This window comes from Mesorhizobium sp. WSM4983, from assembly GCF_029625765.1.
Classification (GTDB): Bacteria; Pseudomonadota; Alphaproteobacteria; order Rhizobiales; family Rhizobiaceae; genus Mesorhizobium.
Genome location: NZ_JARTVM010000013.1, coordinates 114,970 through 158,566 on the forward strand (window position 1 = coordinate 114,970; position 43,597 = coordinate 158,566).

Annotated in this window: 38 protein-coding genes and 1 tRNA gene (1 of these 39 cut by a window edge); 18 read left to right on the plus strand and 21 right to left on the minus strand. The window is 63.1% G+C overall.

Translation table 11 applies throughout. The features are described 5' to 3' along the window. Positions 1 to 1,374: the 5' portion of an adenylate/guanylate cyclase domain-containing protein gene (locus tag P9254_RS26485; RefSeq protein ID WP_278054592.1), read on the minus strand. It extends 45 nt beyond the left edge of the window; only the first 1,374 of its 1,419 coding nucleotides appear in the window; the start codon lies at positions 1,372 to 1,374; its stop codon lies off the left edge, out of view. 203 nt (positions 1,375 to 1,577) lie between these two features. Here P9254_RS26485 and P9254_RS26490 point away from each other — a divergent pair, with 203 nt between their 5' ends. The 3 genes from P9254_RS26490 to P9254_RS26500 all read left to right on the plus strand — a co-directional run bounded on the left by P9254_RS26490 (position 1,578) and on the right by P9254_RS26500 (position 4,584). Beyond that, on the plus strand, positions 1,578 to 2,402 hold the full coding sequence (locus P9254_RS26490; protein WP_127240911.1) for a hypothetical protein: 825 nt from the start codon (positions 1,578 to 1,580) through the stop codon (positions 2,400 to 2,402). Between the two features lie 74 nt (positions 2,403 to 2,476). Then, positions 2,477 to 3,001: a GNAT family N-acetyltransferase gene (locus tag P9254_RS26495; RefSeq protein WP_127240912.1), complete on the plus strand. Its 525-nt coding sequence runs from the start codon at positions 2,477 to 2,479 to the stop codon at positions 2,999 to 3,001. 197 nt (positions 3,002 to 3,198) lie between these two features. Then, positions 3,199 to 4,584: a hypothetical protein gene (locus P9254_RS26500; RefSeq protein WP_278054591.1), complete on the plus strand. Its 1,386-nt coding sequence runs from the start codon at positions 3,199 to 3,201 to the stop codon at positions 4,582 to 4,584. An 80-nt stretch (positions 4,585 to 4,664) separates the two neighbouring features. Here the strand turns inward: P9254_RS26500 and P9254_RS26505 are convergent, their stop codons facing one another. Then, positions 4,665 to 6,437 (minus strand): adenylate/guanylate cyclase domain-containing protein, encoded by a 1,773-nt coding sequence (locus tag P9254_RS26505; protein ID WP_127243085.1) that lies wholly within the window; start codon positions 6,435 to 6,437, stop codon positions 4,665 to 4,667. Positions 6,438 to 6,680: 243 nt separating this feature from the next. On the opposite strand from P9254_RS26505, the gene P9254_RS26510 reads away from it, so the two are divergent. After that, positions 6,681 to 9,983 carry an adenylate/guanylate cyclase domain-containing protein gene (locus tag P9254_RS26510; protein WP_278054590.1) on the plus strand — a complete coding sequence of 1,101 codons (3,303 nt, stop codon included), beginning with the start codon at positions 6,681 to 6,683 and terminating at the stop codon, positions 9,981 to 9,983. A 19-nt stretch (positions 9,984 to 10,002) separates the two neighbouring features. Continuing rightward, complete coding sequence (locus tag P9254_RS26515) at positions 10,003 to 10,683, plus strand: redoxin domain-containing protein (RefSeq protein ID WP_066994127.1); 681 nt, start codon at positions 10,003 to 10,005, stop codon at positions 10,681 to 10,683. A 63-nt stretch (positions 10,684 to 10,746) separates the two neighbouring features. Here P9254_RS26515 and P9254_RS26520 read toward each other — a convergent pair whose 3' ends face one another. Next, on the minus strand, positions 10,747 to 13,644 hold the full coding sequence (locus P9254_RS26520; RefSeq protein WP_127240737.1) for a trifunctional glycosyltransferase/class I SAM-dependent methyltransferase/polysaccharide deacetylase: 2,898 nt from the start codon (positions 13,642 to 13,644) through the stop codon (positions 10,747 to 10,749). Between the two features lie 245 nt (positions 13,645 to 13,889). On the opposite strand from P9254_RS26520, the gene P9254_RS26525 reads away from it, so the two are divergent. Beyond that, entirely contained in the window at positions 13,890 to 14,981 is a 1,092-nt protein-coding gene (locus P9254_RS26525; protein WP_278054589.1) for a branched-chain amino acid ABC transporter substrate-binding protein, read from the plus strand. 80 nt (positions 14,982 to 15,061) lie between these two features. Beyond that, on the plus strand, positions 15,062 to 17,527 hold the full coding sequence (locus P9254_RS26530; protein WP_278054588.1) for an adenylate/guanylate cyclase domain-containing protein: 2,466 nt from the start codon (positions 15,062 to 15,064) through the stop codon (positions 17,525 to 17,527). Between the two features lie 87 nt (positions 17,528 to 17,614). Here the strand turns inward: P9254_RS26530 and P9254_RS26535 are convergent. Further along, positions 17,615 to 17,691: transfer RNA gene (locus P9254_RS26535), tRNA-Met, on the minus strand. A gap of 229 nt (positions 17,692 to 17,920) precedes the next feature. On the opposite strand from P9254_RS26535, the gene P9254_RS26540 reads away from it, so the two are divergent. Further along, on the plus strand, positions 17,921 to 18,886 hold the full coding sequence (locus P9254_RS26540) for a Gfo/Idh/MocA family protein (protein ID WP_066994138.1): 966 nt from the start codon (positions 17,921 to 17,923) through the stop codon (positions 18,884 to 18,886). Between the two features lie 52 nt (positions 18,887 to 18,938). Here P9254_RS26540 and mnmA read toward each other — a convergent pair whose 3' ends face one another. Further along, complete coding sequence (gene mnmA / locus P9254_RS26545; protein ID WP_095823320.1) at positions 18,939 to 20,129, minus strand: tRNA 2-thiouridine(34) synthase MnmA; 1,191 nt, start codon at positions 20,127 to 20,129, stop codon at positions 18,939 to 18,941. A 257-nt stretch (positions 20,130 to 20,386) separates the two neighbouring features. On the opposite strand from mnmA, the gene sciP reads away from it, so the two are divergent. After that, positions 20,387 to 20,662: a CtrA inhibitor SciP gene (gene sciP, locus P9254_RS26550; protein ID WP_006203587.1), complete on the plus strand. Its 276-nt coding sequence runs from the start codon at positions 20,387 to 20,389 to the stop codon at positions 20,660 to 20,662. Between the two features lie 68 nt (positions 20,663 to 20,730). Here sciP and P9254_RS26555 read toward each other — a convergent pair whose 3' ends face one another. Then, entirely contained in the window at positions 20,731 to 21,657 is a 927-nt protein-coding gene (locus P9254_RS26555; RefSeq protein ID WP_278054587.1) for an NADP-dependent oxidoreductase, read from the minus strand. Positions 21,658 to 21,747: 90 nt separating this feature from the next. Between P9254_RS26555 and P9254_RS26560 the strand changes: the two genes are divergently transcribed. Then, positions 21,748 to 22,155: a winged helix-turn-helix transcriptional regulator gene (locus tag P9254_RS26560; RefSeq protein ID WP_066994146.1), complete on the plus strand. Its 408-nt coding sequence runs from the start codon at positions 21,748 to 21,750 to the stop codon at positions 22,153 to 22,155. 80 nt (positions 22,156 to 22,235) lie between these two features. Here P9254_RS26560 and P9254_RS26565 read toward each other — a convergent pair whose 3' ends face one another. Beyond that, a complete protein-coding gene (locus tag P9254_RS26565; RefSeq protein WP_066994149.1) occupies positions 22,236 to 22,613 on the minus strand; it encodes a flagellar export protein FliJ in 378 nt (125 codons plus the stop codon). A 449-nt stretch (positions 22,614 to 23,062) separates the two neighbouring features. Here P9254_RS26565 and ctrA point away from each other — a divergent pair, with 449 nt between their 5' ends. After that, positions 23,063 to 23,758, plus strand: a complete 696-nt coding sequence (ctrA, locus tag P9254_RS26570; protein WP_006203583.1) for a response regulator transcription factor CtrA — start codon at positions 23,063 to 23,065, stop codon at positions 23,756 to 23,758. Positions 23,759 to 23,823: 65 nt separating this feature from the next. Here ctrA and P9254_RS26575 read toward each other — a convergent pair whose 3' ends face one another. Together P9254_RS26575 and chpT are read right to left on the minus strand one after the other, a co-directional pair. Further along, a complete protein-coding gene (locus P9254_RS26575) occupies positions 23,824 to 24,192 on the minus strand; it encodes a response regulator (RefSeq protein ID WP_127217419.1) in 369 nt (122 codons plus the stop codon). A gap of 233 nt (positions 24,193 to 24,425) precedes the next feature. Beyond that, positions 24,426 to 25,055 carry a histidine phosphotransferase ChpT gene (chpT, locus tag P9254_RS26580; RefSeq protein WP_067326376.1) on the minus strand — a complete coding sequence of 210 codons (630 nt, stop codon included), beginning with the start codon at positions 25,053 to 25,055 and terminating at the stop codon, positions 24,426 to 24,428. Positions 25,056 to 25,441: 386 nt separating this feature from the next. On the opposite strand from chpT, the gene P9254_RS26585 reads away from it, so the two are divergent. Both P9254_RS26585 and P9254_RS26590 read left to right on the plus strand, forming a co-directional pair. Next, positions 25,442 to 25,978: a DUF1134 domain-containing protein gene (locus P9254_RS26585; protein ID WP_245299591.1), complete on the plus strand. Its 537-nt coding sequence runs from the start codon at positions 25,442 to 25,444 to the stop codon at positions 25,976 to 25,978. Between the two features lie 137 nt (positions 25,979 to 26,115). Beyond that, complete coding sequence (locus P9254_RS26590; RefSeq protein WP_095823317.1) at positions 26,116 to 27,261, plus strand: hypothetical protein; 1,146 nt, start codon at positions 26,116 to 26,118, stop codon at positions 27,259 to 27,261. 41 nt (positions 27,262 to 27,302) lie between these two features. On the opposite strand, the gene P9254_RS26595 is transcribed toward P9254_RS26590, so the two are convergent. The 6 genes from P9254_RS26595 to P9254_RS26620 form a co-directional block, all read right to left on the minus strand. Continuing rightward, positions 27,303 to 28,100, minus strand: a complete 798-nt coding sequence (locus tag P9254_RS26595; protein WP_095823316.1) for a TrmH family RNA methyltransferase — start codon at positions 28,098 to 28,100, stop codon at positions 27,303 to 27,305. Positions 28,101 to 28,156: 56 nt separating this feature from the next. Beyond that, positions 28,157 to 28,495 (minus strand): ArsR/SmtB family transcription factor, encoded by a 339-nt coding sequence (locus P9254_RS26600; protein WP_066994170.1) that lies wholly within the window; start codon positions 28,493 to 28,495, stop codon positions 28,157 to 28,159. Between the two features lie 165 nt (positions 28,496 to 28,660). Then, positions 28,661 to 29,431: a HugZ family pyridoxamine 5'-phosphate oxidase gene (locus tag P9254_RS26605; RefSeq protein WP_095823571.1), complete on the minus strand. Its 771-nt coding sequence runs from the start codon at positions 29,429 to 29,431 to the stop codon at positions 28,661 to 28,663. A gap of 36 nt (positions 29,432 to 29,467) precedes the next feature. Beyond that, a complete protein-coding gene (locus P9254_RS26610) occupies positions 29,468 to 30,643 on the minus strand; it encodes a CaiB/BaiF CoA transferase family protein (RefSeq protein ID WP_278054586.1) in 1,176 nt (391 codons plus the stop codon). Positions 30,644 to 30,649: 6 nt separating this feature from the next. Next, a complete protein-coding gene (locus tag P9254_RS26615) occupies positions 30,650 to 31,411 on the minus strand; it encodes a 3-hydroxyacyl-CoA dehydrogenase (protein ID WP_278054584.1) in 762 nt (253 codons plus the stop codon). A 30-nt stretch (positions 31,412 to 31,441) separates the two neighbouring features. Next, complete coding sequence (locus tag P9254_RS26620; RefSeq protein WP_278054583.1) at positions 31,442 to 32,047, minus strand: GNAT family N-acetyltransferase; 606 nt, start codon at positions 32,045 to 32,047, stop codon at positions 31,442 to 31,444. A 273-nt stretch (positions 32,048 to 32,320) separates the two neighbouring features. Between P9254_RS26620 and P9254_RS26625 the strand changes: the two genes are divergently transcribed. Then, on the plus strand, positions 32,321 to 33,307 hold the full coding sequence (locus P9254_RS26625) for a glutathione S-transferase family protein (protein WP_278054582.1): 987 nt from the start codon (positions 32,321 to 32,323) through the stop codon (positions 33,305 to 33,307). A gap of 1 nt (position 33,308) precedes the next feature. On the opposite strand, the gene P9254_RS26630 is transcribed toward P9254_RS26625, so the two are convergent. Beyond that, positions 33,309 to 33,809 (minus strand): NUDIX domain-containing protein, encoded by a 501-nt coding sequence (locus tag P9254_RS26630; protein ID WP_095801708.1) that lies wholly within the window; start codon positions 33,807 to 33,809, stop codon positions 33,309 to 33,311. 68 nt (positions 33,810 to 33,877) lie between these two features. On the opposite strand from P9254_RS26630, the gene P9254_RS26635 reads away from it, so the two are divergent. Then, complete coding sequence (locus P9254_RS26635; protein ID WP_066994187.1) at positions 33,878 to 34,816, plus strand: metallophosphoesterase family protein; 939 nt, start codon at positions 33,878 to 33,880, stop codon at positions 34,814 to 34,816. Here the strand turns inward: P9254_RS26635 and P9254_RS26640 are convergent. From P9254_RS26640 to leuA, 4 genes are all read right to left on the minus strand, one after another. Beyond that, positions 34,806 to 35,423 (minus strand): hypothetical protein, encoded by a 618-nt coding sequence (locus P9254_RS26640; protein WP_095801707.1) that lies wholly within the window; start codon positions 35,421 to 35,423, stop codon positions 34,806 to 34,808. The genes P9254_RS26635 and P9254_RS26640 overlap by 11 nt on opposite strands. A 68-nt stretch (positions 35,424 to 35,491) precedes the next feature. Then, positions 35,492 to 36,292: an alpha/beta fold hydrolase gene (locus P9254_RS26645; protein ID WP_278054581.1), complete on the minus strand. Its 801-nt coding sequence runs from the start codon at positions 36,290 to 36,292 to the stop codon at positions 35,492 to 35,494. A gap of 227 nt (positions 36,293 to 36,519) precedes the next feature. Beyond that, the gene (locus tag P9254_RS26650) at positions 36,520 to 38,304 is read right to left on the minus strand and encodes a tetratricopeptide repeat protein (protein WP_278054580.1); all 1,785 of its coding nucleotides are present in this window, start codon (positions 38,302 to 38,304) and stop codon (positions 36,520 to 36,522) included. A 197-nt stretch (positions 38,305 to 38,501) separates the two neighbouring features. After that, positions 38,502 to 40,241 carry a 2-isopropylmalate synthase gene (leuA, locus tag P9254_RS26655; protein ID WP_442920344.1) on the minus strand — a complete coding sequence of 580 codons (1,740 nt, stop codon included), beginning with the start codon at positions 40,239 to 40,241 and terminating at the stop codon, positions 38,502 to 38,504. 465 nt (positions 40,242 to 40,706) lie between these two features. Here leuA and P9254_RS26660 point away from each other — a divergent pair, with 465 nt between their 5' ends. Genes P9254_RS26660 through P9254_RS26670 form a run of 3 tightly spaced genes read left to right on the plus strand, consistent with a single transcriptional unit; the run spans position 40,707 to position 42,911 of the window. After that, complete coding sequence (locus P9254_RS26660) at positions 40,707 to 41,873, plus strand: ATP-grasp domain-containing protein (RefSeq protein ID WP_127246001.1); 1,167 nt, start codon at positions 40,707 to 40,709, stop codon at positions 41,871 to 41,873. A 4-nt stretch (positions 41,874 to 41,877) separates the two neighbouring features. Further along, entirely contained in the window at positions 41,878 to 42,654 is a 777-nt protein-coding gene (locus tag P9254_RS26665) for an esterase family protein (RefSeq protein ID WP_095823306.1), read from the plus strand. After that, on the plus strand, positions 42,654 to 42,911 hold the full coding sequence (locus tag P9254_RS26670) for a hypothetical protein (RefSeq protein ID WP_278054578.1): 258 nt from the start codon (positions 42,654 to 42,656) through the stop codon (positions 42,909 to 42,911). Before P9254_RS26665 ends, P9254_RS26670 begins: the two co-directional genes overlap by 1 nt. Here the strand turns inward: P9254_RS26670 and P9254_RS26675 are convergent. After that, positions 42,905 to 43,597 (minus strand): SDR family NAD(P)-dependent oxidoreductase (locus P9254_RS26675; RefSeq protein ID WP_278103909.1); only part of this gene is annotated, 693 nt, incomplete at its 5' end. The genes P9254_RS26670 and P9254_RS26675 overlap by 7 nt on opposite strands.

Consider the following 43,597-nt stretch of genomic DNA (forward strand, 5'->3'; position numbering starts at 1 on the left):
CAGCGAGACCTCGTGTGGCACGGGCGTCAGCGCGTTCCTGTGCAACAGATCGGCGGTGAGATTGTCGTCGACCACCGCGCGCGTGGCGAAGATCGCCTGTGCGTTGGCAAGGTTCTGGACCCGCGAAGCAATGTTGACCGTCTGGCCGAAATAGTCCTGTCGCTCGTTCATAGACACGGCAATGCACGGGCCGGCATGGACTCCGATCTTGAGCAGCAGATCCTCGCGCCCGCTCTTCTCATTGAGCGCACGCATGGCATCGCGCATCCTGAGGGCCGCCGCAATCGCACGATCCGGCGTCGCGAAGGTCGCCATCACCGCATCGCCGATCGTCTTCACCACCGCGCCTGCCTCGGACGCGACGATCTCGTGCAGAACCTGAAAATGCACGCGCACGAGATCGAAGGCTGAAAGATCGCCCACCCGCTCGTAAAGCTCGGTCGATCCACGCAGGTCGGTGAACAGGAAGGTGAGGCTAGTGATCTTCAGGCGCTGGTTGATGTCGAGCGTATCCGTGCGATAAAGATCGCGGAACGTCTGGTTGGTGAGCAGGCGCTTGGCTGTCAGGAACGGCCGGCGTTTGCCCAGGAGATCATGCAATTCCTGGCCGGCGATGAAGACCGTCGGCAGCACGCGGGTGTCGGTCCTGTTTTCCAGCGAAATGCGCAACGGGCCGGGTTGCATCTCCAGCGTCTGGTTCTGGACATGCTCGCGGTCGAAGACCAATGAGAGGCTTCGTCGCTCTCTTGTCGGTTCGCCCTTGACGTCGATGAACTGCACTGAATGGGTGACCGGCTCGAAGACGATGATGAATTCGGACGGAAGCTGTACGGGCAGAACAGCCTTTTCACCTGGCGCAAGCTCGATATCCTCCAGCGAGAACGCTTCCATCGTCTTGGCGAAATCCTCTTCCGGCAGGTCGACGCCGGACGCCCAGTAGATCTGGCGGAAATATTCCACCAACGGCAGTTCGTGTGGATTGTGGGCGGCAATCTTGCGCACGCGAGGACTGACCGTGAATGTCACCTCGACCATCTCGTCGAGGGTCGGTGAATAGCCTTCGGAACACAGCGCGCAGGTATATTCGTCCTTCTGCAGGGTTTTGAGCGTGGCGTTGCTGTCGAGCACGCCGCCACAGCCGGGGCATAGAACATTCCAGGAAATGTCGAAGAGGCCCACGCGCGCCGCATGCAGAAAGGCGCCTATGGCGCGTTCCACATCGAGGCCATGCTTGCTGGCGAAGGCTAGAGCATTGATGCGGCAAAGCTCGCGGTCCTTGCCCTCCGCGATGGTTCGCTTGATCGCATCGATTGCCCGCGGATCGACATCGGTCGATTGCCGCAGAAGCGAGAACAGATCCTGAGCTTCGTTCATCGTGCAGGCTCCGGAAGAAATGCGCCGCCGAAACGTGTTGACCGGACCGGTCCTGGTCCGACTGCGCCATTTTACTTCGAAACCGACCCTACGGCCATTCGAATAGACAAGCCGGGCGATACCTCAAGTCCGTTTGGTGGATTTTCGCCGGCCGCAACCGGCACTATGATGATCCATGGGCATTTATCTATGCGGGCTACCCGATGCCGACATCCGACAATCCGCCGTTTCCCGGCACCCTGCGCCTCTTTTCCTTGGTGGTCATTATCGTCCTGACCGTAGGCGCCGGCCTGTTCTTCGCGCCCGTGCTGGTCAAGCCGCGCTGGCCGTGGGCCGTCACCCCGTTCAATGCCCGCTTCCTTGGTGGCTTTTACACCGCCGAAATGGTCGTGATGGCGGCGCTGCTGTTCTGGAATCGCTGGTCGCCCGGCAGGCTCGTGCTCGTCATGGCGCTCATCTTCACCGTCATCGTGTCGGTGACGTCGTTCATCAATCTCGGCTATTTCAACTTCGGGCGCAAAGCGCCCTGGCTCTGGTTTCTGGTCTATCTTGGTTCGGTCGCGGTATCCGGGCTGTTCCTATGGCGGGCCAGGGCCCGTCCTTCTGCAAAAGGCGTGACCTTAAGGCCCGCATGGCGCGGCTACATGCCGGTGGAATCGGCAGTCCTTGGGCTCTATGGCGTCGGCCTGTTGCTGTTCCCACTGACATTCGGCAGCTTCTGGCCATGGCCGGTCGATGGCTTCCACGCTCAGGTCTACAGCGCCATCTTCCTCGCGGGGGCGGGCGGCATATATGTCGTCTGGAGAAGCGCGCGGCGCGAGGAACTGCTGGTGCTGGGCTTGGCGCAGTTGCTGGTTGGCCTGCTTGCCATTGTTGGACTCGTCATCACCGACGCTGCCGTGCACCGGATCGACTGGGCGGCGATCGGGACATTGTGCTGGCTTGCCCTTTTCGCCTGGATCGGCATCAGCGGTGTCTTCAAACTCTTCGCCGCCACTCGGTATTTTAGCTCGCAATCGGCATCATAGGTTCTAGAGACGGCTGGATTTTCAGGTGACGTAGGGTGCATCGTACCGTGCCGATTGCCATCGCCGGGAACGTTATGACCAGCACAACCTCGCCATCCTCCGAGAAAGTCCAGCCGCAGCTCCGATCCGTTCGGCTAAGCGATGCGGAGGCGCTTTGCGCCATCTTCAACATGCCGGGCTTCCGCTGGGGCACGCTCAGGATGCCTTTCGAGATGGTGGAGCAGGTGGAGCGGCGCATCGCCAAGTCCGGCCAGGAAACCACCTGGATCGTTGCGGAGGTGGAGGGCAGGGTCGTCGGCCATGGCAGCCTGGTCGTGCAGGGCTCGCCGCGCCGTTCGCATATCGGCGAGATCAATATGGGTCTTGACGATGCCTTTGTCGGCAAAGGCATCGGCTCTGCCATACTTGGCGCGCTGCTCGACGTGGCCGACAACTGGCGCGCTCTGAAGCGGGTCGAATTGACCGTCTATGCCGACAACGAACCGGCCATGCGCCTCTACAAAAGCCACGGCTTCGAGGTCGAAGGTCGGCATGTGAAGGCCGGCTTTACCGACGGGCAGTACCACGACCTCCTGAGCATGGCCCGGCTCCGATTCTGAGGTCCGCTGTTCAGTGTTAACTGTTTGGCCAATCTAGCAATCCAAGCCGAGTCGGCGAACTGGCGGTTGCCGATGGAGACCTCTGTAGGATAATTTCATCTCACACTGTTCTGATCGAGTTGACGATCCATGTGTGCCGGCATCCAGAAAGTCTGGTCTCCCTTGGCGTTTGCACCGCGAGCCGCCAGACGGGACAGATGACCGCCGTGGCTGACCCAATCCCCACGCCTCCAGTGGAAATTCTGGCTGTGCTGTCGCTGCTCTGCCCGGAGGTCGTGCGTGACATCGAGCAGAACTGGAACGCACCGGTTTCCGATTATGCCCGCCATCTGTGGCGGCCGATGGCAAGGCCTGCATCGGACCCGGCGATCGCTGCCCGCTCGATCCTGCGCGACGTGCTGCATCGGCGTCTTGGTGCGATCATGCAGCCTGAAGAGGTCGGCAAGGCCCTCGAAGCGTTCGAGCACAGACCGGTCATTCAGTCCGGCCTGCACTGTCTGCTTCTGATGGACCGGATCACCTTCGACGCCCTGCTGCTTGCCTGGCTCGGCGCGGTCGAAAGCGGGCTCTCGGCCTTCTTCTGCTTCATGGGAACGACGATGACCATGGAGACAATCGGCCGGGAGGGGCCCGGATGGCTCGATGTCGGCGACGACAAGGTCAACCTGTTTGGCATGGGACGCCACAAGCTTTGCCGCAAAAGCGCCTGCGCGGCCGGTCCCGTCTTCCTCAACAAACGCGCGCTCGAAGCGGTGGGTGATGAAACGGATGCCAGCCGCTGGCTGGGCACACTGCTTGCCAGCCGGGACAAGATGTTTGCAACCGCGGCCGACGCGGTGACAGCCCTCAACGAGGATCTGGTCGCCAATTGGGGCTGTTCCAGCATGGCCAAGCCGGTTTTCATCGATGATCGGCTGGCCGCGGCCGCCATGGCTCGGCATCTGGAATATGACGGCAGCCTTCTTTCCAAGCTGCTCTTTGAGCCCGCGAGGCGCCAGCGTCTCGAACGTGCCCTGCAAGAGACCGCAGCGAGACCATTTGGCAGATTCCTGCCCAATGCCACAGCCTATTTCTGGGGCATCCGCGACGAGCGCGTGCGCAAGCTCGTCCTTGAGAACGGCCACCTGATCGAGCCCGACAGGCGGCATGGTCTTTCCATCCCGTTCGAGCGAACGCATCTCAAGCAGGCGCTACTGGAAGGCGTGCTGCTGCCGAACTTGTTCCTCACGTTCCTCGTGCTCGCCATATTGCCGCGCGTGCGGGTTGTGGGCGGCCTGAGACAGATTGGCTATGTGGCGCTTTTCCACTCGATCCTGCTGGCCGCGCTTGACGAGAACGCGCCGGAAGAGCGCGATCTGGCTCAGGAGCTGCAGGTTCGGGAAAATGCCTGGGGCGTGCGGGTCATCGATGAAAAGATCTCGGTCCGCGAGCAGCTTGCCGGCCTGCCGCAAGGGGCGCTCTTCGCGGATCTGCTCCGGCAGTATCGCTTGCAAACACTTGCCGAGACCACCGACGACCTGAAACTGGTTCGAGAAGACGCCCGATGGCGCAAGATCGGCCAGGCAGAGATTAAGGCGACCTGAGCTGCGCTTCCGGTTTTATTCGCGCCGAGTCCATCGCTATCGGCCGCGGTTCAAGGCCTGACCTGACACGGCCCCATCTGTCACTGCACGATACCGGCCTTGCGGAGCCCGTCCACGATGAGTTCGAAATCGGCAGGGTTCTTGTAGGGCAAGACCTTGCGTCGGTAGTCCAGCGAATAGTCGGGATTGACGCGAAGCACCTCCTGCCATGCCTCGCGGGCCTCGGCGAAACGGCCCAGATGGCCGTAGCTGGCGGCCAGAAGCGCGCGCGAGACATCGGTGACAGCGTTGCGAGCCAGCCGCTGCAGCAAGAGGTCAACGGCCTCTTCGTACCTTCCGAGTTGAAACGATGCCAAAGCCTGGAAATGCAGAAGCACATCCGGAAAGTATGGATTCAAGGTCTTGCCCCGGGCGTAACTCTCAAGCGCCTGTTCGGATCTGCCCGAATAGTGCAGCGCCTCGCCGAGGATCACGTGCCCTTCGGCGAAGTTCGGATTGAGAGCTATCGCGTGCTCGGCCTCGTTGATGGCTTCATCGTGCCGTCGTGTATACAGCTTCACGATAGCCAGTGCCCAGTGCGCCCAGGGATCGCTGTCATCCAGCGTTACCGCTCGCGTTGCAGCCTCTTCCGCTTGCGCCATCGATTCCGGCGGCGACGCACTCCACCTGTTCAGGTAATCGAGCCCGTGCGTGAGGGCGAGGAAGGCGTGGGCAGAGGCAAACTTCGGGTCCAGTTCGATCGCACGTTGCAAGAGGTCGCGGGCTGCGACGTTCGTCTCCTTCGTCAGCCGGTGCCACAGCTCCCGGCCCCGCATGAAATAGTCATACGCCTGCGTGTTGCGCACATACTCGGGCGCCAGCCGCTGACGGTCGCCTTCGGTGAGATTGAGCGCCAAGGCTCCGACGATCTGCTGCGTCACGTCGTCCTGCACGGCGAATATATCGGTCAGGTCCCGATCGAACCGCTCCGCCCAAAGGTGACCGCCCGAGGTTGCATCGATGAGCTGCGCGGTGATGCGCACCCTGTTCCCCGACTTGCGTACGCTGCCCTCAAGTACATGCCGCACGCCGAGCTTCGAGCCCACCTCCTGCACATGGACGTTCTGCCCCTTGAAGGTGAACGACGAATTGCGTGCGATGACGAAGAGCTGCGACAGTTTGGACAGCGCCGTGATGATGTCCTCAGAAATGCCGTCGGCGAAGTAATCCTGTTCGGCGTCACCGCTCATGTTGGCGAACGGCAGGACGGCGATCGACAGTTTCGGCGGCGCTGCCGTCGCGGGCCGGCTTGCCGCGGTTTCCGGGGTCGCGGCCGGCTTGGTCCCGGCGCTGCCGACTTGCAGCGAATAGACCCGGATCGGCTCGGCGATGTTCTTGAGCTGTGTGCTGCCGAGATCGCTGACCGAGAGGTCGAGCCGCGCCTTGACCTGGCGATAGGCATCCTCGGACAGGCAGATGGCGCCGGGCGCCGCGACGCCCTCCAAACGCGAGGCGATGTTGACGCCGTCGCCCATCAGGTCGCCGTCGCTCTCTTCGACCACATCGCCCAGATGGATGCCGATCCTGAACTCGATGCGGCGGTCCTGCGGCACGCCGGCATTGCGCTCGACCATGCCGTTCTGAACCTCTACGGCGCAGCGCACGGCATCCACCACGCTGCGGAACTCGACCAGCGCTCCATCCCCGGTGCGCTTGATTACCCGCCCGTTGTGGACTGCGATGATCGGATCGATCAGGTCGCTGCGCAGTGCCCGCAACCTCGCCAAAGTACGATCTTCGTCCGCGCTCGCGAGCCGGCTGTATCCAACCACATCTGCAGCCAGGATTGCGGCCAGCTTCCGGTTTTCGCTCATGGGCACGTGTCCTCGGCTCCATAATAGCAGGAAGGCGGAGGCTAAGAGGGAATTTTCGTGGACGACGGCTACGCAGACGCGCGAGTCGGCAGCGCTCTGCCACCGGGCCTGGACCGATCGCTCGATGCCCCATTTGCGCTGCCGCTTGCTGGCCGACGACTATCGGTTCATTCTTGTCTGAATACCCGGCCGTGAAGTGCGTGGCGAGATCACGCCGTCACGGCTCCAGTGAGGTCTTGCTCGATGGACTGCTCGGGCTGCGGTTTCGAGGTCGAGGGCGGTTTCGCTTTCTGTCCGAAGTGTGGCAGGCGCCAGCCCGTGCCATGCGCCAGTTGCGGCTACCTGTGCGCACCTGATTTCGAGTTCTGTCCGAAATGTGGGGCAAGCGTCGGTGCGACGGCAAAAGCCGTCGAACGGCCTGCTCCGACACCGAGCCGGACCATTGTGCCGCCTTCTCGAACTCCGTCGCTGCTCGCGAACATCGAAAGCGAAGATGATGGGTTCCATCCCGTCTCTGAAGCCGATCGCAGGACGGTGACGGTCCTGTTCGCCGACCTTTGCGGCTTCACGACACTCAGCGAGCAGCTCGACCCCGAGGTGATGCAAGCGCTGCAGAACCAACTGTTCAAGGAATTGACGGCAGCCGTGCGAAACTTTGGCGGTTTCGTCGACAAATTCATCGGCGATGCATTGCTTGCCTTGTTCGGTGCGCCGGTCGCGCATGAGGACGATCCGGAACGTGCGCTTCGCGCCGCTCTCGACATGATGGCCCGGACGACGCGGCTCGGCGAAAGCGCTCCCCACTCCGGCTCGCCTCTGTTGCTCCACATCGGCATAAACACTGGTCCGGTCGTTACTGGCGGATTGGGCATCGGCACCGCCAAATCTTATTCGGTGACCGGCGATACCGTGAATACGGCGCAACGCTTGCAATCGCTGGCCGCACCGGGTGAGGTTCTGGTAGGCGAACTCACTCACAGGCTGACCCGGCATGCCTTCTCTTTCGAGCCGCTGGGCGATGTTGTGCTTCGCGGCAAGGCAGGCAGTGTGCTCGTCCATCGACTGGACGCACCGCTTGCGTTGCCGCGTGCAGCGCGTGGGCTCGAGGCGCTCGGCCTCAGCGCGCCGATCATAGGTCGTGGTGCGGAGCTCCATAGAATGCTGGCCAGCCTTGACCAGGCGTGCGGCGGCTCGGCCCAACTTGTTCGCCTCGTCGGAGAAGCCGGTATTGGGAAATCGCGGCTGGTGAAGGAATTCGTCGCCCGCGTCGGCGACGAGGATCGTTTTCGCAACGTCGCCGTGCGGCAGGCCACATGCTCACCGCTGGGCGAACAATCTTTTGGCGCCTTGGGCGCAGTGGTGCGCAGCGCTGCCGGGATGATGCAAAGCGATACTGGGGATGAAATGCGGGCGAAGCTCGGAGGCTTGCTGGCCGACCTCGGCCTGCAGGGCGAGGAGGCGAAGCGGCTGATGCCTTTGCTCTACCATGTGCTTGGCCTTGGCGACCCCGATGCCACCTTGCAGCATGTCGAGCCCGAGCAGCTGCGGCGGCAAATCCTCTACGCAGTCCGCACGATCATCGAAAGGCGGCTTGCCTTGTCGCCGCTGTTGATTGTCGTCGAAGATCTGCACTGGGCCGACGCCGTGTCGCTCGAGGCGCTGCGTTTCGTGATGGACAGGTTGGAACGCACGCGGTTGATGTTGCTGGTCACGCATCGTCCGGCGCCGGACAACGACCAGCTCGACTCAAGTCGGGTCAGTCACACAGCGCTCAGGCTTTCGCCGCTCAACACTGATGACGGACGCGGGCTGCTGGCGGCGCTGTTCGGTGAGAGCTGGGTAAAGTCCGCAGGCAGGCTTGTCGACCAGATCCTCGAGCGCGCCGGCGGCAACCCGCTTTTTATAGAGGAGATCGTTCGCGGCCTGATCGATCGCGGTGTGCTGATGCGCGAGGGCCAGCGATGGCGGACTGCGGCAGGCGAAGTCGCAACCGGCATTCCCGCCACTATCCAGGCAATGCTGCTTGCCCGGGTCGACCGGCTGCCCCAGGAGGTGCGCCGGTTGGCCCAGGAAGCCGCGGTGATCGGCCCGCGCTTCGATGCCACACTTTTGAAAGCCGTGACAGCCGAACCCGGCCGCTTGGAAGCCGGCTGCGAACTGCTTTGCGATGCCGAAATCATCGAGGAGGTCGCCGGATCAGGCTCGATCTCGTCGCCAAGCTACCGCTTTACGCAAACGTTGCTGCAGGACGTGATCTACCAGAATCTGCTGTTGCAACGCCGGACCGATATCCACGGGCGGGTCGGTGCCGCCTTGGAGCAGCTGTGTGGCGACAAGCCGGAACGGCTTGAGGATTTGACCGTGCTCGGTCATCATTTCGCGCAGAGCGCGGAGCGGGAGAAAGGCGCGCATTACTTGCAGGCGGCGGGCGATCGCGCTCGCATGATATACGCCAACGACGACGCCCTTCGTTTCTACGAGCGAGCGCTGACTGCGTTGGGCGCGATCGGGCAAACGCCGCTCAAATTGGCAATCGCGGAGCGCATTGCCGATTTGAGCGGCCCGGTAGGCCGCCGCGAGGTCGCGCACCAGCACTACGAAACGGTGCTGCAGGCATATCGGGAGTCAGGCAATCGTGTCGCGTCGGCACGAGTTTTGCGCAAGATCGGTCGGCTGCTCTGGGACGTCGGCAAGCGGGACAACGCAGAATCCCGCTATGCGGAAGCCGCAGCGCTGCTCGAAGGAGCGGATGCCCCGATCGAGCAGGCGCAGCTGTGGCAAGAACGTGGCCGACAGGCGTTCCGTAGCGGAGATCACGCTCGCGCAGCAAAATGGGCAGACGCGGCGCTGGATGGCGTACGCACTCTGACAACGGAGCATGTCTCCGAGGAAGGGCGTGACGCCACTCTTGTGACCGCCGAGGCACTCAACACCAAGGCTGTCGCGCTGGCTCGCCTTGGGCGAAACCTTGAAGCGGTACGCCAGATCGAGCGTAGCATTGAATTGGCCGAAGCCGCCGGCCTGCTGGGCACGGCCTGCCGCGGCTACACCAATCTCGGCGTGCTTTACACGACCATCGATCCGGCACAGGCGATAAAGGTCTGTCGGCGCGGTCTTGAAGTGGCGCGCCATATTGGTGATTTGGGCTTTCAGGCGCGCCTCCTCGCGAACCTGGCGGTTGCTTGTTGTACTTTCACGGATCGTTGCCCAACGGAGGGCGTGCCTGCTGCCGAGAAGGCCATCGAGATCGACCGGGCACTCGACCAGCGCGAGCACCTGCCGGTGCCGTTGATCGTGCTTGCGCAGATCCACCAGTGCAACGGTCGTCCGGAACTGGCGGTTGGCTTGTTCCACGAAGCACTGGACGTAGCGCGCGAAACGAGTGAACCCCAACTGCTGTTTCCGTGCTATGATGGTCTGGCAACGCTTAATCTCGACCTCGACAATCTGGCCGAGGCCGAACGCTACTTTTCCCTGGCGCAGGGTATATGCGCCCAGCACGGGCTAGACCCGGAAGCGCTTGTGGTGCTGCCTTTTCTCGACTAGCCGGGTGGGAGGTTGAACAATGTCCGCGCGTATTGACTTGGTACCGCTTCAGCCAGGCGATCGTGCGCCGAACGTGGTGCTCGACGCCATAACCCAGGAAGGCAAGATCGCGCTTGACGACTTCCGCGGACAAAAACCGGTGCTGGTTGGCCTGTTTCGAGGTCTGCATTGTGCGTTTTGCCGACGCCATATCGCCGCCCAGGCGCGGCTTGATCCGGAACTGCGCGAAAAGGGGGTGGAAAGCCTGACGGTGGTCAACACGCCGATCGAACGGGCGCGTCTCTATTTCCGCTACCACCCGATGCCGAATCTGCTTGCGGCTTCCGACCCTGAACGCGCTTCGCATCGTGCTTTTGGACTGCCCAATCTTGAATTCACCCAGGACGACACGAACTGGCCGTACAAGGTCTCGATGGCAGCAGCAAAGGATATGCGGGTCGACATACCAGGCGAGTTGCCCGCTCCCATGGATCCTTTTGCGGCCAGCGAATTCCTCGACAAGAAGGACCATTACGAAGTGACCGAGGCCGACCAGCAGATGATGGCAACGGGACACGGACAACTGATCGGTCAATTCCTGCTGGACCGGCAGGGGGTGGTCCGCTGGAGCTTCACGGAGGTTCCAGAGGGTGGGCGATACATGTTTGGGGCGCCAAACCCGCAGGAGCTGATGTCAGCCGTATCCCAGGTCGTTCAATAGACTTGCGAACAAGGTAGTCGGGCGGGACACCGATAAAAAAGCAGAACCCGGTTTGTTGACCGGTCATCCGAGCACGGCCTCGACACGCGCAACAAAGTCTTCGAGCGAGCGATCCCCGCGAACCTCGATGCGCGGAAGGTCGATGGGATCGCAATCGAGATCCGCCGGCCCGTGTTTGCCGCCGAAGCCGATCCGATAGCCGCACTCCCTGGCCAGCCGGCCAAGCCGTCGGTCGGTGACAGAGAAGGGTGCCGCGAACGCCGTGGTTGGCCGACCGGTCCACCGTTCGACGAACATGCGAGAGCGCAGGAGCTCGGCGGCCAAATCAGAACTCGACAGACCATCGATCGCGCGATGCGTCGCCAGATGGCTTCCGAAGAACGCACCTTCGCCGGCGAGACGTCGCACCGTCCCAGCGTCCATAAGCTGCGTCGGCGGACCGCTGTCGATGTCCCACCGTGCACTTTCCCCTACCAAGTCCGTTACCAGGAACACTTCCGCGGTCAGGTCGTTCGCGCGCAAGATCGGCCAAGCATGGTCGGCAAAATTCTGGAAGCCGTCATCGAAGGTGATGAGCACCGGGCGGCCAACGAAAGGTTCACGGTTGGCGATGGACCATCCCAGTTGCTCGGACGTGATGGCGTGAAAGCCATTGGCGCGCAGCCATGCCATCTGGCGGTCGAATGCGGCGGGCGTGAGCCGAAAACGGGCGAGCGCGGCTGGACCATCATCGGCGATGCCGTGGTACATGAGGACAGGGACATGCTGCCGCCGCTCGCTGCGCGCGACGTCGCGGCGCAAGGCCCGTGCCCCGCCCCAGACGATATTTCGCGCGACTCCAACACCGATGGGCGCGTGGATTGGCACATGATCAATCACCGGGTCCGTCGCCACGCCGTCCGGTGACAGGCGGCGGAAGCGGTCTATGCGATAGAGCTCGGTCTGGATCGACCGCTCGAGGACGAGGCCTTCGGTCGCCGCCAGCGTCTCCGAGATCGCTTGTGCGCCGAATGTGTTCCAGTCGAAGCCCGTCCTCTCAACATTGTCTCGGAGCACGAATGCGTGTGCGCTGACGACACTGCCGCCAGGCGTCAACGCCTCAACAAATTTCTTGGCGATGCGCCGCAACTCAGCGAGATCGTCCAGGTAGTAGAGCACTTCCGAACAGACGATCAGATCCATCTTGCCCGGAAGCGTTTCCGCGGAGAAATCCAGTACGCCGAAGTCGACATTCGGCTGACCGCTGCATCGCGCGCGCGCCCGCTCGACGGCTACGCTGGAGATGTCAGTTGCGGTCAAATGGCCGACTCGCGGCGCCAGCTGCCGCGTGAAGTGGCCCTCCGCGCAGGCCAGCTCAAGCGCCCGTCCGATGAGACCGGCAGGCAGAATTTCGAGCTGCCGCTCATACTTTTCCTGCTCATAGGGCGAACGATAGTTCCAGGGATCCTCGGTCGCGAAACGGCGATTCCAGAACGACGTGCGATCAGTACCGTTGTCATCCGCGGCCGGTTTACGGCGCGGTGCCGCAAATGGCTCTGCAGGTTCGGCGCTCGACCGAACCAGTTCCTGCGCTTTCGCGGCCAATCGCGCCAGCTTGCCGAAGTGGCTATCCGGATCGGACGGAGGCTCCGCCATGGACAACGATGCCTCGGCTTCAGACATGTTTGACTTGTCGGCGACGCCGCTCTGCGAGGCCAACTCAATCCAATGGTTCCTTGTCACTTTCCCGAGCGCGCCGAACTGCACGCGAGCCTCGATCCGGCCGTCCATCATCAGATACGCATAAATTCGATCGATTCCTTCCGGCAGGTCGGTGGAGGCCGGATTTCCAACGTCGACGCGAATTCCGAGTGTCCGCGTCAGTCTGCGCGGCGCGGCGAGATCGTCGGAGTCGAGAAGCATTTGCTCAAGGTGATACTGGACGCGGCGACCCGCTGCGGGATCGTCCCAGACCCTGCCGAGTTCGACGATCAACTCGGTGAGGGGGCCACCGAACCTGTCCCACCTGGCAGCCAATTGCGCTGGCACCGACAGGCTTCCTACCATAAGGCCATCGAAGACCACCCTGGCGATCTCACGCGCCCATTTGCGTGCTGCCGGGACCGCGCGCAGGGACTGCGCGTCGATTGAGCAGGCGCCGCGGCCGCAATCCGACGCGGCGTTCCACAGCGCGAACCACGCGAGTGCTTCGGCAGCGGAGCAGCCGTTCGCGTCGATCGCTCCATTGGCGTGAACCGATGCCGGGTGTTCGACCCTGGGATCAGGAGAAAAGCCGCGGACGATCACGATTGCCGCATCTGCCAGCATCTGCGTCGAATTGCAGGAGAGCGAGTTGGGGCTGACCCGATGGAAAGCGAGAGGCTCGTCGACCATCACCCAACGTTTGCCCAGACGTGCGAGACGCTGCCACAGGTCCCAGTCCTCGCAGGTGCGCAGCGACACATCGAAACCGCCCAACTCGACAATTGTCTTCCGATCGACCAGCAGCGCGTGAGTGCGAATGGCGCGCCGGCGCGCGAAAGTTTCGAAGGGCTCGATCGCAACCTCTGTTGAGATGCTCGACGGGGTCAGTTCGCCGTCGGGCATCACGCGCCGAGAACCGCAAAAGGCGGCCACCGCATCGGGAGCGGTTTTCAGAGCGGTCAGCATTTTTGCAAGGAAGCTGGCATCCACCCAATCGTCCGCATCCAGAAACATGAGCCATTGGCCGCGCGCGACCGAAATCCCGCTGTTGCGCGCGCCGGCGGCGCTATATGCGCAAGAGCTCAACGTGCGAAATCGGGCATCGTGCTCAACATAACCGGCGATGATCGCGGGGGTGCGATCCGTGGAGGCGTCATCGACGATGATCGCCTCCCAATCCGCTATATCCTGATCGAGAAGGCAATCGAGTGCGCGCGCCAGCGTTGCCTCGGCGTTGTGCGCAGGAACCACGATTGAAACCAGAGGATTATGCGCCACGCCGTCTTACCCGCGCCTGCTTCGAAGGTAGAACAAAAGTCCCAAACCATAGCCCGCGATTTCCTGCAGGCAAACAAGACTTGAAAACAGGCTTGAATGGAGAGCGCTCATGCCCGACGGTTTAGAATTAGGCCCGTGCGCCGGGGCGGTGTTTTCGCGTCACATCCGAGGCACTCGCGCTTACCGAAGGGGCTGTCGGGTGTGACTGGATTAGCGTAAGCTGCTGTCCACAGGGGGTGCAAAACATGCACCGTGTCATCGCCCTAGCGATCGTAGTTGCGGCCGTGTTCAGTTCCGCGAGGGCTGAGGTGCTGATCGGGGTCTCGTCTGCGATGACAGGGCGGCTTGCCTGGATCGGCGAGCAGGGGCAACGCGGCGCGGAGAGGGCGGTGGCCGACCTCAACGCGGCGGGTGGCGTGCTCGGCCAGAAGGTGAGGCTGATCTCGGTCGACGATTTCTGCGATCCCGAGCAGGCGGTCGCGGCCGCCCAGAAGCTGGTGGCCGACGGGGTGGTGCTCGTCGTCGGGCATTATTGCTCTGGAGCCTCGATCCCCGCATCAAAAGTGTATGAGGCGGCGGGCGTCGTGCAAATATCCCCAGGCTCGACCAATCCGCAGCTGACCGAACAGGGCCGTGGCAATGTCTTCCGCACCATTGGCCGCGACGACGCGCAGGGTTTCATCGCCGGCAACTACCTTGCCGATCACTGGGGCGACAAGAAGATCGCAATCCTTCACGACAATTCGACCTATGGGAAGGGTCTCGCCGACGAGACCAGGAAGCAGCTGAACAAACGGGGCGTGACTGAAGCTTTTTACGACGCATACAGGCCTGGGAAGGACGACTATTCAGCCGAGGTCGCTGCGTTGCAATCCGCCGGCATTTCGGCCTTGTATGTGGGCGGGTATCATGCCGACGTTGCGCTGATCGCTCGCGCTGCAGGCGACCGGGACTACACGCTTCAGCTCATATCCGGAGATGCTTTGGCTACCGAGGAATTCGCCCTGATCGCAGGCTCAGCGGCGGAGGGGACCCTGTTCACCTTCCCGGCGGACCCGCGGCGAAATGCCGGCGCGGCCGCGATCGTGGAGCAGTTCCGTGCGGACAACTTCGAGCCCGCGGGCTATACGCTGTTGAGCTACTGCGCGGTGCAGGTCTGGGCCCAGGCGGTGGCGAAGGCAGGTTCGCTGGCGCCAAAGGCGGTCATAGCGGCACTGCGCGAACAGCAATTCGACACCGTCATTGGCAGGGTCGATTTCGACGCCAAGGGCGACCTCACGAGGCAGAGCTGGGTTTGGTACGTCTGGCGGGGCGGGGAGTACGTGCCGGTTGAATAGGGTGCGCCGAACGCCGGCGTGACGCTGAGACGTCTAGTCTGATGCAGACCAGTGTGGCTGGATTGTTCCGACTCCCCACGATGCTTGAACGCCTCGGCATACGCGGTCGGCTGTTGCTCGCCTTTTTCGGGATCAGCGGCCTTGCGGTGCTGGCTACCGCTGCGGCGCTTTATGCCTTCCTCGAAGTCGGCGACGTTGTCGACCGAATCACCACGGATCGGGTGCCGCCGGCGTTGGCTTCCCTCCAGCTGTCGCGCCAGGCCGAACGGGTCGCTGCTGCCGCGCCATCGGTGCTGGCGGCGACAAGCAGGGCTCAGCACAGCAAGGTCTCGGCGGCCGTCGCGCTCGAGATGTCCCGCCTCGAGGCCCTGCGTACGGATCTCAGAGATGCTACGCTGGGCACAGTGCCTTTAGCTGAGATCGAGGAAGCTGCGGTTGTCCTGAGGCGCAACCTGAAGGAGCTCGACTCTCTTGTTGTCGCCCGCCTCGATGTGGTCGCCCGCAAGGAGGAGCTTCTGAACCGCCTCGCCGCGACGACGACCGGCAGCCAACGCCTTCTGGCCACCGGCATCGTGGTGATGGATTCCAGGCTCCCGCAATGGCGGGCGGTCGCGGCCGATACGTCGCTGTCGCCCGATCGACGCGCAGCGACAATGGCCGACATGGTCCACGCGATTGCGGCTTACATCCCCCAGCAGAAGGCGCTGCTGGAGATCTCGGCGGTCAACGACGCGCTGGTGAAGGCCGCGACCGCGCCGACGCGAGGCGACCTGGCGTTGATCCTGTTTCCGCTGCACCGCTCGCTTGCCGCTCTGGAAACGGCTTCCTCGGAGATCGACGAAAAGCTGCAAACCCGTTTTCGGCTGCGGGTGGACGAGTTCGAGGCACTCACCGATGGTGAGAGCAGCATCCCGAAGGCACGGGAGGAGGAGCTTGCGGTCCTCGCGCAGGGCGAAAAACTTCTGGCCGAAAACAATCGGCTGTCGCGCAGTCTGACCGCAGCCGTCGACCGTCTTGTCGCCGCAGCGGACCGCGAGATCGCTGCCTCCGGTCGCGAAGCCGCGCTCGTCCAGCGCTACGGCACCGGAGTTGTCCTCGGCTCTGCCTTTCTCAGCCTGTTGAGCTCGGTTCTGGTCGTCTGGCTCTATGTCGACCGCAGCCTTCTCGCCCGTCTGGGAGCGGTGAGTCAGGGCATGCTCGCGATCGCGGGCGGCGACCTTCGTGCTCCGCTGCCGGCGGCGGGCAGCGACGAAATCGGGCGCATGGCCGAGGCGCTGAGCCTCTTCCGGGATACCGCTGTCGAGGTCGAGGAAAAGAACCTGCGCGACGTTGCAGAAGCGCGTCAGCGGCTGGTCGATGCCATCGAAAGCATTTCCGAAGGTTTCGCTCTCTATGACAAAGAGGACTGGCTTGTCCTTAGCAACAGCCGCTACCGCGAACTGCTATACGCCGGTCTGGAGGCAGAGCTAACCCCCGGCATGGCATTCGAGGAGATCATTCGCCGATCCGCGGAGCGTGGCTACATCAGGGATGCCGAGGGTCGGGTCGATGAGTGGGTCGCGGAGCGCCTATGGCGGCACCGTAACCCCGGCGAACCGTGGGTGCAGCGGCGGGGCGACGGACGATGGATCATGATAAGCGAGCGGCGGATCAGCGCCGGCGGCACGGTCGCCGTCTATTCGGACATCACCGAGCTGAAGCAAAGGGAGGAGAACCTCGCCGAGAAGTCCGCTGCCCTGGAAGCGCTTTCCAGCAAGCTGGCCAAATATCTGGCGCCCCAAGTGTACAGCTCGATATTCACCGGCCGCCAAGACGTTAGAATCGCCAGCCAGCGTAAGAAGCTGACCATATGCTTCTCCGATATCGCCGGCTTTACCGAGACCACCGACAAGATGGAATCCGAGGATCTCACCCAGCTCCTCAATCACTACCTGACGGAAATGTCGAAAATCGCGTTGGATCATGGTGCCACGATCGACAAGTACGTCGGCGACGCGATCCTGATGTTTTTCGGCGACCCTGAGACGCGCGGCGTCAAGCAGGACGCGCTGGCTTGCGTGCAGATGGCGCTTGCCATGCAAAAGCGGATCAGCGAGCTTGCGGAGGTCTGGCGGGACATGGGGATCGAAACACCGCTGCGCTGCCGCATCGGCATCCATACCGACTACTGCACCGTCGGTAACTTCGGCAGCGAGGACCGGATGGATTACACGATAATCGGCGGCGCCGTGAATCTCGCCTCGCGCCTGGAACAAGAGGCGGCTCCGGGGACCATCCTCATTTCCTACGAGACGTTTGCGCAAGTGAAGGACACGATCGATTGTGAGGAGATGGGGCACGTCCAGGTCAAGGGCATCGCCTATCCGGTCGCTACCTACCGCGTCATCAAGGCCAATCTAGCGGGCGCCTGTCGCGTTGTTCGAACCGAGCTGCCGCACTTCAGGCTGGAACTTGAACCGGGGCTGATGTCCGCCGATGAGCGTGGCGGTGCCGCCACTGCGCTTCGAGACGCGCTGGACCGGCTTTCCCACAAGCCCGGGCAGTAGGAGTTGGGCGCCGCGCCTGCCGGCAAATCACCGAAGCCGCGTCCGAGCAAGTCACGACTACGTATCCGGGCCGGACATGGGTTGAGGTGGTAGCGGAGGAGGGACTTGAACCCCCGACCCCAGGATTATGATTCCCGTGCTCTAACCAACTGAGCTACTCCGCCAGGAGCGGCGAAGAGGCTCGAAGAACCACACCGGTCGTGGGCAATTCGAGGCGTTCGCCAAGGTCGCGCGGATATAAGGTTGGCAGGGTAAAGCTGTCAAGCCGCACGCATCAGCATAATCTCATCCCGGAAAAGCCGCGCCGGGCAGACGCTGAAGCGCATGCATCGGGGTTGAGTTCGACGGGGCACGTCGCTATGTCTCGGCCACGAAATTCTAGAGTTTGAGCGAATGAAGCCGCGCATCGCCGTCCTCGGTTGCGGATACTGGGGCAGCAACCACATCCGCACCCTCAAGGCGCTTGGCGCGCTCCATGCCGTTTCCGACGTCAACCGTGCCCGCGCCGAAGGCTTTGCCAGCGAGCAGGACTGCCTGGCGATCGGGCCGGACCAGTTGTTCGAGCGCGCCGATGTCGACGCCATTGTCATGGCGCTGCCGCCGCAGTTCCATGCCGACATGGCGCTGCGCGCCATCGAGGGCGGCAAGGACGTGCTGGTGGAGAAGCCGATCGCGCTGACGGTCGCGGACGCCGAGCGTTCGGTGCAGGCGGCCAGGAACAATGGCTGCGTCTTCATGGTGGGTCACGTGCTGCGCTTCCACCCCGCCTTCGAGACGCTGAAGGCGCTGATCGACAATGGCGAGCTTGGTGAGGTGCGCTACATCCACTCGCACCGGCTCGGCCTTGGCAAGTTCCACACCGAGAACGACGCGCTCTGGGACCTTGCGCCGCATGACCTCTCGATGATCCTCGCCATCACCGGCACCGAGCCGATCGAGGTCAGGGGCGAGGGCGCGGCACTGCTCGACAACCTCAGCGACTTCGCGCATCTGCACATGCGCTTTCCGAACGGCGTGCGCAGCCATCTCTTCGCTTCTCGTCTCAATCCCTATCGCGAGCGCCGGCTGACCGTGGTCGGAACCAAGGCGATGGCGGTGTTCGACGATGTCGAGCCGTGGGAGCGCAAGCTTGCCGTCTACAGGCACGCTGTCTGGCAGGACAGCGGCCAGTGGGCGTTCACCGCCAACGAGCCTTCCTACGTTGCGGTCGGCGAAGGCATGCCGCTGACGCGCGAGCTCGCCCACTTCATGCAGTGCATCGAGACGCGCGCCGAACCCCGCACCGACGGCGAGGAAGCGATCCGGGTGCTGCGCATCCTGACGGCTGGGACGGTGGCGCATAGCGGGTCGCCCGCTTAAGGCGCGACCACAAAAGGAATCCTGAGGCAAAGCGCCCGATTGAAGGCGTGGGTTACTCGGCGGGGACGTGCGCGGGCTGCTGCGCAAGCCTGGACAGCATCGCCTCGGCCTCGGCGCCGCGCTCGGAGCGCTCGATAAAGCCGCCGCCATAGACTCGCGCCTCATCGCCGTCATCGGAATAGAGCACGCAGGCCTGTCCGGGCGCGATGCCGGATTCGCCGTCGACCAGCTCGACCGAGGTGACGCCGTCGCGGTGATGCAGCACGGCCGGGCGCGGCGGCCGGGTCGAACGGACTTTTGCGAAAAGCTCGATCCCGCCGGCCGGAACGTCGGAGAGCGGGCCGTCGCCGAGCCAGTTCATGGCGCGCAGGTAGATCCTGTGCGTCTCCAGCGCCTCGCGCGGGCCGACAATGACGCGGGCGCGGTCGGCGTCGAGATGGACGACGTAGAGCGGCTCGCCCGAAGCGATGCCGATGCCGCGGCGCTGGCCGATCGTGTAGCGCAAGATGCCTTCGTGACGCCCGAGCACGCGACCGTCGATATGGACAATATCGCCTGGATTGGCGGCCGCCGGCTTCAGCTTGGCGATAATGTCGGAGTACTTGCCCTGCGGCACGAAGCAGATGTCCTGGCTGTCCTGCTTGGCGGCGACCGTCAGCCCCATCTCCTCGGCGATCGCCCGCACCTGCGGCTTGGGAAGTCCGCCGAGCGGGAAGCGCAGATAGTCGATCTGCGCCTGGGTCGTGGCGAATAGGAAATAGCTCTGGTCGCGGTCTGCATCGACCGGCCTGTAGAGCGCGCGATGCGCGCCATTGGCGCGCGAGCGGATGTAATGGCCCGTGGCCAAAGCATCGGCGCCGAGATCCTGGGCGGTGGCCAAAAGGTCCGCGAACTTGACCGTTTGGTTGCAGGACACGCAGGGGATGGGCGTCTCCCCGGCGACGTAGCTCTCGGCGAAGGGATCGATGACGGCCTTGCGGAAGCGCTCTTCATAGTCGAGCACGTAATGCGGGATCCCGAGCGTCTCGGAAACCCGGCGGGCGTCGTCGATGTCCTGGCCGGCGCAGCAGGAACCGGCCCGGTGCGTTGCCGCGCCGTGGTCGTAAAGCTGCAGGGTGACGCCGACAACATCATAGCCTTCGCGCTTCAGGATGCCGGCAACGACCGATGAATCGACGCCGCCCGACATCGCGACGACGACGCGGGTGTCTTCTGGGCGTCGGGGAAGATCGAGGCTGTTCATGGTTCTTTCAATCTGCGTGGCGCTGGCTGCCAATGGCCGGAATATAGGTCAAGCATCCCGGCGGCGCCAGCTTGGCTCCTCAAGCGATTTTATCGGGCAAAATCAGGGCCGGACCCCGATTATCTCAAATGCCGAACGAAAACCTAACGCGACGTTCACGATCCTTACCTAGTCATTAGGCTTCGCTTAGGCAATTTTTAAAGCTGTGGCGGTACGGTGGCGGGGATTGGGTCTTTGAGTTTTTAGTAGAGAGTACGATGACCGATCTGGTTAGACCTAGAGTCAAATATGTTATCGGGCCCGACGGCAGCCCTCTCACGATAGCCGATCTACCGCCGACGAATACACGGCGCTGGGTTATCCGGCGCAAGGCGGAAGTCGTCGCGGCGGTCCGCGGCGGACTACTCAGCCTGGAAGAGGCCTGCCAGCGCTACAAGCTGACCACCGAGGAGTTTCTCTCCTGGCAGGCATCGATCGACGAATATGGCCTTGCCGGGCTGCGCACGACGCGGATCCAGCAATATCGCCACTAGGCTCCGACTGCCGGAAACAGCCAAGGGCGCGGAACTCCGCGCCCTTTTGCTTCCGGGATCTGCGCTGATCAAACCGTCAGCACAACCTTGCCGATCGGTCGGGTGGCGAGGAAGGCATGGGCGGCGCCCGCCTGGTTCAGCGGAAAAGCCTTCGCCACGTGCACGGCGAGCTTCCTGGCATCGACTAGCCTGGCGAGTTCCGCCAGCCCCTCGCGATCCGGCACCACCGACATGCGCTCGACGCGGATATTGCGCTCCCCGGCCTTGGCCCTTGTCGCATCGTGGACATTGAGCAGCGACACCAGCACGCCGCCTTCGCGCAGCACTTTCAGCGACCGGTCGGCATGGTCGCCGCCCATTGCGTCCAGCACTAGGTCGATATCGCGGACCCGTTCGGTGAAATCGCCTTTGGTGTAGTCGACGACCTCATCGGCGCCGATCGAGCGGACGTAATCAAGCTTGTCCGGGCTCGCAGTGGCGATGACCCAGGCGCCGCGCGCCTTGGCTATCTGCACAGCGAGATGGCCGACGCCGCCAGCGCCGGCGTGGATCAGGACGCGCTGGCCGGATTGCAGGCCGCCGTGGCGGACGAGACCCTGCCAGGCGGTCAGCCCGGCCAGCGGCAGCGCCGCGGCTTGGGCATGGTCGATGGCGGCAGGCTTGGCTGCGATCTCGTCCACCGGCGTGGCGACGAACTCGGCATAGGCGGCGGCCTGCTTGGGGAAGCGGGGCATGCCGAAGACCGCATCGCCGACCTTGAAGGCGGTCACGCCGGTGCCCAGCGCCTCGACGATGCCCGAGATATCCCAGCCGAGAATGAAAGGTGGCTCGCCGATGAGAGGGAAGTAGCCGGCGCGCACCGCGCCATCGACCGGGTTGATGCCCGCGGCCTTGACGCGGACCAGAACTTCGCTGGCCTTGGGCGAGGGGGCCGGCTGTTCGGCGACGAAGAGGACGTCGGGTTCGCCAACGGAATTCTGGGTAACGGCACGCATTGGATGGTCTCCTGCTTGATTGCTGCCGCTATCATTTGGATAGTAACAATCTCTTGTCTAGTATGCACCTTTCGGATATATAGATACCTCATGGATAGTGAAGACAGCGGTTCCTTTGGCTACGATGCATTCCGGCGCACCTGCCCGTCGCATACGGTGCTCGAAATGCTGGCCAGCAAATGGGTCTATCTGACGGTTTGCGCGTTGCGGCGCGGCCGCCTGCGCAATGGCGAGCTCGCCCGCAAGCTGGAAGGCATCACGCCGAAAATGCTGACGCAGACGCTGCGCGTGCTGGAGCGCGACGGGCTCGTCCGGCGCGAGGTCTATCCGGTCATACCGCCGAGGGTCGAGTATGAATTGACGGAGCTCGGCCAGAACCTTGCGGGACTGCTCAGCCAGATCAGGTCCTGGGCGGAAGAGCATGCCCCCGACATCAAGGATGCCCGTGCGCGGGCGTCGGCGGACCATCAGGATGATGAGACGGCGATGCTGCCCTAGGCCGGAGGCCGGGCTTTTTCGGCTCGTGGTTCGATACCACGATGCCGGCAGTCCTCCGAGGCATCAATTGCGTTCGGCGGTCAGCCGATCATGGCGCTGCGGCCGCCCACTTCCGTGTCGCGGATCTTGCTGTCGCGCGATTCCAGCATCTCCGCCTTGGAAAGCTCCGCTTCAGCTTCGCCGAGTAATGATTCGGCCATGGTTCGCTGCTGGGCAAGATCGTTCTGCGAGTTCCTGAGGTTGTCGCGGCGCAGTCGTGCCGCCTTGGCGAAGGTCGGATAGGCAAAATGATTGATGTCGGTGATGCCGGCTTTTTTCTCTTCAGCGACGATTTGCGCCTCCAACTCGACGGCCATGCGTTCGAATTCGGCGATCATCATGTCCAGCTGCAACAGCTGGCGCCGCTTCTCATTCACCTGAAACTGCTTCAGCCGAACGAGGTTTTCACGTGACTTCATGACTCGGTACTCCGCAAAACGCACACCTGCATATCGTCCCATCGACCTCGAAAGGCCTACGCGTCGCCCGTTTCCACCGGCTTTCCCCGCTCTATGGGAAACAAAGCCCTAAAGATTTTTGCCGGCGGTAACCATTCGTTTACGGGCATTGTTAATCATACGGGCGAGGACTTAAGGCCGGGTAAAAATTCCGGACAGCGGCAGGAAGCGCGGCCTGCGAGTCTCTGGAGTCACTTAGGCTTGCTTATTAATGTGGTACATGAGCGATTTGGGTCTACGATTCGTTATTAGATTCAAGTGGGTGTAGAAAGGGGTTAAAAAATCTGATATCGTGACCGACACGAAATTAGGATTTGTTAACCAGTCGGTGGCACCTTCTGTTCAGGCAATCACTGCTCCGGGTTCGGGACGGGTCGTGACGCGACTCGGCGGCAGAAAAGGGGAATGAAATGCGTGTTCTGCTGATTGAAGACGACAGTGCAACCGCACAGAGCATCGAGTTGATGCTGAAATCGGAAAGCTTCAACGTCTATACGACCGACCTTGGCGAAGAAGGGGTCGATCTCGGCAAGCTCTACGATTACGACATCATCCTCCTCGATCTTAACCTTCCCGACATGTCGGGCTACGAGGTGCTGCGCACGCTTCGCCTCTCCAAGGTCAAGACGCCGATCCTGATCCTCTCCGGCATGGCCGGCATCGAGGATAAGGTGCGCGGCCTCGGCTTCGGCGCCGACGACTATATGACCAAGCCTTTCCACAAGGACGAGCTGGTGGCGCGCATCCACGCCATCGTGCGCCGCTCCAAGGGCCACGCCCAGTCGGTCATCACCACCGGCGACCTGGTGGTCAATCTCGACGCCAAGACGGTCGAGGTGGGCGGCCAGCGCGTGCACCTGACCGGCAAGGAATATCAGATGCTTGAGCTGCTCTCGCTGCGCAAGGGCACGACCCTTACCAAGGAAATGTTCCTCAACCACCTCTATGGTGGCATGGACGAGCCGGAACTGAAGATCATCGACGTCTTCATCTGCAAGCTGCGCAAGAAGCTCGACGCAGCGTCCGGCGGCCAGAATTACATCGAGACGGTGTGGGGCCGCGGCTATGTGCTGCGCGAGCCGGAAGACATCCGCGTCAGCGCCTGATCCTCTGCCAATTCAAACAAAAAACCCGGCCCAGGCCGGGTTTTTTGTTTGGGGTGTCGAAAAGCTCAGGCCGCGATTTTCAGGAAGCGGAAGCTCTCGAGCAACTGCGCGCGGTTGAAGGGCTTCAGCAGGTAACCCTGGGCGCCGGCACGTTTCGCTCGCATGATCGAGCCGACATCGACTTCGACGAGCGAGACTAGGATCTGCGGCTTGACGGGGCTTTCGATGGCACGGATGCGGCGAATGAGGTCGACCGCCTGCATATCCGGCAGGCCGCCGTCGACAACAATGACATCGGGCATGTCGCCGGAGCAGATCTCGATCGCATCAAGCCCGCTGGCCGCCTCGAAGACCACGATGTCCGAGCCGCCAAGGATACGCTTCGCAACCTTCCTGATGACGCTCGAGTCGTCCACGAACAGGCAGCGTTTCATTTCCGGGTCCTCTTTGCCAACTGCCGAACCGGCAATCCGGTAACCGTGAGGCACCCTAGAACAATCTGGTAAAGAAGCCGAAAAGCGGTTAGGTAAAGTTTTTCCAAAGAACCGCTTTGCGCGGTTTTGGCCTGCGATGCACCTACAGTTCCAGGCGGCAGGCAATGCTTCGATCGCACTGCCAGCTGCAAGATCAGTGACAATGGATACTTGACCTGTTCTTGGCTGTCGCCTCAGGCTGCCGACAACACGATCTCATCGGCCGTCGCATGGATCGAGATCGTCATGTTCGCCTCGCGCGCCAGAAGCAGCGTGTAATAAGGCTGGACCGAGTGGGCGTCAATCGGCTCCTCGGGCTTGTGGCCCGAATGCAGCTCGAGGAATTTCGGCGGCACCCGCAGCATGGGGCCGCTCGCCGACAGCGAGAAACGCGGTTCGGTCTCGAGGTTCTCCAACGTGACAACCAGCCTGCCGCCACGCGGTATGGCGGCATTGGCGACAAGAATGAGATTGAGCAGAAGCTTGACCTTGTTCTTGGGCAGCAGCGCGCGGGCGCCGTTCCAGACAAGTTCCGGCTTCTCGTTCTTCAGGAAGGCAATGGCCACGGCCTCGGCGTCGCCGGTATCGATCATCATGCCGGCGGAGCCCGCGGCGCCGAAGGCGATGCGGGCAAACTGCAGCCGCGCCGAGGCGTTCCTGGCGCTCTGGCGAATCAGCTTCATGGCGTCTTCGTCGGCGCCGCCTTCATCGAGCAGTTCGAGGCCGTTGTTTATGGCGCCGACCGGGGAAATGATGTCGTGGCATACGCGGCTGCACAAAAGCGCAGCCAGATCGGGGGCGGAGAGGGTGAAGAGCTCGGCCATCGGAGAAATCCCTGCTGGTTCACATGTCATGGCCGAACGTTGTCGCGCCCGCTACGCGAATCACGCTCTTTTCCAAGGCCTTCTGAATACACAGCGTCCGTCCATGCATCAACAAATCCACAGCTGCGGACAGCGAAAATGGTGCGTGATGCCGCGAAATTGAGGCTGATAGAGATCGTGTCAGGCTCTTCAGCCCTCGAACCGCCATCTTCCTGCGCCAGCTTAATGGTTGAAAAAGGATTACGGCATAGTTTGCCCGTAACAGTCATCTCGAAACGGCCGCCAAGAGCCGTAGGGATACGAGGCGTCGGCGAAAGTGCTCCCTGACGGAGATTGGAAGCATGTTTTCCCGATTCTTTGACCGGATGTTCGTCCGCGTCCTCACCATGACGATCGCCCTCTCGGGTGCTCTCATCCTCTCAACCTCGGCGTCGCGGGCCCAGGAATACACCGCGCAAGAGATTGTCGATTCCGGCCACAAGTTCTTCGGCGCGACGTCGGGAGGCCTCGCCACCGTGGTCGAAAAGGTGTTCGCGTCCTACGGCCTGCCAAACGGTTATCTGCTCGGCGAGGAGGGATCCGGCGCGCTGATCGGCGGCCTGACCTATGGCGAGGGCACGCTGTACACCAAGAACGCCGGCGACCATAAGGTGTTCTGGCAAGGCCCATCGCTCGGCTGGGATTTCGGCGGCGAAGGCTCGCGCGTGATGATGCTGGTCTACAATCTCGACGATATCAGCAGCCTCTACAACCGCTTCGGCGGCGTCGCCGGATCGGCTTATGTCGTGGCGGGCGTCGGCTTCAACGTGCTGCAAAGCAACAGAGTGCTGCTCGTTCCGATCCGCACCGGGGTCGGTGCCCGGCTCGGCGTCAATCTCGGCTATCTGAAGCTGACCGAACGGGCGACCTGGAATCCGTTCTGACCGGACAGGATTGCCACAGCCGCTCGGATAAGACTGATCGTGCCGCGGCGTGCTCTTGCCGCGGCGCTGGATTTCCGCCATGCCAAGGTGGCACAGTCGGCATGGCGGGTTGCCGCCTCGCATACGGATAGTCCACCTTGGTCCAGTCGATCCTGTTCTTCGCACTCGGCTTCCTCTGCGCGGCCTTTCTGGTGTCGCTGATCGCGCCGGCCGTCTGGCGGCGGGCCGTCGTGTTGACACGCCGGCGCCTTGAGGCCTCGATGCCGCTGACGCCTGCCGAGATGCTGGCCGAGAAGGACCGTATCCGCGCCGAGTTCGCCATGAACACGCGCCGACTCGAGATGAACATCAAAAATCTGAAGGAAAAGGTGGCCGAGCAACTGGTCGAGATCGGCCGCGCCCAGGAGGCCCTGAAGGGACTGGCGGTCGAGAAGAAGGACAAGACTCAGGCGCTTTCCGATCTGCAGGCCAAGAACGCGGAGCTCAGGCTGCGCGAGGAAGAGTTGCACAAGCTTACGGAAAAGCTGGCGCAGGCGGAGCGCTCGCTGGAGAAGCGCGCGCTGGAGCTGCAAAAGCTCGAGCAGATGTATGACGAAGCCAGCTTTTCTTCCTCAAACCGCCAGATCGAGCTCGTCGCCCGCGAATCGGAACTGGACAAGCTTGCCAATGACATTGCGGTGCTGCGCAGCCAGCGCAAGGAAGCGGACCGGCGCAATCAGGAACTGGCAGCGGAAAGCAAAGCCGCCAGGGACGCGCTCAAGGCGGAGAAGAAGCGGACGGCCGAGCTGGACAAGAAGGTCGAACGGCTGCTTGCAACCCTTGCCGACCGCGAGGAAAAGCTGGACAGGCGCGAAAAGGAGCTTGCGCGGATGCGCGAACGCCCAAGCAAAGATCATGCGGTAAATGGCGGAACGCATAAGGCCGACGAAGTCCAAGGGATCGACAATGCCATCGCCAAGCTCGAAGGCGATCGCGAGCGGCTAGAGGCGCGGCTGACGGCGCTTGCGCGGGAGAACAAGCGGCTCAAGACCGATCTTGCCGTGCTCGAAACGGCACAGCCCGAACAGGCAGGCGACGCGCCGCGCGCCGGTGCGGCGCTTCGCGAACAAATGAACGAACTGGCAGCCGAGGTCGTCAACCTGACGATGAAGCTGGAAGGGCCGGATTCGCCGATCGCCAAGGCCTTGGCGACACCTCGCGACGAGCGGCAAGATATCGGCGAGCGCGGCATCAGCCTCGCGGACCGTGTCAGGGCCTTGCAGAAGGCCAACGCAAGCAACTGATCCGAATGCCGTGGCGAGCGGAGCGTCTTGGTCCTGCGCCGCTATCGTTTCGAGAAGTGATGCAGGGCGATGGCCGATGCGGCTGCAACGTTCAGGCTGTCGAATCCCTCCGCCATGCCGATCCGTACGGTCCGCAGGCGACTGAGCAGGGTCTCGGGCAGGCCTTCGCCTTCCGTGCCGAGAAAGAGGGCCAGCCGAGACGTTCTTTCCGCAGCGCGGATGTCCGTTTCGCCGCGCGGCGAGAGCGCGAACTGGGCGAAACCCATCCGGTCAAGCGTTGCGGTCAAGCTCATCGCATTGTCGAAGGAGCCGAAGGGCACCTTCAGCGCCGCGCCGACCGAAACGCGGATCGCCTTGCGGTAAAGCGGATCACAGCAGGTGGGATCGAGAAGCACGGCGTCCGCGCCAAAGGCTGCGGCGTTGCGGAAGATCGAGCCCATATTGTCATGATTGGATATGCCGACCAGAACCACGACCAACGCGCTTGCCGGCAAGGTTTCGAGCAGCACCTCGGCCGGTTGAGGAGAGCCCCGAACGCCAATCGCCAATACGCCGCGATGCATGTGGAAGCCGGCGATCCGGTCCATGACGTCGCCGTTTACGACATAGATCGGGAGGTCGGCTGGCGCCTTCCGCAAGACACCTTCGAGGCCCGCCCGCCTGTTCTCCAGAATGAGGGCCGATTCCGCCGCGAAGCGTCCGGCCGACAGCAGAAGATCCAGCACCACCTTGCCTTCGGCGACGAAGCGCCCATGTCGGCCGACGAGATCGCGCTCGCGGATATCGAGATAGGCGGCGACACGCGGATCCCGCGGGTCGTCGACAGGGATGAGGTTCATAGAAATCTCGCCGGCGAACGATCGTCAGCAAGGTAAGGGGCTTTGCAGAGCCCGGGTCAAGTCCCGGCGCGGCGCATCCTGTAGGCCATCTGAGACAGGTCGCCGTCGCCGAAAATGCCTTCCAGCGTGCGAAGCAGCTCGCGCACCGCGTCGGAGTTGCAGGAATAATAGATCATCTGGCGATCGCGACGCGTCTCGACGATATCAAGCGCTCTCAGCTTGGCCAAATGCTGCGACAGAGCGGACTGGCTCAACTGGACTTTCTCGGCGATGGCGCCGACGGACATTTCGCCCTCGATCAGATAGCTGACGATCAGCAGCCGCTTTTCATTGCCCATGAGCGTCAGAAACGCGGCAGCCGATTCTGCGTTGGCGACTAGCTTGCTTGAGATCATGGATCCCCCATGTTTTCTGGCTCATCCAGCTGCCATGGGGGCAATGGCGGCTGATTTCCACGATATTCAGGTCAGGGAGCGCCGCTGAATCGGCGCTGCAACAAAAGGTAGATCATTTTACCTAAATCTCAAGAGTTGCTTTCGATCCGGGACGATTAACTTTCGCTACTGTGCCCGGCCTGCGGCGCGCCCGGCCCTGGCCATCTCGACCAGCACGGACCGCAACTCGCCGGCAGTGCCGAGAGGCCGAGGGAAGAAGACCCTGCAGGTGGCATCCGGAGAAGCCAGATCCATGCCGTCCGCATCGAAACCCGTAGCGATCCAGCCATCGCCTTCGGCCCGGCCGAAATGGCGCGCATAAATGCAAAGCGCATCGCGATGGTCGGCATTCATGTGGTCCAGGGCCGACTGTTCGCTGGCCGCCAGCTCCTCGACGATTGGGCCGCCGGCGATCAGGTCGGCGCGATCCAGAAGATAGGCTTTGCCGAAGCCGCCATTGAGACTGGCGCGTTCAGGCTCGAGCCGGAATATCGAGAAGTCGCCGAGCCCGGCATAGAGTTTCGCCTTCGGATTGCGGTTGAGATAGCGCCGTTCGGCGCGGGCGTGACCCGCCGATCCGCGCTCCAACCGCAGCGCCTGGCATACAAGCGAGATGCGGGGATGCGCGAGCGGATCGCCCTTGCCGGGTTCGCCGACGAGCAGCGAGCAGCGCGGGTCGGCGAGAAGCGCGCCGGTATGCGCCGACAGCATCGAGACCAGGATCAGCGGCGCGCCGTCGATGTCGGTCGCCACGCCGACCCGGCTTGCCAGCGGCGCCCCGGTGCCGGGCTCGATCGCCGCAAGCGCGCCGAAGCGGGCCGAGCGGACCAGAGTCTTCGCCAGCCTGACGGCCTCGGTGTCGGTCTCGCGGATGACATCCTTCCTGGTCTCGGTCACAGCGCTCACCGCGATAAGTTGATTTCTACTCTCCGGCTATCGGCCAAACAGGCCGGACCTGACAAGGGCTTCAATTTCAGTCTCGTCGATGCCGAAGCGTGCCAGCACAGCCGAAGGCCGGCGGTTGGCGACCGTGGGCGCCGCGGCGAGCGGCGACGCGGCGTTGGAGAAGCGCGGCGCCGGCGTCGGACGTTCGAGCTCGCCCGATCTTGCAAAATTTTGCCGGGCGCGGCTCTGCGGATGATCCCTGGCTTCGGTCAGCGACAGGACGGGAGCGACGCAGGCGTCGGTCGGTCCAAACACCTCGGCCCACTCGTCGCGTGTCTTCGCTCTGATTCTCGCGGCAATGGCAGCGCGCATGTCGGGCCACGATGTCCTGTCATATTGACCGCCGACAAAACGCCGGTCGAGCGGCAACAATCGGGCGAACTCGGCAAAGAATTGCGGTTCGAGGCAGCCGATGGCGACATGCCGTCCGTCCGCCGCCTCGTAAACGTCGTAGAAGGGGGCCCCGGAATCGAGCAGGTTCTCACCGCGTCGCTCGCTCCAGAGGCCGGCCGCCATGAAGGCATGGATCGGAGCCGCGAGCATCGATGCACCCTCGACCATGGCGGCATCGATCACCTGACCTTTGCCGGTGCGCGAGCGCTGGAATAGGGCCGCCAGCACGCCGGCGATCAGCATCATGGCGCCGCCGCCCTGGTCGGCGACTAGGTTCAGCGGCGGCACGGGCGGCGCTCCCTGCCGGCCGACGGCATGCAGCAGGCCGGCATAGGCGAGGTAAGTGATGTCATGACCGGCGCGGCGCGATAGCGGCCCGTCCTGGCCGAAACCCGTGAGGCGGCCGTAGATCAGCGCAGGATTGCCTTCCAGCACGACATCAGGCCCGAGGCCCAGCCGCTCCATGACGCCTGGGCGAAAGCCTTCGATGAGAACGTCGGCCTTTTCCGCAAGGCGCAGCAGAAGCTCCGCGCCGTCCGGCCGCTTCAGGTCGAGCCTGAGGATGGAGCGGCCGTGGCGGTCGAGGTCGTGGGCCTCGGGCAAGGACAGAAGCGGCTCTTTGGCGTCCGCCCGCTCGATGCGCAGGACGTCTGCGCCCATCTCCGATAGCATCAAGGCGGCGAGCGGCACCGGGCCGAGGCCCGCCATCTCGATCAGCCTGAGGCCAGCCAACGGCCCTGTCTTGTCGGCGGCTGTCGGCGGCGTGCTCATTCGCTTTTATTTGGGCGCCATGCGGATCGCGCCGTCGAGGCGGATGGTCTCGCCGTTCAGCATCTGGTTCTCGATGATGTGGAGCGCGAGTGCTGCATATTCCGAGGGCTCGCCGAGGCGAGGCGGGAAGGGCACCGAAGCGCCGAGCGAATCCTGCACCACTTGCGGCATGCCGGCCATCATCGGGGTCTTGAAGATCCCTGGGGCGATGGTGCAGACGCGAATGCCCGAGCGCGCCAGGTCGCGCGCCACCGGCAATGTCATGCCGACGACGCCGCCCTTGGACGCCGAATAGGCAGCCTGGCCGATCTGGCCGTCATAGGCGGCGACCGACGCCGTGTTGACGATGACGCCGCGTTCGCCGCCGGCGAGCGGTTCGAGTTTCGCCGCCCGGTCGGCGACCAGGCGGATCATGTTGAAGGTGCCGATCAGGTTGATCTCGATCACCTTGCGGTACTGGTCCAGCGGGTGCGGGCCATCCTTGCCGACCGTCTTCACACCAATGGCAATGCCGGCGCAATTGACCAGGATGCGCGGTTCGCCGAGCTTTGCCGCCACTTCGGCGATCGCCGCGCTGCCACTGTCTGCGCTGCTGACATCGCATTGAACCGCGATGCCGCCGATATCGGCGGCAACCTTGGCCGCGCGATCGATACCGATATCGAGTATCGCTATCTTGGCGCCCTTGGTGGCAAGGGCGCGCGCCGTCGCTTCGCCAAGGCCGGAGCCACCGCCAGTGATGATCGCGATCTGGCCGTTCGGGGTCATGGTGGCGTCCTCCCAGAATTTCGGATCATGCTACGAAGCGCGCTGCTGCGGCGCAACCTGAATGACCGGATCGATCGAGGACTGCGGAATGGCCGAGGCGCGGACCGCGACCTGGGCCAGGTCGGCAACCCGCGCCGTATCCGCATGACAGACCTCACCGACGAACCGGGCCACCGCGCCAGGCCTGATTTCGTGATGGAGCAGCCGGTCGAGATCGACCGGACGCGGCATGGTGATCTGCCCACGCGGGAAGCGCTTGAAGCCGAGCGGCCCGTAGTAGGGCTCGTCACCGACCAGCATGACGGCCGGCGCGCCGGCCTTCGCGGCGGCTTCGAGCGCGATCGCGACCAGCCTGCGGCCTATGCCGAGATTCTTGAAGGCGGGCCGGACGGCAAGCGGGCCAAGCATCATGGCGCGTCCGGCGCCTGCCGCCACGCGCGTCATGCGCACCGAGGCGATCACCGCCTCGTCCTTGACGGCGACAAAGGACATCGAGCGGTCGTGCCCGCCCGCCTCGCGGATCTTATAGGCGGCCAGCACGAAACGGCCCGGCCCGAAGGCCTCGTCGTTGATGGCTTCGATTTCAGGATCGTGCGCCGGGGTCTCCGGCAGATATTTCACGTCGGCAAGGCTCATGGTCTTTGCGTTCCGGTATGCGAGGAAAGGTTTGCTGCAAGCGGCAGCGTTCGCCAGTCAGCGCTTCATCAAGCGCGGGCGTCCTTTCGTCGTCGGTCGAACCGGATCGTGGCAAAGTCAAACATGGGCGCTTCCGCTAGCATCAATTGTTCACGGCTGCAATCGGCGCTTTTCACCTTTCTTTTCGCCGTTTGACGAACTGTTCAGCGCCTGGGGGCTTCGACATTTCGGGTAAGCGCCTAGATGTCTGTTGGAACCGCAGGGAGATTTCGCATGGGATTGCTGGTTGAAGGCAAATGGCAGGACCGCTCGACCGTTGCCGACAGCAGCGGTAGGTTCGTGCGTGCCGAAGCGCAATGGCGCGACTGGGTGACGCGCGACGGTGCGCCGGCGCAAGGGCGCAAACGCGGTTTCAAGGGGGAGCCCGGGCGCTATCACCTTTACGTCTCGTTCGCCTGCCCCTGGGCGCACCGGACCTTGATCTTCCGCGTCTTGAAGAAGTTGGAAGACATCATCTCCGTCTCCGTGGTGCACCATTTCATGGGCGAGAACGGCTGGACCTTCACAGCCGAGGACGGCGCAACCGGCGACACGCTCTACGGCCTCGACTTCCTGCACCAGATCTATGCCAAGGCCGATCGCGGCTATTCGGGCCGCGCGTCCGTACCGGTGCTGTGGGACAAAAGACAGGAAACCATCGTCAGCAACGAGTCGTCAGAAATCATCCGCATGCTCAATTCCGGCTTCGACGAATGGGGTGATGCGAGCCTGGACTTCTATCCGCGGGCGTTGCGTTCCGAGATCGACAGGATCAATGCGCTGGTCTATCCGGCGATCAACAACGGCGTCTATCGCGCCGGCTTCGCCACCTCGCAGGAAGCCTATGAGGAAGCGTTCGGCGAGCTCTTCGCAGCACTCGACACGTTGGAAGAGCGGCTGTCAAAGCAGCGCTATCTTGTCGGCGAGCGGATCACCGAAGCTGACTGGCGTCTATTCACCACGCTGGTGCGCTTCGATCCGGTCTATGTCGGCCACTTCAAATGCAATCTGCGCCGGATCGCCGACTATCCGAACCTGTCGAACTATCTGCGCGACCTCTACCAGGTGCCCGGCGTGTCAGGCACGGTCAGCCTGCATCACATCAAGTCGCACTACTACGGCAGCCACAAATCGATCAATCCGACGGGGATAATCCCGGCGGGACCTGAACTCGACTATGCCGCACCACATGATCGCGACCGGTTCAGGAAGGCGGCATGAGTTACCAGTAGGCCGAGACCTGCTCGCCGCTGAAAATTTCGGCAATCCGACGTCGCGTCGCCGGCGTCGCATCTGCCGGCAAACGGTCGAGTGGAAAGAACGCCGCCTCGGCGATCTCATGGTCCGCCGATTTCGGCGCCGTCTGGTTGAAGGCTTCGACCAGATAGAGGCCGACGTGGTCGCGTGTGCTGGCGCGACGGTTGAAGTGCATCGATCTCAGCACCGGCGGAGCCGTCAACGCGATGTTGCCCTCCTCGGCGAGCTCGCGCGCCAGCGCCTCGACAAGCGTCTCGCCGACCTCGACGCCGCCGCCAGGCAACTGCCAGCCCGGAACATAGGTGTGGCGGATGAGGAAGATGGAGTTGGATGCGCGGTCGTAGATCAAGCCGCGCACGCCAAGCGTCATCGGGCGCCGCAGCAGGAAATAGAGATGGAACAGCCTTGCCCGCAGTCCCGCCCAGCCGGTCTGGCGGAACGCCTGTTCCGGATCGGCGCCAGTCATCCACGAAACCGCGAGCGGACAGGAAACGTTGAGTAGAAAGCCCGGACCGGGTCGCTTAAGAAGGGGCTATGCTCAGGCTTGCACATATTTCCGATGTCCATCTGGGGCCGCTGCCCGATGTAACCTATCGCGATCTCGCGTCCAAGCGCGTGCTGGGTTACGTCAACTGGCAGCGCAACCGCCGCCGTCATATGCACGATGCGGTGATCGACACGATTGTCGGCGATATCAAAGCCAACGCCCCCGACCACCTCGCGGTCACCGGCGATCTCGTCAACCTGGCGCTCGATGGCGAGATCGAGATGGCGAAACATTGGCTGGAGACGCTGGGCTCTGCGAACGACGTATCCGTGGTGCCGGGCAATCACGATGCCTATGTGCCGGGCGCCTTCGACAAGGTCTGCCGGTCATGGGCGCCGTGGATGACGGGCGACGGCATCAACAGCCCGATCGACCGCAATTCCTTTCCCTATTTGCGGGTTCGCGGTGATGTCGCTCTGATCGGCGTCACGACGGCGCGGGCCACGGCGCCCTTCATGGCCAACGGCTTCTTCATGGAGGGCCAGGCGGAGCGGCTCGGCAACATCCTCGACGCGACGGCCAGACAGGGGCTGTTTCGCGCCATCATGATCCATCATCCGCCGGTGCGTGGCGCGGTCTCGCAGCATAAGCGGCTGTTCGGTATCGCGCGCTTCCACAAAGTCATCCGCCGGTATGGCGCCGAGCTTGTGCTGCACGGCCACTCGCACTTGCCTTCGCTGTTCACCATCGGTCCGCGCGGCGTCAAGGTGCCGGTGGTCGGCGTGGCCGCCGCCGGCCAGGCGCCGGGCGGCGATCATCCCGCCGCTCAGTACAATCTGTTCGAGATCGGAGGAAAAAAAGGTGGTTGGACCATCCGCCTGACACGGCGCGGCCTGACCGGTCCGGCACTGCCGCCGTCGGACATTCAGGTGATCGAGCTTGGTGCCGATATGCCGGTGGTGCGCGAGCCCGTCGTCAGAAGCTGATCTTCATCTGGGCGATGCGGTCCCAGAACAGCACCAGCGATACCGCCAGGCCGACCAGGGCGCCGGCGGCGATCAAGCCAAGGCCGGCGAAGAAGGTCGTCCAGCCGTTGCGGCGCGTTGCAGCCTGCAAGGGCGGCTCGGCTTCCCGGACCTCGGCTCGATGCAGGCCAGTCACCGCGCTCTCGACCGCGCCTTCCATCATCCGCTGCCGCTCGACGACACGCTCGGCCACGTATCGCGTAACGGCATCGGCGACGGGCTTCATGTCGGTCGATTCGGCCAGCACCACGCGGCCGATGCGCGTGTCCTTAAGGAAGCGGAAGGTGCGGCGATCCCGCCCCATGGCGACATGGCTGACGGCATCGACCCACAGCCGCGGCTGCAGGCCGGAGGAGACGGCGAAGTCGAAATTGTCGATATCCGCCGGCACGTCGGCGAAAACGGGGGCGAGCTCCGCGGCCAGCAACTCGAGCCGCATGCGGTGCGCCTCGCGCATGTCGACCACCACATCATCGCGGTCGGCGAAGGCGTTCTTGACGTCGCGGATCGCGTCCGCGAGCTTTCGCGATGGCTCGATCGGGGTGATTTTGTCGCCTGCATCCTTCATGGCGCTGCCTCGCTGTTGGTAAACAGCGAGTTAACACAGTCGCCGGCAAAATGCACTGCGAGATGGGCTCAGCTTGCGGCTGCGCTGAACACCGGTCTCTGGATTCTGCTGCGGCGACGCGTGTTGCGGCGCACGGCCTCTGCAATCAGGTCAGGCGCCTCCTCGACCAGCATGTGGCCCGCCTCCAGCACGTGGTGCAGGTGGAAATGCGGCGGCAAGTCCTCGGCCTGGGCGACGGGCAGGACGGGATCGTCCGTTCCCCAAAGCACCATCACCGGCATGCTCAGGGTTTCCAGCCGTTCGCTCGGGATGATACCTTGTCGGTCTTCCCTGGTGATCACGGCTGCAGCACCGACGAGGGTCCGCAACTGGCCCGGCCGTTTGCGCATGCCGCACAGCGCCTCCACCACGTGTTGAGGAGGAGAACTTTGCGGCCCCGACATGGCGGCAAGACAGGCGCGGATCTCATCTCTATCGGCCGCGGCCGCATAGCGCCGCAGCAACGGACCGTTGATCTCGGGGCCGAAGCCGCCGGGCGCCAGCAAGGTCAGCGAGGCCACCCTTTCGGGATCGGCAGATGCCATCAATGTCGCGATCGCGCCGCCCATGGAATGGCCGACGACGTGAACTTTGCCCAGGCGGCGCTTGCCCAGATCGGCCAGGATAACCCCAGCGGCCTGCTTGACTCCTGCCGCCTGGCACTCCAGGGAGTTTCCGTGGCCCGGCAGGTCGTAGGCAAGTGTCCTCACATCGGGCGTCAATCCCGCAATCACGTCGCGCCAGATCGAATGGCAAGCGCCGAAGCCGTGCAGGAAGACGATCGTCTTCGAGCCAGCACCGCTTTCGGCGACGTGAAGAGAGTTAAACATCGAGATTGTTGGCTGTGAAGCAGTATGAGGGGCAATTCAAGATTGTGGCTGAATTGCTCCCTGAGCAGGTCGATAGCCAGTAAAATCTTCGCGAATTCGCCGTGCGCGCCCCAATCGAACGCGTAAGCAGGCCTAAGACTCGTTGAGTGTCGACGCCCGCTGTGCCGAGCAGATCCGGCGAGCGAATTCAACAGGCCCGCACGCGTCAGCGAATGCTCCACGTTCGCTCAGCTCGGATTGCCGATGCCCGCAGAGCGCAAGGATTGCACCAGCCGGTCGATGAGATCGGCGGGGTACTTCCTGTCAACAAAAGTGGCGCGCGGATTGGCGGCGAATTTCGGGAATTCGGCCGTGAGCTCGTTCGCCAATTCGTTTGCGAGCTTGTCGCGGCCTGAGATCTTGGCGCCGATCAGGCGTGCCGCCAAATAATGCGACTTGGACGCGGTGGTCCGCAGCGACTCGCTGGCAATCGCTGCCCTCTGGGTGTCGCCTTGCATGAAGGCTCCGACAAACAGGCCATAGTCCCACCAGGTCGGATGACCGCCGAAGGCCTCGACGGCATGGCCCAGGATCGGCGTCCCTTCCTGGTATCTGCCAGCGAAGATCAGGCCATAGCCATAAGCGGCGGCCATGCCGAGATCGTAGGGGTTGAGCTCATAAGCCTTGCGCATCCAGCGGATCGCTTCGTCGGTGTTGCCGAGGCGCGAGTTGAGGTAGCCATAGGCGCGATGCGCGTGCGGGCTCATCGGTGCCATCTGAATGGCGCGGTGGGCAAACGACATGGCCTGCTCGACCGTTGCGCCGGGCGGATAGGCGTAGCGGTTGTTGACGGCTTCCAGATGCAGGGAAGCCAGTTCCGAGTAGACGAGCGATGATTTGGTGCTTTCCCTGACCAGCTTCTCCAGACAGCGATACGCAGCTTCGTGCGCCTTGGCGCTCTGGTCGAGATAGTAGAGGTCGTCGAGCACCAGACATCCGATCTGGCTGGTCCGGATATCGCTCTGGTCGATATAGCTGTAGATCGCGCCCGAAGCGGGGACGGTAGAGGTCAGGAGATTGGCGATGTTGCTTTCGACCGCACCAGGCGCGCTTTCGGCCGGTGTCAGGTTGCGTGACAGGAGAACCCGTCCCGTCGCGACGCTCTGCAGCTCGATCATGACGTCGCCGGCGGCTGTCCCGGGGATAAGATCGAAAACGAAGCTGATCGGATCGGCGGAACGGTTGCGCCTAGAGTCGGCGTCGCGTCCGATGAAGTCTATCGTATCGAAGCCGGCGAGACCGGCGCGTAGCGAGGAAGCAACACGGGCCGCCTCGGGTCCGTCGGCTTTGATGGCCAAGTAGATCAAAGGCAGGCCGTCGAACGTTTGGGAAGCGACGCTGCCCGTCGCGCCTGCCGTTTCGACTTCAACCGGCGCGGCCGCGTCGTCACCACGAAGAAAGGCGTTCCCCTGGCGGACGACAAGGATACCCAGCATGGCGATGACCAGCACCATGGCGGCCCAGAAGAACCGCAACTGGCGCGTCAGCGATGACGCGGATTCGGTCGGTGCCGGGGTCGTCGTCAGCGGCACGGCGTCGACCGGTGCGGCGGCGGCCTCGGGCTTCTCGAAATGCTTGGAAGGCCGGGCGATCGGGGCATCCGCGGGTTTGGCGTCGGCTGGGAGCCGTATGGCGTTCAGCTCGTAGGAAGGCACATAGCCGCCGCGCGGAATGGCGATGCGTACCGGCTCGCCAATACCTTCGCTGGCGAAATATTGATCCAAAAGCTCGCGCAGCCGCCCCGCCTGAACCCTGACGACCGCGTCGGTCGATCCGTCGAAATCGCCGTCCTTGCCGAAGACATCCATGGCAATGGATACACCCTTCAGCCGGTCGGCTTCGCCTGCCTGCTCACGTTCGACCAGATAGCGTAACAGCCTGCGGGCCCGCTCGGATCGCCCGAACGTTTCGCTGGCAAGCAGTCGCTCCAATGTCTCGCGCACTGCGGGGGCGGCAGGCGTGGCAGGCTCCAAGTGTCGGACCTTTCAGAGTCGGCACAGGTTAGGGCGCGATAATATAGCGCGCGCTCCAGCGCACAAGGAACCTTCTGTTATGTGATCGCGTAAGCCACGGGAAATTTACCGGCCGGTTAACGAATTTGAACGCGGCTCGCGCCTGCCATGAAGCGTGGCACGTCCGATGAACGGGCCACGCTTTATCAATCGAACAATCAGGCGGGCTTGCGGCCCAGGATGCGGTTGGCGGCCGAGACCACGGCCTCCAGCGAGGCGGCGACGATGTTGGTGTTTATGCCTGCGCCGAACAGCTTGCCGCCGGGATATTCCATCTCGACATAGGAAATGGCCGAGGCGTTCGAGCCGCGCTGCAAGGAATGTTCGGAATAGTCGAGCACCGACATGTCGACGCCGATATGGCGCGAAAGCGCATCGACGAAGCCGTCGATCGGGCCGGTACCGGTGCCGGTGATGGTGACTTCCTTGCCGTTGTCGAGGATCTCCGCCTCGACCACGCGACGGCCCTTTACCGCAGTGTCCGGATAGGTGCGATGGTCGAGGAATTTCAGCCTGGCGCCGGGCTGGTCGACATAGGCTTCGAGGAAGCGCTCGTGGATGCGCTTGGCCGGCACTTCCTTGCCTTCGGCGTCGGTGATCGCCTGGATGTCCTGGCTGAACTCGATCTGCAGGTTGCGCGGCAGATTGAGGCCGTAGTCGGCCTGCAGCACGTAGGCGATGCCGCCCTTGCCCGACTGCGAGTTGATGCGGATGATCGCCTCATAGGTGCGGCCGACATCAGCGGGGTCGATCGGCAGGTAGGGCACTTCCCAAACCGGCGTGTTGGCTTTGCGCAGCGCCTTCATGCCCTTGTTGATGGCATCCTGGTGCGAGCCGGAGAAAGCGGTGTAGACGAGCTCGCCGACATAGGGGTGGCGTTCCGGGATCTTCAGCTGGTTCGAATATTCATAGACGTCCTTCATCCGGTTGATGTCGGAGCAGTCCAGCTCGGGATCGACGCCTTGCGTGTACATGTTGAGCGCCAGCGTCACGATGTCGACATTGCCGGTCCGCTCGCCATTGCCGAACAGCGTGCCCTCGACGCGGTCGGCGCCGGCCATCAGGCCGAGCTCGGTGGTGGCGATGCCGGTGCCGCGGTCGTTGTGCGGATGCAGCGAGATGATCAGCTTGTCGCGGTTGTCGAGATTGCGGCACATCCACTCGATGCGGTCGGCATAGACGTTGGGCGTCGACATCTCGACCGTCGATGGCAGGTTGACGATCAGCTTGTTGTCGGCCGTCGGCTTCACGATCTCGGTGACGGCGTTGCAGATCTCCAGCGCGACCTCGAGCTCGGTACCGGTGAAGCTCTCCGGCGAATATTCGAAACGGAAGCCGCCGCCGGCCTTGGCGGCCATGTCGGTGATCATCTTGGCGGCATCCGTGGCGATGCGCTTGATGCCGGCGACGTCCTTTTCGAAGACGACGCGGCGCTGCAGCTCGCTGGTCGAGTTGTAGAAATGCACGATCGGGCGGTGAGCGCCCTCGAGCGCCTCGAAGGTCCGAGTGATCAGCTCGGGCCGGCACTGCACCAGAACCTGCAGCGACACGTCCTTGGGCACGCCGCCCTCCTCGACGCACCAGCGGGCGAAGTCGAAGTCGGTCTGCGAGGCCGACGGGAAGCCGATCTCGATCTCCTTGAAGCCCATGTCGAGCAGCAGCGCGAACATGCGCGCCTTGCGCTCATGGCCCATCGGGTCGATCAGCGCCTGGTTGCCGTCGCGCAGGTCGACCGAGCACCAGATCGGCGCCTTGTCGATCACCTTGGACGGCCAGGTGCGATCGGCGAGGTTGACGGTCGGGTAGGGCTGATATTTGCGGGCGGCATCGGCCATGTGGCCGGGCGCTTGCGCGCCCGTTTCGGCCTCGCCGGCGCGGATTGCTTCTCTTCTATTCATCGTCGTTTCTCCCGGCGGCTCGTGGGACCGCCTTCAGGCGGATCGGTGCCGAGCGGCGCCTTTACCAAAGAATTTCGTTCGCTTGATGTGACTTGCCAATCTAGCCAAGGAGCAGGCGCCCAAAGCGGCGGTTTTCGACCGCCGGGCGCTCCTTCAGCGAACCCGGCGATCGCCGATAAGGCCGAGAAGGAGCAGGGTCGAAGCAAGCGCGCGCACGGTCTCGCGGGCAAAGCCGGGGCGAGAAGAAGCGACGGAGCGGGTGCGCGTGGTCATGCCGGCTCTCTTACAGGAGCGGCCATCCGGAGGCAAGTGCCGGCCCGGCTTTAAGTCTTTGGTTTCATGCATATCGTCTTCCCAAAACCGCTGCACAGTTTTGGTCGACATGCTTTGGCGCGGCTCTTCCCCGCATCAGCCAAATGCGCCACACTCGCCTCCGGAGGACCTGATCCGAGGGGGAGGTCGTGCATGAATTTCGTGTTCTTCTCGCCGCATTTTCCGGGCAACGGCGCCGATTTCTGCGACCGGCTGAAGAAGGCCGGCGCTACCGTGCTCGGCATCGGCGACGCGCCCTATGAGACGCTGAGCAGCAAGCTCAAGGCGGCGCTTTCGGAATATTATCGGGTCGCGGACATGGAGAACTACGATGCCGTATTCCGGGCGATGGGCCATTTCATCCACAAATGGGGCCGCATCGACCGCTTCGAGTCGTTGAACGAGCACTGGCTGGAGCTCGAGGCCAATATCCGCACCGACTTCAACATCTTCGGCACCAAGCTCGACTTCGTGAAGAATTTGAAGCGCAAGAGCCGCATGCGGGCCTTCTTCCGCAAGAGCGGCGTCGAGACAATTCCGCAACGCAAATGCTCCGATCGGGCCGGCGCCATGACCTTCATCCGCCGGGTCGGCTATCCGGTGGTGGTGAAACCGGATTCGGGCTCCGGCGCCTCGAACACGTTCAAGATCTCCAACGCGAAGGAGCTCGATCAGTTCTTCAAGGACAAGCCCGAAGGCGTGACCTTCGTCATGGAGCAGTTCATCGAGGGGCTGGTGGTGACCTTCGACGGGCTGGTCAACCGCGACGGCGAGGTGGTGCTGGCGGCGAGCCACCGCTACGACCAGAGCGTCATGGAGGTGGTCAACCGCGACCGCCATATGAGCTACACCTGCTTCCCCGAGATTACGCCCGCGGTCGAGGAGGCAGGCCGCAAGATCCTGAAGGCGTTCGACGTACGCGAGCGCTTCTTCCACATCGAACTGTTCGAGACCAGGGACAAGCGCATCATTGCGCTGGAGGTCAACATGCGGCCGCCAGGCGCCTGGATGACGGATGCGATCAACTACACTTTCGACATCGACGTCTATGCCGAATGGGCCAACATGGTGGTGAAGGACGCGGCCGGCGGGCCCTACAAGGGCAAGTATTTCACGGCCTATGCCAGCCGCAAGCGACACCTCGACTATTTGCACAGCCATGAGGACGTGCTAGCCGCCCACGGCGACAAGATCGTCCACCATCAGGCCATCGAAGAGGTTTTCAGCCGCGCCATGGGGAACTACGCCTACCAGATGCGCTCGAAGGATCAGAAGGCGCTGCGTCAGGCGGTCGACTATATCCACGCGGAAAAGGCGTGAGCCGATGGACGTCTCCTATCACAAGGCCCATGCCCGCAATCTCGGCCGCGACATGGAATACAAGCGCTACGGCCATGCCGGGCGGCCGGTGGTGGTGTTTCCCACCTCGCAGGGGCGTTTTTACCAGTTCGAGGATTCGGGAGGCGTCGCAGCACTCGCCGAATTCGTCGACACCGGCCGCATCCAGCTGTTCACGCTCGACGGCATCGATTCGGAATCCTTCTTCGACAAGCATGGCGATCCCGTCAGTCGCATCGCCCGCCACGAAGCCTATTTCCGCTATGTGCGCGAGGAGGCGCTGCCGGAGCTGCAGGCGGTTGCCGCCAAGGCCAATGGCGGACGCGCCCTCAAGCCGCTGTTCTGCGGCTGCTCGATGGGCGGCTACCACTCGTCGAATTTCGTGTTCCGCTTTCCGGAGCTAGCGAGCGGCGTGATCTCGCTATCCGGCGTCTATTCGACCCGCGACTTTTTCGGTCGGACGCTGGAGGGCAGCATCTTCTACAATTCGCCGCTCGACTATCTGCCGGGCATCGTCGACCAGAAGCTGCTCGGGCGGCTGAGGGCGCTGAGGCTGATCTTCTGCTGCGGGCAGGGCGCCTGGGAAGAACGAATGCTCGTCGAAACGCGCGAACTGGAGCAGGTGCTGCGCGAGAAATCCATTGCGGCCTGGGTCGACTATTGGGGCGGCGACGTCAGCCACGACTGGCCGTGGTGGCACAAGCAACTCGTCTATTTCTTTGGCCGCTGGCTCGATGACGACCTGATGCACAGGATCGACTGATGACCGCGCCCGACCCGATCCGCCGCTTGTCGAAGCCACCAATGCCGGCGACCCGGGGCCTTTCTCGAACCCTCACCGCCGATGCCTTGCTCACCGATTGGGGCCGTTCCTTCCGCGGACGCGAGCAGATCGCGCGCTGGAACCAATCCGACAGTATCGGCGTACAATCCCTTTTGATGCGCGTCGCGGGGTTGGCCGCCACCTCGGGTCATGTGGAATGGCGGCGTGGGCGCGCTGTCGCGATCCTCGCTCAGTAGGTCGCGCGCCCGCCGGACAGATCGAAGGTGGCGCCAGTGGTGAAGGAATTCTCGTCCGACAGCATGAAGGCGACCATGGCCGCAGCCTCCTCCACCTCGACGAATCGACCGCGAGGCACCTTGCTGAGCATATAGGTCACCTGGGCCTCGGTGAGCTGTTCGAGGATACGGGTGCGGGCGGGCGAGGGGGTCAACGCGTTGACGGCGATGTCGAGACCGGCGAGTTCCTTGCCGAGCGACTTGGTCAGCGCAAGCACGCCGGCTTTGGCGGCCGAATAGGCGGCGGCGTTGGGATTGCCTTCCTTGCCGGCCACGGAAGCGACATTGACGATGCGGCCGTAGTTGCGCGCGATCATGCCGGGCACCAGACGTCGGCAGCAGTAAAAGACGCCGTTGAGGTCGATTTCGATGATCTGCCGCCAGGCGGCGGGGTCATAGTCCACCACGGTCGCGGCCGGCCCGGCAATGCCGGCATTGTTGACAAGGAGATCGACAGGCCCGAGCGCCTGCTCGGTCTCGATGGCGGCGCGGTCGACGGCCTCGATCTGCGACTGGTCGCAAAGCAAGGCATCGACCCGGCCCAAGGGAGCAAGCTCGGCCACAGCGCTCGCCATCGCGGCCTGGTCGATGTCCCAGATGGCGACGCTTGCGCCCGACGACAGCAGGCGTCGGGGGGCCCCCCCGGC

Excerpts from the sequence above, each read along its gene's own strand:
- P9254_RS26490 (WP_127240911.1), top strand. The coding sequence starts at position 1,578 with ATGCCGACATCCGACAATCCGCCGTTTCCCGGCACCCTGCGCCTCTTT.
- P9254_RS26495 (WP_127240912.1), top strand. The coding sequence starts at position 2,477 with ATGACCAGCACAACCTCGCCATCCTCCGAGAAAGTCCAGCCGCAGCTC.
- P9254_RS26500 (WP_278054591.1), top strand. The coding sequence starts at position 3,199 with ATGACCGCCGTGGCTGACCCAATCCCCACGCCTCCAGTGGAAATTCTG.
- P9254_RS26505 (WP_127243085.1), bottom strand. The coding sequence starts at position 6,437 with ATGAGCGAAAACCGGAAGCTGGCCGCAATCCTGGCTGCAGATGTGGTT.
- P9254_RS26510 (WP_278054590.1), top strand. The coding sequence starts at position 6,681 with ATGGACTGCTCGGGCTGCGGTTTCGAGGTCGAGGGCGGTTTCGCTTTC.
- P9254_RS26515 (WP_066994127.1), top strand. The coding sequence starts at position 10,003 with ATGTCCGCGCGTATTGACTTGGTACCGCTTCAGCCAGGCGATCGTGCG.
- P9254_RS26525 (WP_278054589.1), top strand. The coding sequence starts at position 13,890 with ATGCACCGTGTCATCGCCCTAGCGATCGTAGTTGCGGCCGTGTTCAGT.
- P9254_RS26530 (WP_278054588.1), top strand. The coding sequence starts at position 15,062 with ATGCTTGAACGCCTCGGCATACGCGGTCGGCTGTTGCTCGCCTTTTTC.
- P9254_RS26540 (WP_066994138.1), top strand. The coding sequence starts at position 17,921 with ATGAAGCCGCGCATCGCCGTCCTCGGTTGCGGATACTGGGGCAGCAAC.
- mnmA (WP_095823320.1), bottom strand. The coding sequence starts at position 20,129 with ATGAACAGCCTCGATCTTCCCCGACGCCCAGAAGACACCCGCGTCGTC.
- sciP (WP_006203587.1), top strand. The coding sequence starts at position 20,387 with ATGACCGATCTGGTTAGACCTAGAGTCAAATATGTTATCGGGCCCGAC.
- P9254_RS26555 (WP_278054587.1), bottom strand. The coding sequence starts at position 21,657 with ATGCGTGCCGTTACCCAGAATTCCGTTGGCGAACCCGACGTCCTCTTC.
- P9254_RS26560 (WP_066994146.1), top strand. The coding sequence starts at position 21,748 with ATGGATAGTGAAGACAGCGGTTCCTTTGGCTACGATGCATTCCGGCGC.
- P9254_RS26565 (WP_066994149.1), bottom strand. The coding sequence starts at position 22,613 with ATGAAGTCACGTGAAAACCTCGTTCGGCTGAAGCAGTTTCAGGTGAAT.
- ctrA (WP_006203583.1), top strand. The coding sequence starts at position 23,063 with ATGCGTGTTCTGCTGATTGAAGACGACAGTGCAACCGCACAGAGCATC.
- P9254_RS26575 (WP_127217419.1), bottom strand. The coding sequence starts at position 24,192 with ATGAAACGCTGCCTGTTCGTGGACGACTCGAGCGTCATCAGGAAGGTT.
- chpT (WP_067326376.1), bottom strand. The coding sequence starts at position 25,055 with ATGGCCGAGCTCTTCACCCTCTCCGCCCCCGATCTGGCTGCGCTTTTG.
- P9254_RS26585 (WP_245299591.1), top strand. The coding sequence starts at position 25,442 with ATGACGATCGCCCTCTCGGGTGCTCTCATCCTCTCAACCTCGGCGTCG.
- P9254_RS26595 (WP_095823316.1), bottom strand. The coding sequence starts at position 28,100 with ATGAACCTCATCCCTGTCGACGACCCGCGGGATCCGCGTGTCGCCGCC.
- P9254_RS26600 (WP_066994170.1), bottom strand. The coding sequence starts at position 28,495 with ATGATCTCAAGCAAGCTAGTCGCCAACGCAGAATCGGCTGCCGCGTTT.
- P9254_RS26610 (WP_278054586.1), bottom strand. The coding sequence starts at position 30,643 with ATGAGCACGCCGCCGACAGCCGCCGACAAGACAGGGCCGTTGGCTGGC.
- P9254_RS26615 (WP_278054584.1), bottom strand. The coding sequence starts at position 31,411 with ATGACCCCGAACGGCCAGATCGCGATCATCACTGGCGGTGGCTCCGGC.
- P9254_RS26620 (WP_278054583.1), bottom strand. The coding sequence starts at position 32,047 with ATGAGCCTTGCCGACGTGAAATATCTGCCGGAGACCCCGGCGCACGAT.
- P9254_RS26625 (WP_278054582.1), top strand. The coding sequence starts at position 32,321 with ATGGGATTGCTGGTTGAAGGCAAATGGCAGGACCGCTCGACCGTTGCC.
- P9254_RS26630 (WP_095801708.1), bottom strand. The coding sequence starts at position 33,809 with ATGACTGGCGCCGATCCGGAACAGGCGTTCCGCCAGACCGGCTGGGCG.
- P9254_RS26635 (WP_066994187.1), top strand. The coding sequence starts at position 33,878 with ATGCTCAGGCTTGCACATATTTCCGATGTCCATCTGGGGCCGCTGCCC.
- P9254_RS26640 (WP_095801707.1), bottom strand. The coding sequence starts at position 35,423 with ATGAAGGATGCAGGCGACAAAATCACCCCGATCGAGCCATCGCGAAAG.
- P9254_RS26645 (WP_278054581.1), bottom strand. The coding sequence starts at position 36,292 with ATGTTTAACTCTCTTCACGTCGCCGAAAGCGGTGCTGGCTCGAAGACG.
- leuA (WP_442920344.1), bottom strand. The coding sequence starts at position 40,241 with ATGAATAGAAGAGAAGCAATCCGCGCCGGCGAGGCCGAAACGGGCGCG.
- P9254_RS26660 (WP_127246001.1), top strand. The coding sequence starts at position 40,707 with ATGAATTTCGTGTTCTTCTCGCCGCATTTTCCGGGCAACGGCGCCGAT.
- P9254_RS26665 (WP_095823306.1), top strand. The coding sequence starts at position 41,878 with ATGGACGTCTCCTATCACAAGGCCCATGCCCGCAATCTCGGCCGCGAC.
- P9254_RS26670 (WP_278054578.1), top strand. The coding sequence starts at position 42,654 with ATGACCGCGCCCGACCCGATCCGCCGCTTGTCGAAGCCACCAATGCCG.